Source organism: Scandinavium sp. NPDC088450 (genome assembly GCF_044900545.1).
Taxonomy (GTDB): Bacteria; Pseudomonadota; Gammaproteobacteria; order Enterobacterales; family Enterobacteriaceae; genus Scandinavium.
Genome location: NZ_JBJDNI010000010.1, coordinates 1 through 57,671 on the forward strand (window position 1 = coordinate 1; position 57,671 = coordinate 57,671).

Genomic DNA, 57,671 nt, shown 5'->3' on the forward strand with positions numbered 1-57,671 from the left:
ACTGGCACAAGTGGCGTACGGCGTCCTGAAATCAGGACGCCCGTTCGATGCCACGTTGCACACAGAAAATGCTTGCGTGGCATAACAGTATCTACGCGTTTGTAGACCCGTGCAAGCGAAACGCCGCCGGGCGTTGCATAAAAAAAGGCCCCTGTTAATGGCAGGGGCCTGGTACAAATAAGCATCACATTGGGCGACATGATGCGCGGTAAAAATCGCTAGTGCTTGTAACGGTCAACGATCGCCTTCATCTCCGCTACCGATTCGCCGTTGACGGCGTATCGTGAATATTCATCTGCCGTCGGGTCCGTGGACATCGACAGCCCCGGGTTGCGATAACGCATCACTGACGGAACCCACTGCCCGGCTGAACTGTGCACTTCTTTCACGCCAGCTTCAAGGAACAACGGGATGTTGTTCGCTCGTACGCCAGCACCGGCCATAATAATTGGAGCATCACCCAGGGCAATAAGTTCCCTAATTAATGAAAGTCCTTTCTCCGCCGTCGACTGCTGACCAGAAGTAAGCACTCGTGCCACACCAAGTTCTTTCAGATTTTCAAATGCCTGCACAGGATTGGCACACATATCAAATGCGCGATGGAATGTGACGGCCAGCGGCCCTGCTGCTTCCATCACCTGACGCATACGTGGCATATCCACATTACCGTCAGCATCCAGAATGCCAGTTACCAGCCCAGGGAAACCGAGTTCGCGAATCGTGCGAACGTCTTCCAGCATCGCGGCAAACTCACCGTCGGTGTAACAAAAATCACCACCGCGCGGGCGCACAATCGGGTGCACCGGGATGCTCACCTGCTGACGCGCTGTTCTCAGCACGCCGAGAGATGGCGTTAAGCCCCCTTCCAGCGGAGCAGCACACAATTCAATGCGATCGGCGCCTTTTTCCTGCGCCTCACGCGCACATTCCATGCTGTAACAGCACACTTCCAGCAAAGCCATTACCTTCTCCTGTTCATGCTAATGCATCATCATGACACGTTCTCAAACGGCAGATCTCGCGTAAGCTCACATTGTTGTATCGCCCGCTTCACTCGCCACAATCTCTTCAATCGACCACGGGTGAAATTTAATCGTGACCTTACCATCAGTGACCGCCAGCGTCGGATTGGGCAGCCGTTCATGCTCACCTTTCGGTGAGCTGGTTTTGACGAAAATACCCGGCTGGCTCAGCCCTTCGTCCGACAATAAAGCCAGTGCACGCGCATTCAACGCTTCAGGCGCGCCCGGCAGCACAATTTCGATATGCTCCCAGCCTTCGTGCGGATAGCGTTTCTCGCCAGGCCACGGCAATTCCACCACCGTAAAACGCCAGTGCTCAACGCAGACAGGTTCGTGCAATTTGAATAAGCAGATTGGACGCCCGTTAATGATGTTTTCTGATAACAGCTCACCGCACTGTTCAAAACCCTGACGCCAGCGTTCCGCGGTAGCATTTTGATGACAGCGCAAAGAAATATGGTCTGCCTCCAGCGAGGCAATCTCCAGGCCGAGTCGTTCAGCCAGCGCCGTTAACGCCTGAGTAAACCGAGGCAAATCCGCCTGAATATCCTGTAACGCTTCGATTGTTTGCCAGCCCATTCTTTACCTCAGTTCTTTTTAGCAGGCCGCTAATTTACCTTGTTGAAAGAGCGCATCCAACTGCTGATTAACGCGCCGCTCCAGGGCTGACGGCTTAGTGCAAATGCAGTATACTTCTGCCCTCATTTCTTCAACTGATACGGGTATTTTTCTACCCGCGTCAAAAACGTAAGGTATTCCGGTGAATATTCAGGCTCTTCTCTCAGAAAAAGTCAGTCAGGCCCTGATTGCGGCAGGTGCACCTGCCGATTGCGAACCGCAGGTTCGTCAGTCTGCAAAAGTACAGTTTGGCGACTATCAGGCCAATGGCGTGATGGCAGTTGCGAAAAAACTGGGCATGGCGCCACGACAACTCGCAGAGCAGGTTCTGACTCATCTGGATCTCAACGGGATCGCCAATAAGGTCGAAATCGCGGGTCCAGGCTTCATCAATATCTTCCTCGACCCGGCGTTTCTGGCTCAGGGCGTAAGCGATGCGCTGAAATCCGATCGTCTGGGCGTGGCTCAGCCTGAAGCGCAGACCGTGGTTATCGACTACTCCGCGCCAAACGTGGCAAAAGAGATGCACGTGGGTCACCTGCGTTCCACCATCATCGGTGATGCCGCTGTCCGTACTCTGGAATTCCTCGGCCATAAAGTTATCCGCGCCAACCACGTCGGCGACTGGGGCACTCAATTCGGGATGCTGATTGCTTATCTTGAGAAGCAGCAGCAGGAAAACGCCGGTGAAATGGCGCTGTCTGACCTCGAAGGCTTCTACCGCGAAGCCAAAAAGCACTACGACGAAGACGAAGTCTTTGCCGAGCGCGCACGTAACTACGTGGTGAAGCTGCAAGGCGGCGATGCGTACTTCCTTGAGATGTGGCGCAAGCTGGTCGACATCACCATGACCCAAAACCAGATTACCTACGATCGTCTTAATGTCACTCTGACCCGCGACGACGTGATGGGTGAAAGCCTGTACAACCCAATGTTGCCAGGCATCGTGGCAGACCTGAAAGCCAAAGGTCTGGCAACCGAGAGCGAAGGCGCGACGGTCGTGTTCCTTGATGAGTACAAAAACAAGGAAGGCGAACCGATGGGCGTGATCATCCAGAAAAAGGATGGCGGCTATCTGTACACCACCACCGATATTGCCTGTGCAAAATACCGTTACGAAACGCTGCATGCCGATCGCGTGCTGTACTACATCGACTCCCGTCAGCACCAGCACCTGATGCAAGCGTGGACCATCGTGCGCAAAGCAGGCTACGTGCCAGCGTCCGTACCACTCGAACACCATATGTTCGGCATGATGCTTGGCAAAGATGGCAAGCCGTTTAAAACCCGTGCAGGCGGTACAGTGAAGCTTTCTGATCTGCTGGATGAAGCGCTGGAACGTGCACGTCGTCTGGTGGCAGAGAAGAATCCGGACATGCCTGCTGATGAGCTGGAAAAACTGGCGAACGCAGTCGGTATCGGTGCGGTGAAATACGCGGATCTCTCCAAAAACCGTACCACTGACTACGTGTTTGACTGGGACAACATGCTGGCGTTTGAAGGCAACACTGCGCCATATATGCAGTATGCCTACACCCGCGTACTGTCGGTGTTCCGTAAAGCAGGTCTGGAAGAAGCGGCAATCATCAATGCGCCAGTGGTCATTAATGAAGAACGTGAAGCTCAACTGGCTGCACGTCTGCTGCAGTTTGAAGAAACGCTGAACGTGGTTGCCCGCGAAGGCACGCCACACGTGATGTGTTCTTACCTGTACGATCTGGCGGGACTGTTCTCTGGCTTCTACGAGCACTGCCCAATTCTGAGCGCCGACAACGAAGAAATTCGTAACAGCCGCCTGAAACTGGCACTGCTGACCGCGAAGACCCTGAAACTGGGTCTGGATACGCTGGGTATTGAAACCATCGAACGTATGTAATCCTCGCGTCAACGGAGAAAATGCCTGATGGCGCTACGCTTATCAGGCCTACATCGTCAGCCCATAAAAAAACCGGCAATTATTGCCGGTTTTTTTGTTCTCAGAAATACTTCCGCAAATATTCCGTCAGACAAAGGATCGCCATCGCCTGGCCATAAGGCATTGAGGTCAGCGGGATCTGGCGGTAGAACTCCAGATTGCTACCCATGCCGGTGCCGAAGGAGGTTTGCAGTAACTCTCCTTCTGGTGAAATGTTGGCGATAATTCCACGAATCGCTTTCTCTGCCACTTCTGCATACTCCGCAGAAACATAGCGCTTACGCACAGATTTCAGGATGCCGTAGGCGAAACCTGCTGTAGCAGAAGCTTCGAGATAAGAATGCGGATCGTCGAGCAGCGTGTGCCAAAGACCACTGTCATCCTGACACTTCGCCAATGCGGCAATCTGCGCATTCAGCACCTGAACCAGATAACGACGCACCGCGTTGTTTTCCGGCAGATCAACCAACTCAAGGAAATCCGGGATCACGATGGTCAACCAGCTGTTACCGCGTGCCCAGCGGGCGTTGGCAAAGTTATGGTTGCCTTCGTAACTCCAGCCGTGGAACCACAGCCCGGTCTGCCTGTCCATCAGGTTCTGCACATGCAGCAGGAACTGATACACCGCCTCTTCGACATACTCAGGACGATTGAGCAACTTGCCGATTTTCGCCAGCGGCATGACCGTCATCATCAGCGTGTCATCCCACATCTGCTGGTGATTCTCTTCTGCCAGCGTAATGTGCTGCATGCCGCCGTGTTCGGTGCGGGGCATATCATTCATTGCCCATTCCGCCCAGCTTTCCAGCCACGGCAGATACTGCACATTTTTCGTCTCTTCATAGCGATAGGCCAGCGTCAGGAACGGTGCCATGGTATTGACGTTTTTGGTGGTCGCGCCCTCAGCGAAACGGTCTGTGAACCAACCGTCGATGATGTCTCGCATCTGCTCGTCACCGGTCTGCTGGTAATACTGATGAATACCGTACAGCCCGACGCCGTGGGTCCACTCCCAACCGGCCCATCCCTTGGTGTCAATAACGCGCCCGTCGTCCAACCGCAGTAAAAACTCGCCGCTCTCATCCTTGATGTTGACCAGATTGTGCGTCACTTTCTGGATCAGGGCTTTAAGTTCACTCTGAGCAATAAAGCGCTCAGGCTGACACAGTAATGGGCTATGTTTGACAGGCCAGACTTTCATGTAATTACCCTCTGTTAAATGTCGAATTCAGTGGAGCACCCTGCTTGAGCGATGGCGCTGCAGGTTTATTGCGATTCAGATAACCAATATTGTTGTTCCCCCACAGGGAATCGAACGGCATACCCGCGAGCATTTCGACGGTAGCCTGAGCTTCTGGCGTAACGGCTTCAGGTATCGCACGGCCGGACTGGCGCATTTTGGCGGTTTCGTCGCGCAGAATACTGTGGGTGTGCAGGTTCAGCTTGAAGCGCAGTGAGACCAGGAAGCCGCAAATCAGCACGGCAACAGTCCCCACGCTTAAGATCAACAGAATGGTGTGGCTGACTTCCGCAGGCTGGACTTTCTGCCCGGACACGAAGCCAGAGGCTTGCATGATGATCCCCACCAGCATGATGGCACCCGCCTGAGAGGCTTTGCGGGTTAAGGTCATGATCCCGGCGAAAATCCCTTCACGGCGCTGCCCGGTGATGACTTCATCCACATCAGCAATGTAGGTGTAAGTGTTCCACGGCACGTAGTTGATCCCGCCACGCCCAAGACCCGCAACAGCAGAAAGCAACAGCATCAGCGACGGGATATCGCTCAGCCCGGCATAATAAAGAACGGCGTAGGAAATGGAGCTTAAACCAAACAGCACGACAACCATGCGGTATGACGGTGCTGGCCCAAAGCGAATACACAGCGGCATCATGGCAATCACAGCGATGAACTGGAAAATAGCCATCGTGCCCATCAGGTTGGAAGCAAACGAGGCTTCCTGCATCAACACAAACACCACGTAATAAGTGAACACGGCGTTAAACACGTCTTGTGCAATGTAACCGCCCAGATACATGCCCAGGTGCTGACGGAAAATGCGGATGCGCAGCGTTGAGGTCAGTTCGATAATCAACCGGTTGAGGCTTTGCCCCAGCGTCAGTTGCTTTTTCTCTTCTTCTGCTCTTAGCGCCGCTTCGCTCCAGTCCTCACGTGCACGTTCCCAGGTAAAGAACCAGACGAACGTTAGCATCACGGCACACAGAACCGCGAACACCAGGCTCGCATAGAAGAAGGAAACCGCATTGTCTTTGCCGAAGTGCGTCAGCAGGATGCCCGGCAGGAACGACGCCAGAATGGCAGACATCTGAGCCATCGCAATACGCGCTCCAGAGAACTTAGTCTTCTGTTTGAAGTCGTCGGTCATTTCTGGCACTAACGTTTCATACGGCACCAGAATCATGGTGTAGACGATATCGAAAATCAGATAGGTCAGCAGGTAGTACCAGAATCCCATGTCGCCGACCCACATAAAGGAGTAGCTGAACACGCAAGGGATGCCGAGCATGATGAAAAACTTACGCCGACCAAAGCGTTTGCCAAGCCAGGTCGAACCAAAGTTATCCGTTAAGAAGCCCATCAATGGGCTGACGACGGCATCCAGCACCCTTGCGGTGGCAAAGATAAAGGTTGCCTCAATGGGAGTAAGCCCACAGAAGGTGGTGTAGAAGTATAAAAGCCATGCGGCGGTAAGCGCGGTGGTCCCTGCGCCCAAAAAATCGCCCGAACCGTAGGCAAGGTAATTCGCTATTCCGATTTTACGTGTTTTCATTGCCGTAAATCCCGTGTTTTTATCAGGAGAGCACGCCTCATCCAATGAGGAAGCAGCCCTTACACGGCTACAGTAGAAGTATGTGCTGGGTTAAACCTTTCCATTTTTGCCAGGCCCTTTTCTGAGTTGGCAAAAATACAAAGAGTCGGAGCACACGCGTCACCGATTTATAAAACAACGTTTTGATTCAATCAAAAGAAGGGGTCAATTTTGAGAGCCCACCAACAGAATAGCGCTGGCGGGTCTGAGAAATGGATCAGCGGTAGTTAACAATCACCTGGTTGCTTTGCACCGTGAGCGCCGGGATCAAACGCCCTCCTCCAGGCACTTCCCAAACAAAGCGTAGCGGTTGCGCAGCAGGACTATTTTGTAATCCCCAGGTGGTGCCACTTTGCCCGTCCAGTTCCACGCAGCGTGTTTGTGAACACAGGCGCACTCGCAAACCTGCAGGCGTGGGGCCAATCAGCGTATAACGCCAGGCTATCACCGTGACCAGGCCGCTGGCCGGTTGTGACGACACGAGCGGCGGCGAAGAAGCAGATTCGCCGCGGTGATTTAGCACTACGCCCCTGCCGCTCGCCTGCCAGCTTCCTTCTCCGGCAGCTTGCGCCATCAGCGGTAACATCATTAGCGCCAGGAATAAACGCATCATTTCCCTCCGATGGTCGCCGTCATACGAATCTGACGGTTGTCCGACAGTTCCAGATTTGACAACACCACCAGCTGCGGCAGATTACGGCGCAGGAAGCGGGACAACAGCGGACGAAGCGCATGGTTAACCAGCAGCACTGGCGGTGCGCCGAGCATTTCCTGACGAGACAGCGCTTCCTGAGTTTGTGCCAGCAGGCGGTCAGCCAGACCCGGCTCCAGACCGCCGCCATTTTGCAGGGCTTGCAGCAGTAGGCGCTCCAGCGGGGTATCAAGCCCAATGACCTGCACTTCGCCATTGCCCGGGAACCACTGTTGGGTAATTGCCCGCCCCAAAGCAACACGCACCACGTTGGTCAGTTCATGCGGATCGGTCTGCACAGGCGCATGCTCCGCCAGCGTTTCCAGAATGGTGCGCATATCGCGAATCGGCACTTTCTCATCCAGCAAGTTTTGCAGGACTTTGTGCAGAGTGGTCAGCGTGACCACGCCCGGCACCAGATCTTCGGTCAGCTTCGGCATTTCCTGCGTCACGCGATCCAGCAGTTGCTGCGCTTCCTGACGACCAAACAGCTCGGCCGAGTGAAGGCTGATTAAATGGTTGAGGTGTGTCGCGACGACAGTACTGGCTTCAACCACCGTAAAGCCCTGAATCTGCGCCTGTTCTTTCAGTGCGCTTTCAATCCAGATAGCCGCCAGACCAAACGCCGGATCGACTGTTGGCTCACCAGGCAATGTCCCCGCGGCAGTTCCTGGGTTGATCGCCAGCCAGCGCCCCGGATAAGCGTCACCGCTGCCGATATCCACGCCTTTAAGCAGAATACGATAACGCGCAGGTGGCAAATCCATATTGTCGCGGATGTGCACCACCGGCGGCAGGAAGCCCATCTCCTGAGCGAATTTCTTACGGATAGAACGGATGCGCCCCAGCAGCTCGCCATCCTGTTGTGAATCCACCATCGGGATCAGACGATATCCAACTTCCATCCCGAGCGTATCCTCCAGTTGTACGTCATTCCAGGTGGCTTCGATGGCCTGCGGACTTTCCTGTGGACGTACTGGTGCCGCTTGTGCCGGAGCTTTCTGCTCACGTCCACGCAGCCACCAAGCAAGGCCCAGCAACGCCGCTGTAAACAGCAGGAACACAAAGTTCGGCATCCCCGGCACCATGCCGAGCAAGCCAAGCACTGCGGCACTCAGCATCATCACGCGTGGGTTGCTGAACAGCTGACCAACCATCTGCTCGCCGACATCCTGATCGGTGGCCACGCGAGTCACGATAACGCCCGCTGCGGTAGAGATAACCAGTGCCGGGATCTGCGCCACCAGACCATCACCGATGGTCAGCAGCGTGTAGCTCTCCGCCGCGTGGCCTAAATCCATACCGTGCTGCAGAACCCCAACCAGCAAACCGCCGATGACGTTAATCACCATGATCAAAATCCCGGCGACAGCATCCCCGCGAACGAATTTACTCGCACCGTCCATCGAACCGTAGAAATCTGCTTCCTGCGTCACTTCTGCGCGGCGACGTTTGGCATCCTCTTCGCCAATCAGCCCGGCGTTCAGGTCGGCGTCGATCGCCATCTGTTTACCAGGCATCCCATCAAGCACAAAGCGCGCGCCAACTTCGGCGATACGCCCGGCACCCTTGGTGATAACCATAAAGTTGATGATAACGAGGATCACGAACACCACGATGCCGATGGCAAAGTTGCCGCCGACCAGGAAGTGGCCGAAGGCTTCAACAACCTTCCCTGCCGCCGCCGCGCCGGTATGCCCTTCCATCAAAATAATACGGGTGGAGGCCACGTTCAGCGCCAGACGCAACAAGGTGGTGAACAGCAGAATGGTCGGGAAAGCCGCAAATTCGAGCGTGCGCTGAGTGAACATTGCCACCAGCAGCACCATAATCGACAGCGCAATGTTGAAGGTAAACAGCAAATCGAGGACGAAGGCGGGCAGCGGCAGCACCATCATCGACAGGATAAGCAGGATCAGCACCGGCCCGGCAAGCACCTGCCATTGGGTGGATTTAAAGTTGCCGGGCAGACGCAGCATTGCGACCAGATTAGCCATCAGTGTCCTTCTCGTTCAAAAAATCCAGTGCTTCAGGCACCGGTAAATGCTCAGGTTTCTTCGGAGGCGCGCCACCCGCCAGTTTCCAGCGCTTCAACTGCCACACCCAGGCCAGCACTTCTGCCACGGCGGCGTACAGCGTGCCGGGTATTTGCTGGCCGATTTCGGCGTGACGATAAAGCGCACGCGCCAACGGCGGAGCCTGCAGGACGGGGATCTTATATTCTTCACCCAGTTCGCGAATACGCAGCGCGACAAGGCCCGCGCCTTTCGCCACCACTTTTGGCGCGCTCATTTTGTTTTCTTCGTACTGCAATGCCACCGAATAGTGTGTCGGGTTCGTGACGATAACGTCGGCTTTTGGCACGTCGGCCATCATGCGGCGACGGGCTGCAGCACGCTGCATCTGGCGAATACGCCCCTTCACATGCGGGTCGCCTTCGCTCTGTTTAAACTCATCGCGAATGTCCTGGCGGGACATACGCAGCTTCTTGATGTGGCTAAAAATCTGGAAAAACACGTCGAAGCCAACCATCGGCACCACACCAATCGCAACCAGCAACGCGCACAGCCCGACCATGTTCAGCGCATTGCCCATTGCCGTCAGCGGGGATTCACTGATAAGCCGCATCATGTCAGGCCAGTGAAGCCAGACAAACACGCCCGCCACGCAGCCGACCAGCACAGATTTGAGAATGGCTTTCAGCAATTCAGCGGCTGACTGGGCCGAAAACATACGAGCAATGCCCGGCAAGGGATTGAGCTTATCGAACTTAAAGGCCAGCGATTTTGGGCTGAACACCAGGCCACCCAACATCACCGGCCCCAGCAGTGCCATCACCACCACGCCCACAATCAACGGCGTCAGCGCCAGCATGGCCTGTTTAATCAGCAGGATGATTTGCCCAAGGATCAGATTCGGGTCATTGATAATGCTGTGGTCGAAGTGCAGCCCGGAGGAAAGCAGGCTCGCCAGCCTGCGCGCCATCGCCTCGCCGCCAAGCCAGAGCACGCCAACGCCCACCAGCAAAATCAGCAGTGAGGTCAGCTCGCGCGAACGCGGGATCTGCCCTTCTTCACGTGCCTTTTCCAGCCGTTGGGGTGTGGGGGCTTCTGTTTTGTCTTCGTTGTCGCTTTCTTCAGCCACTTCGCATGCTCAAGGACAAGGGTTCCTGAAGCTAATCATGACAGAGACAGGCTACGCCAATGGCTGGAAAAAGGGGTATAAAGGATTGCTTTTAGGGTGTTTCAACTCGAGAAAATGCGCAGGGATTTAACTTAAAGAACCCTTAACGGCCCCCTCTAACGGGATAGCGGCAGCGCGAACAGCCAATCACTGTTTATACGATCGCATAAGTCTGTTTATCGGGATCAAACCTTATCATTCCCTTTCCTGATTATTTCCATAAATGATCAGTTTGATTAATGTTTTAATTATAAAACATAATTCAGTTAAATATTTATTTCTTCCTACCCCCGCCTTTATGTCTAAAAATAGACACTCTCCAATATAATGTTAGCTGAAAATAAAAAAATATAGGTATATACTGCGTTGTCATTATTTTATATGCACAACATTGAGCCTCAAATTACGGATTATTGAACCTTCAAAGGACATTTCGACATGAGTCAGAAAAAGAAGCGTTTTCTCGCATTAGCATTAACACTGTCATCATTTTCAGTATTTGCAGATGGGACCAATGCAGGGACAGTCCATTTCACCGGCGAAATTATTGAGCCAAGCTGTGTCATTGATGGCGATAGCGGTACAGATAATAACGTGCCGCTCGGCACTTACCCGACCACATTATTTGCCAATCCTGGTGATAAATCTACCGCAATGCCTTTTACCATCAGGCTGAAAGACTGTCCGATCCAGACCGATGGGCTGAACCACGTACAGCTTACCTTTGAGGGCGTCACTGAACCTAACAGCAACGCGGAGTTGCTCACGGTTAGCGCTCTCACCACCGCGGGCTCTACCGCCGCAACCAATGTGGGCATCGCCGTCAGTAAAGTTGAAACACCAGGCACCCTTTTAAAACTTGATGGCTCTGAAGACCAGATAGCGATTCCGTTGTCTCGTAATGCCGGCGATGCGATTTTCCAGGATTTTCTCGCGCGCTACCAGGCATTTGCTATTCCGGTGACGGCAGGCCCAGCCGATGCCGATATGACGGTAAATATTCTCTATCGTTAAATTGCCGGTCAGTAAATTTTTAATTCACTTTGTCAAACATAGCCAACCTCCAGTGCTGGCTATGTTTTATTATGACCTTATTTTATGATGAAAATATACGTATCCGGACTGTTATTATTAATACTCTCTGTAGTAACAGCACTATTTACCGTCTCTTATGCAGAAGGGATCCAAATTGGCCGTACGCGGGTTATTTATGACGCCAGTAAGAAAGAGACGGCGCTGCCGTTAATCAATCAGGATAAAGAACTTCCCTGGCTGATTCAGTCCTGGGTCGTTCTTGGCGATGAGAAAACATCTGGTCCGTTTATTATTACGCCACCGCTTTTTCGTCTCGATCCGCAAAAGGAGCAAAGCCTGAGGATCCTCTGGACCGGCACAGGTGCGTCCCCTGACAGAGAGTCATTGTTCTACCTGAACATACGCACTATCCCTGGCAGCGATAAGAGAAACGAGAACCAGAATGTGTTGCGCATCATCTACAAAACACGCCTGAAGCTTTTTTTCCGTCCTAAAGGTTTGCCCGGTACCCCCGAAGAGGCCTGTCAGAATCTTCATTTCATGCGTGTTAACAGCCAGTTGCAGATAACCAATAACAGTGCCTATCACATTGTGTTTGATTCGCTGTATATCGGCAAAGACCAGCTGCATAGCGCTGACATGGCCGCCCCCAAAAGCACCATCACGCTACCGGTCTCCAGCAATAGCCCACTCATCAGTTGGCACTGTCTCACCGATTACGGCAATGCCTCACCCAAATACACCTCGCGAACGGACAAAGGGTAGCGAAAAGCATGGAGACAAGGGTCACAGTTCCACACCGCGGCACATTAAAACACTCATCCTCGCTACTGGCCGGGCTTAGCGGACTGCTGTTGCTGACAGAAAGCGCACTGGCACGAGAGTTTTATTTTTCGCCCGACTCTCTGGAACGGACGAAGGGATCAGAGCAGGTCACTGATTTAACGTTATTTTCAAATCCTGCTGCCCAGTTACCTGGCAATTACCCGACCCAGGTCATCGTCAATCGCCGTAAGGTGCAGGAGCGAACGCTGAGCTACAGCAACGACCGCGAGGGTCGCCTGGTCCCTCACCTCACTCCTGCGATGCTGCGCGAATGGGGAGTGAAAGTGGATGATTTCCCTGCACTCGCCGCACGTCCTGCCGATGAGGCACTGGATAAAAAACTTGGCGACTATATTCCGGCGGCCAGCGCCCTGTTCGATTTCAACCACCAGACCCTACAGGTAAGCATTCCACAAGCCTCTATTGATTCCGTCAGTGCTGGCGCGATTGCCCCCTCACGCTGGGAAACCGGCGTCCCGGTCATGTTTGCTGATTACGCGTTCAGCGCGAGTGAAAATCAGGGAAGCAACAACGGCCAGGATCGTAGCCAGTATCTCAACCTGCGGAGCGGCGCTAACCTTGGCGGCTGGCGGTTGCGTAACTATGGGGTGTGGTCAAAAAACGAGAACAACAGCAGTTGGCAGAATATTGGTAGTTGGGTACAGCACGATCTTCGCTTTCTCAAAGCGCAGTTTGTGGCAGGACAGAGCAACACTCAGGGCGACGTTTTTGACAGCATTCAGTTTAGCGGAGTCAATATTGCCTCTGACGATGAGATGCTGCCAGTCAGTGAGCGCGGGTTTGCGCCCGTTATCCGGGGGACTGCGAACTCGAATGCGGTGGTCACCGTGCGGCAAAATGGGTACGTTATTTATCAGCAAAATCTCTCCCCTGGCCCGTTTGAAATTCATGACCTTTATGCATCCACCAACAGCGGGGATCTGGATGTTAGCGTCAGAGAATCTGATGGCAGCGAACACCACTTTACGCAGGCATTCTCCAGCGTCGCGTTGATGCAAAGGCCTTCGCATTTACGTTTCGAGGCTACCGTAGGTCGCTATCGTGCCGATCAGGGCAGTCAGGACGATGAGCCCGAATTTGTTCAGGGCAGTGCGATTTATGGACTTAACAACCTGCTCACGGTTTACGGGGGCTTCACGGGCTCCGAAAACTACAACGCTTTGGCATCAGGGGTGGGGGTTAGCCTCGGCCAGTTCGGGGCGGTGTCGCTGGATGTCACGGCGGCGCGCGCAACGCTTGAAGACGGTACGTCCAGCAATGGTCAGTCCTGGCGGGTCATGTACTCCTCTGAACTCGCTCTGACACAAACGCACTTCACGCTGGCGAGCTATCGCTATTCAACGCAGGGTTACTACTCCTTTGCCGATGCCAACCACCACTCAACCGGTGAAGACGATGACATCAGCAGAGACCACAAACGCAGCCGGTTACAGTTAAGTATCAACCAGCCTTTTCCCGACGGCAGCCTTTATCTCAATGCTTACCAGCAAAACTACTGGGGAAAGACGCATGTCGAGAGAAATATTTCCGCAGGGCTGGATTACCGCATTCAGGGCATTAACTTCCACCTGGCGTTGACAGAAAGCGACAATGGCAGCGGCGACAATGATCGCGTGATCTCCTTCGGCTTTAGCGTGCCTCTGAGCCGCTGGTTGCCGAACAGTTGGGCGAGCTACAACCTGAGCAACAACAACCAGGGCGCAACCACACAGAACGTCGGCCTGAACGGTATGCTTCTTGAAGATAACAGTCTGAGCTACTCACTCCAGCAAAGCCACAGCAATCAGGATCCTGGCGACAGCAGCAGTGTCTACGCCAACTGGCGCACCCAGTACGCCAGTCTGAATGCAGGCTATGCCGCAGACTCCGCAGGCGAACGACAACTCAGCTACGGAGCCAGCGGTGCCCTGGTGGTTCATCCTCACGGTGTGACGCTATCTCAACCTCTTGGGGATCAGTTCGCCATCATCAATGCCGACGGAGCCTCTGGTATCGCGTTCCAGAATCAACGCGGGATCCGCACCGACTGGTTTGGCAACGCCATTATTCCTTCCCTGAGCGCCTATCAGGAAAACCGTATCGGGATGGATACCACCCAGCTCCCGGACAACGTCGACAGCACAAGTACCGCTATCACAGTTGTGCCTTCGCGCAACGCCGCAGTAGCGGCTCATTTCAGCGCGAAAGTGGGTTACCGGGCGCTGATCGTCCTGTCATTGCCAAACGCCAGCGAAGTGCCTTTCGGCGCCATGGCCAGTTCCGCTGACGGAAAAATCAACGGCATTGTGGCGGAGCGCGGCGTGCTTTATCTCGCTGGGCTGAACGAGGCGATTACGATCTCGGTGAAGTGGGGAAATGGCCCACGTCAACGCTGTACCGCACAAATCCCTGCCGCGGCCGCCGTGGCCGACGACAACATCACGGGGATCAAACATTTAACGGCTCAGTGCCGTCAGGAAGGCTAACTATGGCTCACCTTAATTACGCTGTCTGTTCGGCTACAACGCTACTGTTTCTGTTTTCACCACATGGACAATCAACTGTGCTACGAGGTTGTTTTCCGTCTTCAGGTAACTATGATACACAGTACAGTCAGGCGCTTTCACCAGCCGAGAATGCTAAAGGGAATGTGGTGAATACTGACGCACACCTGGTCGGCAACGGCTCCGCAATTTATGCCCAGTGCAATTGCCCAGGAACCCTATCCGCCACTACACAGATAAAAGGCTACAGTTTCGCCAGCAGCCCACTGCGAGCCGGTTCGACCGAAGGGACGGGTTATCTGACTGAGAAACTGGACATCAACATTGATGCCTATACCGATGCCATTAATTCCCCTGACGGCAGCGGTCTGTACCTGAATTCGGTCAGTACCTATCCGACCCTCACGCCAACCAGCAAAACGGAACCCTTGTCGTCGACGGAAAATCAGCAAACGGTCTGTAACGATGATACACGCCCTGTCGCGGACACTCCCCAGCGGCAGTTTAAATGGAGTGTCATCGCCGCGAGGCTGTACGTTAAATCCCCGATCCTCGGCCAGGAGATTATTCCGTCGACACTCGTGGAACAGACGTCAGCCTGCCTCTATTTTAACGGCGGAGGCTGTACGGTGGGCGATGCCTCCCCAGTCGGCAACGTGTGGTTCTCCGGAGTACTGAGCGCGCCACTGAGCTGTACGATCAATGCTGGAAGCGTTATTGAGGTCGATTTGGGTAGCGTGGCAAGAACTGATTTTATCGCCAGCGCCCAGCCCCCGCAGGGTTACGCGCTGAAAAATGTGGATATTTCTTTTCACTGCGATAACGCCGCGGTCAGCAACGCCGGTAAGATCAAGCTGACGCTTTCTGCCGATCAGGGCTTGGCCGATGCGCCAGGCGGTTATATCGCTCGCATGGCCGGGCGGGATGATATTGGCGTGAGGATGTATGACAATACCAGCGCCAGCGTGCATCTGGACGGCAGCAGTGAATTTCCCATCACCCTGGATGACCAGGGCAATGGGACGATCCGCATGACAGCGGCCCCGGTGGCGACGACGCAGAGCAAACCTGAACCAGGAAAATTTGAAGGTAATGTCACCGTCAATCTGGATATTCGCTAACGCTCATAAAAAATGGCCCATCACGGGCCATAGCAAGTTAAAACCCTAAGCTGTCCAGCAAATCGTCGACCTGGTCCTGGCTCGCGACCACGCCCGCTTTGCTGGTGTCCATTTGCGGGCCATTGAGCAGGCTTTCATTTTCACGTTTCGGCCTTGCGCTTTGGTCCGGCATATTTTCCAGCAGCACCATCAGCAGCTGGCGCTCAATCTCCTGGATAACATCCATCATTCGTTTGATGACCTGCCCGGTCAGATCCTGGAAGTCCTGCGCCATCATGATTTCCAGCAGCTGCGCGTTGGTGAAGCTGGTGTGTTTCGGCACGTCCGCTAAGTAGCTGCGGGTGTCGGTCACCAGTTCGCGGGCATCGGAAAGCTCAATCGGGTTTTCAAACCATTCATCCCAGCGGCCAGACAGCGCTTTGGCATCTTTTTCCATCTGGTTTTGATGCGGCTGCGACAGCTCGACGCAGTTTAGCGCGCGCTCAGCCGCTTGCGCGGTCATCTGCACCACGTAATCAAGACGGTCACGGGCATCCGGAATCGCTTCCGCCGCTTCGGCAATAGCCTGATCGAGGCCGAGCTCACGCAGGCTGTCGCGCAGCATACGGGTCAGGCTGCCGATGCGGGCAATGATATCTGCGGCTGAATGTTCATCAGCAGGTTTCACGGGGGATTGCATCATCGTCTCTCCCTTACATGCCCAGTTTCTCGAAGATTTTGTTCAGCTTCTCTTCGAGAATGGCGGCGGTAAATGGTTTCACGACATAGCCACTGGCTCCGGCTTGCGCGGCGGCGATAATGTTTTCTTTCTTCGCTTCTGCGGTCACCATTAGTACCGGTAACGCGCCCATTGCGCCATCGGCACGAATGGTTTTCAGCAGATCCAGACCGTCCATGTTCGGCATGTTCCAGTCAGAAATCACAAAGCCAAACCCGCCTGCCTGCAATTTATTCAGCGCATCCACGCCATCTTCCGCTTCTTCTACGTTGTTGAATCCCAGCTCTTTTAGCAGGTTACGCACGATGCGACGCATGGTGGAAAAGTCATCCACAACCAGAAACTTAAGCTCTTTATCCGCCATTTCACTACTCCTCTTAAATACGTATTGCCTGTCCGGCACTGATTTTTGCCAGCATCTGCTGACTTACCTGGCTGAGATCGACCACTTCGCTGACGCCACCCATATTGATGGCTTCACGCGGCATGCCGAACACCACACAACTTGCTTCATTCTGGGCAATGGTCCAGGCACCGGCCTGGTGCATTGCCAGCATCCCGGCCGCGCCGTCGTTGCCCATGCCAGTGAGGATCACCCCCACCGCATTTCGCCCCGCATTTTTAGCGACCGAATGAAACAGCACATCCACCGACGGGCGATGGCGATTCACCGGCGGCCCGTCATGAATTTTGATTTGATAGTTAGCCCCGCTTCGCGCCAGCTCCATATGCTTATCACCCGGCGCAATGTACGCATGGCCTGGCAGCACACGTTCGCCGTCCTCGGCCTCTTTCACCGCTATCTGACACAGCTTGTTCAGGCGTTCGGCAAACGAACGTGTAAAACCCGGTGGCATGTGCTGGGTAATCAAAATGGCCGGGCTGGTCAGCGGCAGCGGCTGCAATACGTGGCGAATGGCCTCGGTACCGCCCGTTGACGCGCCAATCACTAACAGTTTTTCCGAGCTGAGCATCGGGCCCGCTTTCAACGCCTTGGGCGCAACCAGCGGCTTGTGCGCACTGACTTGCGCTCTTGCAGCCGCACGCACTTTGTCGGCAATCATTTCGCTGTAGGCCAGCATCCCTTCACGGATGCCAATCTGCGGCTTGGTGACAAAATCCACCGCACCTAATTCCAGCGCCCGGAGCGTCACTTCAGACCCTTTGCCGGTCAGTGAAGACACCATCACCACCGGCATCGGGCGCAGCCGCATCAGCTTTTCCAGAAAATCGAGGCCGTCCATACGCGGCATCTCAACGTCCAGCGTCAGCACGTCCGGGTTGTACTTTTTAATCAGATCCCGGGCGACCAGCGGATCAGGCGCGGTAGCCACCATTTCCATATCACTGTGGCTGTTGACGATTTCTGTCATGATCTGGCGCATCAACGCCGAATCATCAACAGACAACACCCTGATTTTACTCATGCTTTATCCTTACTCAGCGCGTACACCGTCTGCCCCCGCAGACTGAACTCGCGCACGAGATTGCTGAAGTTCTCTGAGTGCCCGGCAAACAACAATCCGTCAGGCTTAAGCAGGGGAACGAAACGGCGCAGAATGTCCTGCTGGGTCGTTTTGTCGAAATAGATCATCACGTTGCGACAAAAAATCGCATCAAACGGCCCCGGCACGTTGTACTGCCTGTCGAGCAGGTTAACGGGCGCAAAATCCACATAATTCGCCAGTTCCTGCCGCACGCGCACCAGTCCATTATGTGGCCCGGTTCCGCGCATGAAATAGTGCGAAAGCTGCTGCTGCGACAGGGTTTTCAGTTCATCCTGCCGATAGATGCCGCTTTGCGCTTTGTTCAGCACTTCCGTGTCGATATCGCTGGCAAACACCTTCCAGCGCCCCGGCGCGGTGCCTAACGTGTCGGCAAGCGTGATGGCTATCGAATAGGGTTCTTCTCCCGTCGATGCCGCCGCACTCCACACACGGTATTCACCCTGCCGACGGCGGGCATGTTCCGCCAGCGTCGGGAAGTGATGCGCCTCGCGGAAAAACGCCGTCAGGTTAGTGGTCAGCGAGTTAATGAACGCCTGCCACTCGGCGTTATCCTGATTCGCTTCCAGCATCGCCAGATAACGACCAAAATCATCCAGACCGAGCTGGCGCAGACGGCGCACCAATCGGTTGTAAACCATGTCGCGCTTATGATCGGCCAGCACAATCCCTGCGCGCTGGTAGATAAGCTGGCATATCCGACGAAACTGCGCATCGGACAGCGCCAGGCGCTGTGTCATCTGCGTTAATAATGACGATTGCCCAGTGGGCAGCGTTGCAGTCATAGCGCCTTCTTACGTCAATCAGGAAACCACGGCTACCGCCACCGGCGGCACCCCTTCTTGCTTCGGTACTCTTTTCTCTTCCAGCGCAAACTGCGCCACCAGCGTGGTCAGGTTATCGGCCTGCCCTGCCAGTTGTTCTGTGGCCGCCGCCGCTTCTTCCACCAGCGAGGCGTTCTGTTGCGTGACCTGGTCCATCTGGCTGACCGCCAGCGCGACCTGTTCGATACCGCGACGCTGTTCGTCTGACGCCGAGGCAATTTCACCCATGATGTCGTTAACCTGCGAAACGGAGCGGACGATTTCATTCATGGTTTGCGCGGCGGTATCCACCAGCGCCGACCCTTCCTGTACGCGGGAAACGGACTCTTCAATCAGGCCTTTGATCTCTTTCGCCGCCTGAGCGCTTCGGCTGGCGAGGTTACGCACTTCACCCGCCACCACCGCAAAACCACGCCCCTGCTCACCGGCACGTGCGGCTTCCACCGCGGCATTCAGCGCCAGAATGTTGGTCTGGAACGCAATGCCGTCGATAACGCTAATGATGTCGCCGATTTTCTGTGAACTGGTGGCGATGTCGTGCATGGTGTCGGCGACGTGCGAAGCCTGCTGCCCGCCCCGCTTAGCGGTTTCCGCCGCGCTGCTGGCAAGCCCGGAAGCCTGACGCGCGTTATCGGCGTTCTGCCCAACGGTGGCGGTCAGTTGCTCCATGCTTGCTGCCGTTTCCGCCAGCGAAGCCGCCTGCTGTTCGGTGCGCGAAGAGAGATCGTTATTCCCCGCCGCAATTTCAGAGATACCGGTATGCATGGCGTAGCTGCCCTGACGTACCTGAGTCACCGTGTCGCGCAGTGCGCTTTGCATGTTCTTCAGCCCGGCGAAAATGGCCGAAATTTCGTTGCGCCCAAACACCGATATCGGACGAGCGAGATTGCCTTTCGCAATGCTTTCGAAATGGCTGCTGATGATGCCCAGCGGCTGGACAATCATCCGGCGAGCCCACAGCAGCGAGCCACCGACCAGCACTACCGCCAGAACCACCATCACAATAAAAATGGCTGCCGAACGGTGATAGTTGCTGTCGCCCGCCTCGCGTGCTGATTCAAGATGCGTGCCGATATACTGGATCCAACTGCGCCAACTGCCGTCAAAATTGTCCTGTGCCTGCTGGACAGGCGCGGTCATAAAGTCAGAAAGCTGATTACTTTCAAGCCAGGTCATCTGGTGTTCCAGCGCCCCGTGCCAATCGGCATAGCGTTTCTGTGTTTGCTCTTTCAGTGCCTGCGCGGTGCTGTCCGCCACCGGGAAGGCGACAAACTCGGCGAACTCTTTGTCCGCCTGTTTCAGGCTTTGGTGCGCCGTGGTTAACAGCGCTTTGATCTCTTCCGGCGGATAGCTCAGCGCCGTCAGCGTCCCGGCTTTATTCAGTGAACTGCTGGCTTGCAGCAACACCACGCGAGCGTCGCCCAGGCTGTTCAGCAGCAGATTTCCTTGCTCTACCTGACCCAGAGTTTGCTGTCCATCGCGAAAGGCCATAAAGGACAAACCGTTACTGCCAATTTGTAACAGGCCACACACCACCAGAATCAGACATAAGGTGGTCGAGATACGAATACGATTGAACATCACCACTCCCGTCATGCGACAACATGCCGCGTAAAGTTAAAAGGTTTCCCAGTTATCATCAGTACCGACAGCGGCAGCACGCGGACGCAACGGCGCGGCGCTGGCTTCGTGAACGCTGGTTTTTTTAGGCACAACAGAGTTGTTTACGGTCGCGATACGGAACGTCGAGACGGCACGGGTCAGGCTGCTGGATTGTTCTTCCAGTGCCGCGGCAGCGGCGGCAGACTGCTGCACCAAAGCGGCGTTTTGCTGGGTAACGCGATCCATTTCGGACACAGCCAGCGCAACCTGATCGATACCGCGACTTTGCTCATCAGAAGCGGAAGAAATCTCTCCCATGATGTCGGTCACGCGGGTCACTGCGTTGACGATATCGCTCATGGTTTCGCCTGCGCTTTCCACCAGCACCGAGCCGGTGTCGACTTTCGCCACCGAGTCTTCAATCAGGCCTTTGATCTCTTTCGCGGCCTGTGCGCTGCGGCTGGCGAGATTACGCACTTCCCCGGCGACCACCGCAAAACCACGGCCTTGTTCCCCGGCACGAGCAGCTTCGACTGCCGCGTTCAGCGCCAGAATATTGGTCTGGAAGGCGATGCCGTCGATAACGCCGGTGATATCAGAAATCTTCTGCGAACTGGCGGCGATGTCGTGCATGGTTTTCACCACGCCGTCTACCACTTTGCCACCACGCTGTGCGGTTTCTGAAGCGCTTAGCGCCAACTGCGAAGCCTGACGAGCGTTTTCGGCGTTCTGTTTCACCGTGGCAGTCAGTTCTTCCATGCTGGCGGCGGTTTGCTCCAGCGCAGAAGCCTGCTCCTCAGTGCGGGAAGAGAGATCGTTATTCCCAATGGCGATTTCACTGGTGCCGGAGTAAATAGCATCCGAGCCAAGACGGACACGCGTCACAGTGTCGATCAGCGACTGTTGCATGTGGCCTACGGTGCCAGCCAGTTCCGCAATTTCGTTGCGCCCGGAGACGTTCATCGTCTGGGTCAAATCCCCGTCGGCAATTTGACGCAGGTGCGCCATCACTTTAGCCAAAGGATTAAGCAGGATTTGGCGAATGCCGTACCACGCAGCGGCGAGGATCAGCACCAGCACCACGGCAATCACCCCAAGCTGCCACTGCGCAAAACGATAATCGTGAGTACTGGTCACGAAGGCGTGCTGATAGAGCTTCTCGCTCTCTTCTGCATAGCGGGTCAACGCCTCGCCGAGCCCGTTTTGCATGCCCTGTGTCGCCTGGGCGAAATAAGCGTCCATGTTGCCGCTTTGCAGGAAGCCAATCAGCTCCGTTAACCCGGCGAAGTATTTCTGGTAACTGGCATCAACGCTCTCGCTCACCGCGCTTAACTCCGGTGGCGTTTGCATTTGAGAAAACGCGGCGTAGTGCTTCGCGGCTTCTGCCAGAGAGAGTTTGGCATTGTTTAGCAGATCCGCTTTGGCGCTGCTTTGTTGGTTGCTGGCATCCATCATCATGCGGGCAGATGAACGGCTGAGGTTGATGCGCGTTTGCAGCATCAGCTCCCAGGTTTTGCTCAGCTCGGTCTGCTGGGTGCGCAGCTCATTGGAGAGGGCGAAACTTTGCTGGTTTTGTTTTAACGACGAGAAAAGAAAGCCACCGGACAGCAGCTGAAGCAGTGCGAAAACGACCAGCACTAACATCAACAGGGTGACAACGCGCAGACGGTTCAACATACAACACCTTTTCATTAACGTGATAGCGGTGTTATCGGCACGTTGGCGGGGAACTTTACGTTAAGTCACCTTCTCATCAGAAAGCGATATCGACAATCAGCGTATCGGTGTAGCTCCCTGCGGGCGGGGTGTTCTGCCCTGTCAGCACTTTGGCTGTGTAGTTGTAAGTATTGACCGTGCCGTCGGCACTGACTGAACTGGCAGCACTGCTGGCCCAGCGGTCGGTGCCGGTTGGCCCCCAACGTGCGGACGTGCTGCCTTTATAGATGTCATAGCTCATCACATTACTGCCGCTGACCATATTGCGTACCGAGCCGCTGCCCGCATTCACCCCATTATTAATGCCAACGGTATACACGCTGCCTTTGGTGCAGGTAATGGCGACGGACTGCGAAACGGTGGGGAAATTGCTGACCAGCGGTGCGCTGCCGAAATTGACGTCCGGCGCGCTGATAGTGATGCAGTCATTGGTCACCGTCATGGTTAATACGGTGGTGACGGCCGTCGTACCTGTTTGTGGGGTGCCCAAACAAATCCCAACCAGACCGGTGGGACAAACGCTGTAGCTCACATTCACGGTGACCGACACCTGATACGACCCGGCGCTAACGCTCTGCCCGGCCACCGTACGGAAATAGACCGGCAGGGTATAACTCTTGGAACCTAACAAACTCAGCAACGTACTTCCGCTCCAGGTATAGGTTTGGCTGATAGGGGTTTCGGTGCTGTTCGAACAGGATGACGTGCCACACACACGAACAGGAATGGCATCCGTTACCGTTAAGTTGTCCGTGCGTTTCATCGCCGGACGCGTGCCGACGGTCGCACTGGCACTTTGCACATTCATTGAGACTGTGTCATTGGTCAGCAGATTCAAAATGGCGTCGCAGGTGACCACCAGATTCACGGAGGTCTGTTGCTCGGTGCTATTAACGGTAAAGGAGGAGAGCGAGCCAAACCCGCCGTTAGCAATCGTCACGTTACATACCGCCTGTAACGGCAAACTGACAAGCCACAACGCCAGCAACAACCCTAAACGGCGGATCATTATTTCACCTCCCGACACAGCAACGGCCCATAAGTCTGCAACTTATGATCTGGATTGGCGCGGATCGTAAGCGTGGTGCGGCACCGTTTTCCATCCGGGGTAATAACCGTCAGCGGGTTCACACTGGAGAGATTTTCAAGCCACGCAATACCGTCGTAACCCACAGGTGAATCGGGCAGCCCTTGACGAGACACCACGCTTGCCACTGGCAACGGTTTGTCTTGTTCATCATGCAGGACTACGCTGGCAACGCGCTCCTGTTCCATCGGAAATTCAATCAGATAGCCGCTGTTACGCCGTAACGCCACCCGCTGTTCGGTCTGTTTAAGCTGAGTATCGGCAGGCAAATCCAGCGCATTGATACTGTAATTGGCCGGATACCAGGCCGATACCCCGCTTATCAGCAAATAGCCTTTGTCATTGGTGCTGCCAATAGGCTGGTGTTCATAGCTGACCGGCACTTCAGGCTGCCCGTCGGTGCTGACCACCACAAAAGCATCGTTGATTTTGTTGGCCGCAAAAAGTTGCCCGTCCATTAACACCAGCGAGCCCATCGCTTCTCCCCACCAGGTCATCGCATCCTGTTCGCCATAGCCACCGCCCTGCAATTCGATATTGTTATTACGCCAGCCGAGCGTGGCCTGCTGGTAGTTGCTGCTCTGCGACTGACGTGCCCACGCCATATTCCAGCTGAAACCGCCGTCGGACGGCATGGTGTGGTTGTAGTTAATACGCTGAGTGCTGCCCAGATCCGGCGTATTTTCGGTGGTGACCGCCACGCTGTCGCGATCGCCAATCGGGATTTGCAGCGACAGCGCCACCGTCCAGTCACCGCGTTGCTGATCGCGGCTGGCGGCAAGATAAATACTGCTGGCACCCCATAAGCTGCGGCTCCACGACAGGTTCAGCAACTCGGTTTTCTGGCTGTCGAAACTCTTAACCCCAATCCACGCCGCCCCGAGGTTGCCGTAATCACCCATGTTCAGCGACAGCGAATACTGGTCGCTGCTCTGGCTCAGGCTGGCTATGGGGTTATTTTGGTCATCGTACAGACGTGGCTGGTCGTACAGCGCCAGGTTGCCGAAGGTTTTGTCACGATGAGTATGCTGGGTCACAAAGCTGAAAATGCCGGTGCTGTATTGATAGCCCCAGTTGATCTGCTGCCCGCCCTCGCCGTCCATCTGGCTGTGGGTGTAACTGCCGTTGACGATACCGAATTGCCCGAGCTTCACCAGCGCCCCCGCACCGCCAAGCGCCAGCGACTCAGCGCCTTCCGCATGTCCTTCCAGCGTCAAATAGTCATTGACGCCGTAGCGGTAAGTGCCGCTGCCCACCGCCGGGCCATAGTCAAAATTCTCGATGCCGTAATTACGACGAAGTGCGCCAAACGTTGCTGCACCGTCACTGAGCCCCGGTTTCAGCATTTCACTGGCGACATAAAAGGGCAGCGTGGTACTGACCTGCCGCCCGAGCGCATCGGTGGTCACCAGCACCGCGTTTCCGGCACCGTTGATGTACGGCAAGTTGGTCAGCGTGAACGGGCCGGGTTGCAGCTGCGTGGACCCCGCGCGATAGCCATCAATAAACAAATCTACCGATGTGGGCACTGCCGCATCGCCGGAAAAGGTCGGCAGCGGCCAGGTCACTAAGTCCGGCCTCACCGAAAAATCACGCCCGAATCGCACCCCGCCGACGCGAACGCTGTTGCTCCAGCTCAGCGCATCACTGATGGTGTCGCCGACATTCCATTCTGTCGCCGAGTCGTCATCGGTGTAGCTCAGCGTGGTGTCATAGCGAATGTAGCCGTCATCTAACTGCTCGCCTCCGCTCAGGCTTTGGCGCACATAGCCTGTGGAAGAGAGTGAATTTTTGCCACTAAAAAAGCGAAGCTCATGCCAGAGCGCCACCTGCCCTGCACCGTGCTCCGTCTGGCTGGTGTAGAAATCATAGTTGAACAACGCGCCGCTGCCTGCCTGCGGAACGGCACGTTTGGTGCCATCCTGAAACATGGCTTCTTTGGAGGCAAACCAGTCCGACGGCACCGTCAGCAACAAGCGCTGCCCGTTGCCGTCATACTCGGTTTTCATCGCCTCAATCGAGGAAAGATCCACTTCCCCGACAGGCAATTTTGCCGCAGGCAGCCCTGCACTTTGCAAATCTGCACTGGCGATATACCAGCGGCCGTCGCGCTGAGTCACGGGCACCACCTTCTGCGTATCGTAGTGGTTGATAACCAACCCAAGCTGATACACCGACTGTTTCTGAATCGCGTTTGCATCCGGTGGCGGCGGCAGAAGATCGTCCCCTGGCTCTGCATGACAAAGCCCTGAAGTGGAAAGCAGCAGGCACATGGCAATGTTCGTTAGTTGCCCGCGGCGGACTGCCATTTCGCGTCCTGTGCATTGACGGTGGCGCTAAGCTCAGTGGGGTGCGTCACGCCCGCCGGGAGCGCCCAGATTCGGGTTTGCCCTGGCAGCACATAGCCGAGTAACCCCGGCGCAACTTCCCGCTCGCTGCTGCCTTGTCGAACCGAGACGTTACTCAGGCGGACATGGACAAGATCGCGATTACGCACTTCAATTGCGGGTTTTCCGTCGAGAGCAGTGACACGCCAGCTAAGATTGTTCGGGCTCACCAGCACATGGTTTTCGCCTTCCGTCACCACCGGCATGCCCTGCCCGTAAACGAACAGAGGGATGGAGTAGCGCATCTGTAGTTTCAGTCCGATTTGTGGCTTGCTGGTGTCGGTCGGCTGGGGAATTTCATCAACAATAATGCGGTAGGCCTGCTCTTTGCCCTGTGGCACAGCCGCCTGCTTGATCAAGCGGATAAGCTGTTTCCCACCTTTATCAATCCTCAGGATCGGCGGGCTGGCGACCACGTCCTGCTGTTGCTGATAGCGCTCAAAGCCGCTTTCCTGCTGCCAGCGCACGATGCGAACCTGCATGGTGGTGGCGGTGGTTCCCTGATTTTCAATCCACAGTTCGGTGGCGTTTTTGTCGGCTGTCAGAATGGGATCGATAGGCCAGATAAGCACCGTTGCGGCGCTGTGAGCCTGCGGGGCAAAACAGATTGCGCAGAAAAAAGTCTGAGGCAGCCACCGTACATTCATGCTGTTTCTCCCTGTCTTACCATGACAACGTCACAGTGAGTTGATCGCTATAGGTTCCCGCCGGGCTGAACCCGGTCAGTTGCGCTGCGCCAAAAATCGTCAGCGCGATATTGTTACTGTTGCTGTAAGCCACGGAGACGCTCTGGTTGACGCCTATTTCACTGTTCGCCGCCAGCGAACTGCTGCTGTACAGGCGATACGGCACTCTTTCCGTGCCACCTGAACGCTGCATATTGCGAACCGTGGTGTAATTCTGCCCGCCGTTGATGCTCATGCTCAGCGCCACGCCGGGCGTACAAGCCAACAAGAGCGACGCATTCGGCACAAACTGGGTGCTCACCTGCCCCGTTTTTACCCCGCTGTAGCTACCAAAATTCAGCGAACCCATCGCCCCACCGCTGCCGGTGGCCACCGAACAGCCGGGCGTAATGGTGGCATTCACCTTGAATGACTGGGTGGTGACCGTCAGCGCCTGCACCGTTGGGCTGAACAGCAACGCAACGGGGAGCAAAAGGCGTAGCCAGCCCCGGGCTTCCCGCAGGAAGCCTGATGCACCCGAAGTCATAAGGGGTGTTAGTACGTGACGCTGACGTTAATTGTGTCGGTATACGTGCCCGGCACCACGGTTACGCTGTTGCCGCCGCCCTGAATTCGGCCATAAAGCGTGTAGTTATCTACGCCCCCGGTGGTCGAGGCAATCGGCAGTGGCGCACCGTTGGCCACCACATTGCTGTAGCCGCTGTCGCTGTAAAGGCTGTACGCCACCCCTTGCGCTGCGTTAGTGGTGTTGATCAGATAGCGAGCAGGCGTGCCCGGCGTGCCTATCACCGTGCCGGGCGCGGTGCTGTTGGCGTTACCGGTTATCTGTACCGTGTAACTGCTGGTTGTACATTGCACACTAAAACTGTTGCCGCCGCTGGCACCGGTGAGCTGGGTGGTCAACTGTGAGAAGGTCGCGGGATGAGTACCAAAATCCAGAGTACCGAAGTTGATCCCACTTTGGGTCGGCTGACCGTTAATCAGACACCCGTTAGTGAGCGTGAGGGTCGCAGCAATCGTCCCGCTGCTGGTCACCGCCTGCGCGCCTGATGACACCAGGGCCAGCAAACTTCCTGTCGCGATAAGAAGACGTAGTCTGTTCATCGGTCGTCTCCAGAGTCAGATGTCCTGGCGCTTTATTGTTTTGCGTCAGAAGGTTATCAGGCCCCGAAACGGGTGCCTTATCTGAAATCTAGTTCAGGAGATTTCATTCAACCAACTCAGGACGATAAATTAAGCCTTTTTCGCTATTTACATAAAAGTGATTATTTATCAGCAAATTGAAAGCAAAGCGGCAGGATAAAATGACACACTGCAAAGAATATATTGCTCTCGTTGTGATATTCATCACATAACGACAGAGGTGAGATATTAGCGGGGCTAATCAGCAATTAAGGAAGGGTAAATATGAGGGTAAATTCCCCCTGCACTCACAGGGGGAAATCAGTTACGCCGCGCTTACAGCCGCGCTGTCGAGCAGCGACATTTCTTCGCTGTTGAGCAGTTTTTCGATGTTCACCAGAATCAGCATCCGTTCACCGAGCGCGCCCAGGCCGGTCAGGTATTCGGTGGACAGCGTGACCGCAAATTCAGGTGCCGGGCGAATCTGTTCGGCGGCCAGTGAAAGCACATCAGAAACACCGTCGACCACAATGCCCACTACGCGCTGGCTGAGGTTCAGCACGATAACCACGGTGTTGTCGTTATATTCGACATCTTCCTGGCTGAACTTCACGCGCAGGTCGACAATCGGCACGATCACGCCGCGCAGGTTGGTCACACCTTTAATGAATGACGGTGTGTTGGCGATGCGAGTCACCTGGTCATAACCACGGATTTCCTGCACTTTCAGGATATCAATGCCGTACTCTTCATTCCCCAACGTGAAGACCAGAAACTCCTGGCCCGAGGGTTCGCCCGCCAGTTTTGCTACATTCGTCATACCGGTCATTTTTTTCCCTTCTTCTTGCAATCAGGCGGCGGTGTGCGCCACACGTTGTTCACGATTCAAACCCTGCAACGCCTGGACATCGACAATCAGCGCGACGCTGCCATCCCCGAGGATGGTCGCGGCAGAGATGCCCGGCACTTTGCGGTAGTTGCTTTCCAGATTTTTGACGACGACCTGATGCTGACCAATCAGTTGATCCACCAGCAGCGCGTAACGTCGACCTGCGCTTTGCAGGATAACCACGATGCCCTGAGTGGCTTCCGTTTTCGCCCCCTGAACATCAAACACTTTCCACAGCTCCACCAGCGGCAGGTATTCGCCACGCACTTCCAGCACGCGCTCGCCCCCCGCCAGAGGATGCAAATCTTCTTCGCGCGGTTGCAGCGATTCCATCACCGCATTCAGCGGCAGAATGAACACTTCACCGCTTACCTTGACGGACATACCATCCAGGATCGCCAGCGTCAGCGGCAGCAGAATACGAATGGTGGTGCCTGCGCCCTGCTTCGATTTGATTTCGACGTGGCCGCCCATCTCCTGGATATTCCGTTTCACCACGTCCATGCCGACACCGCGCCCGGAAACGTCGGTCACTTGTTCCGCTGTAGAGAAGCCAGGCGCGAAAATCAGCATCCCGACTTCTTCATCGGTCATATTTTCGTTGACCGCCATGCCCTGCGAAATCGCCTTCGCGAGAATGCGATCGCGATTGAGGCCAGCGCCATCGTCGGTGACTTCAATACAGATATTGCCGCCCTGATGCTCAGCGGAGAGGATCAGGTTGCCGACCGCAGATTTTCCGGCGGCGAGGCGGTTTTCTGGCGACTCAATACCGTGGTCGAGACTGTTACGCACCAGGTGCGTTAACGGGTCAATGATGCGTTCAATCAGGCTCTTATCGAGCTCAGTGGAGCTGCCCATCAGCGTCAGTTCCACCTGTTTGTTGAGCTTGCCCGCAAGGTCGCGCACCAGACGCGGGAAACGGCTGAACACGTATTCCATCGGCATCATACGAATCGACATCACCGATTCCTGCAAATCGCGGGCATTACGCTCCAGCTGGCCCATGCTGGTGATCAGGTCACCGTGCTCAACCGGATCCAGTTCGTTTGAACGCTGCGCCAGCATTGACTGAGTGATCACCAGTTCGCCGACCAGGTTGATCAGCTGATCGACCTTCTCAACGGCGACACGAATACTGGTGGATTCGCTCACCTTCGCCGGCTTTTCACGTTCGACGCGTGGCGAAGCAACGGTTTCTTTTGGCACGGCTTGGAGCACAGGTGCTGCTGGTGTTTCTACCACCGCAGGCGCGGCAGCTGTTTCGGCTACGGCCGTTGACGCGGTTTCAAATGCGATTTGATCGGCTTCGATGACAAAGCACAGCACCGCCACGATATCGTCCTGCGAGACGGCACCGTCAAGGTTGGCACTCAGCGAATCGGCGGTTTTCACCACCTGGCTGATTTGCGCCAGGTTGCTCAATTCTTCCTGCAGCATGTCCGGCTCACCGGCTTTCAGCCTTGAGAGCACGATGCGCAGTTGCCCTTCTGCGGCGACAGCTGCAACGGCGTTATCTTCCGCTTCGTCGCTTTCGACCACCGTCAGTTTTGCCCCAGCCGCAGCGGGCGTCAGGGCTTCGCCTTTCGCTTCCAGCGCCAGCTGGCGCAGGGCGTTACAGATGTATTCAAAGCTGGCAGCATCCGGCTCCTGCGAGCTTTTATAAGCATCGAGCTGTTCCTGCATAATGTCTTTCGTTTCCAAAAACAGGTTAATAATGTCGGTATTGAGCTGCATCTCACCGCGCCGTGCTTCGTCCAGCAGGTTTTCCATCAGGTGCGTGGTTTCCTGCAAAACGCTGAAGCCAAAGGTGCCTGCGCCGCCTTTTATCGAGTGTGCGGCACGAAAGATGGCGTTCAGTTGCTCTGAGTCAGGGGCTTCCGGTACCAGATCCAGCAGGTGCTGCTCCATATCCGCCAACAATTCGTCGGCTTCATCAAAAAACGTCTGATAAAAATCGCTGATATCCATACTCACGCTATCACCTCTGATCGGATTGTGGCGATCCAGTACTGACCGGGTTCGGCAGTGCGCCCGGCTGCTGTAATACGCTTAAAGGTTCGTTCTGACTTTCGGCGTTCTCGTTGAGGATCGCCGCTTCGGACTGGTGATTGAGCACCAGCAAACTAATCCGGCGGTTGATGGCATCATCGCCGCCGTGCGCCTGGAGTTTCATGGTGTTTGCCATGCCCACCACGCGGATCACTTTCCCGTCATCGAGCCCACCGGCAACCAGTTCCCGGCGCGAGGCGTTGGCGCGATCGGCGGAAAGCTCCCAGTTGCTGTACCCTTTGTCGCCGTTGGCGTACGGGTAATCGTCGGTATGCCCGGACAGGCTAATTTTGTTCGGGACTTCGTTCAGAATCGGGGCAATGGCGCGCAGGATATCGCGCATGTACGACTCCACTTCCGCGCTGCCGGTTTTGAACATCGGCCGGTTCTGACTATCGATAATCTGAATACGCAGCCCTTCCTGCACCAGATCGATTTTCAGGTACTGACGCAGAGCTTTTAATTTCGGGTCGGATTCAATCAGCTGATCCAGGTCACCGCGCACTTTCTTCAGGCGGTTCTGGTCCATGCGTTTTTTCAGCTCATCGATGTTCGGTTCTTTTTTCACTTCCCCCTGGCGCTGGGTGTAGTCATCGCCTCCACCAGGAATGGGGCTTTCGCTTTCTGAGATACGCGAGCCCCCCGTAACGGCTGTCGCCAGCGGCGTGCGGAAGTACTCGGCTATCTGGATAAGTTCTTTCGGGCTGGAGATAGAAATCAGCCACATCACCAGAAAGAAGGCCATCATCGCGGTCATAAAATCGGCGTAAGCAATTTTCCACGAGCCGTGAGCGCCCCCGCCATGGCTTTTATGCTTGCGCCGTCTGACGACGACGATTGGATGAGACTGATTTTTCATGCGTCCTCAGTCGTCGTCTGCTGCGCGGTTGGGTTACGGACGGCACGAACGTGCTCTTCCAGTTCGATGAACGAGGGGCGCTCGCTGGAGTAAAGCGTTTTACGGCCAAATTCCACCGCGATCGGCGGCGCGTAACCGTTCAGATTCGACAACAGCGTGATTTTGACGCACTGCATCATCTTGGTGGTTTCCGCACTTTTTTGACGCAGCACGGTTGCCAGCGGGGAAATAAACCCATAAGCCAGCAGAATACCGAGGAACGTACCCACCATCGCGTGGGCAATCATCGCACCCAGTTCTGCTGCAGGACGATCCGCAGAACCTAATGCGTGAACAACACCCATAACAGCCGCAACGATCCCGAAGGCTGGCAGTGAATCGCCCACTATCGCCAGGCTGTTGGCAGGCACTTCGCATTCGCTTTCGTGGGTTTCAATCTCTTCGTCCATCAGCGCTTCGATTTCGAAGGTATTCATGTTGCCGCTGATGATGAGACGCAGATAATCGACGATAAATTCCAGCATCACTTTGTCCGCCAGAATGCGCGGGTAGCTGGCAAAGATTTCGCTTTCGGTCGGGTTTTCGATGTCACGTTCCAGCGAGAACATACCTTGCTGACGTGACTTGGCCATCAGGCGATACAGCAGCGCCAGCAGGTCCATGTACATCGATTTGGTGTATTTTGAACGGCGAAACAGTAACGGCAGCGCTTTCAACGTGCTCTTGATGGCCTTCCCGTTGTTACCAACGATAAACGCCCCTATCCCCGCGCCGCCAATGATAATCAGTTCAGCAGGCTGATAGAGTGCCCCAAGGTGTCCGCCGGTGATTGCATAACCGCCGAAAACTGTACCAAGAACAACCAGGTAACCTAATAAGATAAGCACGACATCATCCTTCCGCTATTGATAAGCCCGGGACGAACGTCAGAACATTTCACCGAAGCGGCGGCAAAAAAAAAGCAGCGGACCTGCGTCCGCTGCTGGAGTGTTTTGCCACACCTGAATCTCGGTTAAACAGCTTGTTCTATCTGTTCATCCAGCAGTTGTGGTGTTATATCGGCACCTTCGCCGGAAAGTTTACGTCTTTTTACGGCTCGTGATGGCGGCTGGCAAAGACTGCACACAAAGCTCCCCACGGGTTGGTGAGCATGGGTAATGAAATTGCCGCCACAGCTGTTGCAACCGCTGAGTTCAAGCATGCCGCTCTCGACAAAGCGCACCAGCGTCCACGCACGGGTCAGCGCCAGAATCGGCCCATCTTCCTGCTGCGGACACTGCTCGAGATACAGACGATAGGCTTTAATCACCGCATCAACGCCAGTACACAGACCCGTTTTCAGCAGATACTGCCAGGCATTACAGAACATGGAGGAGTGAATGTTCTGTTCCCAGGTCATAAACCAGTCGGTGGAGAACGGCAGCATGCCTTTCGGCGGAGGACTGCCGCGAAGCTCTTTGTACAACTTGATGAGGCGGCCGCGACTGAGTTGCGTTTCGCTTTCGAGCATCTGCAGACGCGCGCCCAGCGTTATCAATTCCATTGCCAGTTGTATGTCGCGGGCTTCCTGAACAATGCTTTTTTCGCTCATGATCAGGCCCTTTTCTTCCGTGCAGAACCGTCTGCGAGGCTGGCTTCCTTCAGTAAGCGGGTCGAGAGCAGAATACCGGTGTGAATTTGCTGCAGATCGTCCACTCGCGACTCCTGCGTGAGTCGGGTGATCGTCTGGTGGCTGTCGAAGCGGAACTGACAGACCAACTGGTTGGTCTCCGCTAATTTAACCATTTGAGGCAGTGTCAGTTCGCCAAGCGTGGTGGCCATCTCTTCGTTGATGCCGAGACGGAACATAGCAGAGGCTTTGTCCTGACTAATCAAACGCTGTGCAAGTAATAAATAGGACAAATTAATGTCATAGATATGCTTTAGCAACTCGGATGTATGCATTTTTCCCATCCCGAATAACCAACCATTATTTTATGCGGTAACACCCGCACCCCGTGATGTCGCCGGGAAAAAACCCGGTAAAAAAAAAGAAACGGCCAAATGCATAGTTGACTTAGGTAGAGCTTCCCTGCGCACTGCAAGGTCATCTGCACGTGTGTGAAGATAACCCTGCAATTTTAAACAATTCTTACAATTGACTAAGATTTTTCCTAATTCGACGCAACTCTACTCGCCAGTTCTGACACATACAACGTGGCTTTAGCGTAAATTTGAAAATTATGTGATAGATGTCACATAATTTAGGTGAATGATAACACTAAATCCATCAGTTACAATTGTGAGTTGTTGTTTTTTTATTCAATCGCACCGCTTTTCTATTCCTGGTTTTTGAATAAACACCCTGAACACATTTTGTTGCTTCTTTTTTAAACAGGAAAAACAACTTGCCCGTGCGCGATATAAAAACGTTCAGAACACCTGAAGAGTAATAAAAAGTAAGCCTTGTAAAACAGACAGTTATCCATTCAGTTTTTCATGATGATTACGCAGAGTAATAATTTCAATTTTGTTAGTTTTAATGTGAAATAGGTTGCAAAATTATTATTTAATTTTTCAATTTAAGATAAGTGCGTAAAAATTCAGTAAAACGGGCTGTCAAGGGATATTCTTCACATAAGAATAATTAATGAATATTCGAAGCAACTCACATTTCCTGCTGATGGCCCCTCTTGCAGCCGATGCAGAAACGGAGTAATACCAGGTCATGGGCGTTTTTTCGTCGAACAGGAAGGAGGCAGGATGACCTACTCACATTTGCTGGTTGCTGTTGCACCGACACCGGAAAGTCGAAAGCTCGTCAGTAAGGCCGTGTCGATTGCGCGCCCTATCAATGCGCGCATCAGCCTCATCACCTCTGCCGCTGACCCGGAAATGTACAATCAGTTTGCTGCGCCGATGCTCGAAAACCTGCGCGAAGTGATGCAGGAAGAAACCCGTCAGTTCCTCAATGACTTAATCGCGCACGCCGATTACCCCGTCACCCACACACGCATCGCCTGTGGCGAATTAAGCGAGCACATCAAAGAGTTCTGCCAGAAGCAGCAGGTCGACCTGGTTATCTGCGGGAATCACAATCAAAGCTTTTTTTCACGCGCAACCTGTGCGGCGAAAAATGTGGTGGGTAACAGCGGAGTGGATGTTCTGCTGGTTACACTCGAAAACGAGTGACCGACTGAAAAAGTGCCCGGCATCCCTCACCGGGCGCACTTCTTGTTTATCACGCCAGTTTTGGAAAAGCCGCGACTTTATTCTGCATTCGACTCTCCTCACTGCGCGGCGTTATCTGCTTTAGATCGTCAATAAACCGCGCCTGCCAGTGATAGATATCATTCTGTTTAATCACCTCCAGCATCTCCGCATGGCGCGATATCCGCTCGGTCAGAGGCATGGTTAGCGCCCTGTCCAGCGCGGCGGCGACTTCATCGCGGTCATACGGATTAACTATCAATGCTGACGTGAGTTCATTAGCTGCGCCGGCAAATTGCGACAACACCAGCACGCCAGGATTTGCCGGATCTTGTGCAGCGACATATTCTTTCGCCACCAGATTCATCCCGTCTCGCAACGGTGTCACCAGACCCACATCAGAGTAACGGAACACTTTCATCAGCAGCTTTCGGTCAAAGTGCTGATTGAGGTAATACAGCGGTGTCCAGCCAAGCTGGCCATATTGGCCGTTAATCCTGCCTGCGGCGTTTTCCAGCTGATGACGGATGTCCTGATAGGCCTGCACATCCCCGCGCGAGGTCGGCGCAATCTGGGTATAGCGAATTTTGCCGTGGTGCTGTGGGTACTTCTCCAGCAGCGCCTCATAAGCCTGGAAGCGCTCCGGCAGCCCTTTCGAGTAGTCCAGACGTTCCACGGAGAAGATGTTCTGCACGCTTTTCAGCTCGGCTTTCAACTGCGCCAATTTTGGCGGCAGCGGCCCTTCAGCCTGACGGGCGATTTCGTCCGGATCGATGCCAATAGGATAAACGGCTGTGCGGAACGTTCTTCCCCACGCATTATGCGTTTTGCTGCCACGGCTGGTCAGGCGCGTCTGGCTGGACACGCAATCAAGAAAAGCCAGCCTGTCGTTCTCGGTCTGGAAGCCCAGCAGGTCGTAATCGCAAAGCTGTTCCAGCAGTTCAGCATGCGTCGGCAATGCGTTAAACACTTCCGGCGTTGGAAAAGGAATATGTAAAAAGAAGCCGATGCGGTTATTGACGTCGCGTTTGCGCAGTTCACTGGCGAACGGCAGCAAATGGTAGTCATGCACCCAAAGCGTGTCGTCGGGTTTCACAAGTGGAAGCAGTTTTTCTGCAAGGGTTGCGTTGACGCGCAAATACCCTTCCCACGCTTCACGCTGGAAGTTCACCAGATCCAGACGATAGTGAAACGCAGGCCACAATACGGCATTGGAGAACTGGTTGTAGTAGAGATCGTGATCTTTCTCTTCCAGGTTAAACGAAGCCCAGGTGATGTTGCCTTTCGTCACCTTCTTTAACGGCTTGTCTTGATCGCCAATCTCACCGCTCCAGCCAAACCACAGTCCACCTGCGGCTTTAAGCGCTCCCAGTACACCGACCGCCAGCCCACCTGCGCTGGTTTTTTTATCATCCGGCGGTGCAATACGATTAGATACTACGACTAAGCGACTCATAGCCATCTCTCCTGTCTGTTAGCGCGGGTCTCTCTTGTTGTACGAGTTGTTGCAGCCACGCGTGGGTGTCCGCCACGCGAGCTAATCGCCAGTGGGCGAGCGTTTCCCCTGGCCCGACTTTAACTGAAACGCCGCCAGCCTGATTCACTACCTCAAAACCGGCTTCGTCCGTCAGATCATCGCCGACAAATACAGGGGTTCGCCCACGGAAAGGCTCTTCTTGCAGAAAAGCGGCGATGGCTGCACCTTTATGAATTCCGGCCGGTTTTATCTCTACCACACATTTACCCGGCTGCACGGCTAACCCGTCGAAACGAGCAACAGCCTGTTCGGCCAGCTGTTCGATAGCCTGCTGATGCTGAGGAGCCTGGCGATAATGCAGCGCAAAGGCCATGCCCTTGTTCTCCAGCTCGCAGCCCGGCATGGCTGACATCGAATCAACCAGCCATTGATGAAGCGTCCCGGCGAGCGTTTCAGGCAAGGTGACAATATGATCCTGACCCTTGATATCACGGCGTTCAGCTCCGTGGACTCCCGCTAGCGGGAAACGGTACGGAGCGGCGAGCGCGTCAAGCTCAGCCATTGAGCGCCCTGAGATCAAGGCCAGCGCCCCACTCTGCTGCTGCGCTAACTGGTGTAGCGCCGTTCGAGTAGGTTCGGGGATGGATACCTGATCGGGATGCGGTTTCAGCTCGGCAAGCGTGCCATCCAAATCAAAGAAAAAAGCGTAATTTCCGCACAAAACCGGCGGAGCGGTTAACGGGTCTGTCACCCTGTCTACCTCCTGACATTGACTCAATTTCGGCTAATGTTAATCAAACGTTAGCAGTGTAAGTATAGACAGTGTGACCGGGCTCGCCATTTTAAACGGAAAACGCCAGCGGAATTCGGCGCTGGCGTTGGGTTAGGATTACACTTAAAAGTTGGGGATAAATCAGGCCACGCGCTTCGCTTTTTGTTTGTAACGGTCGAAGATAACCGCTGCGAGTAATATCAAACCACGCACCACATATTGCGAGAACGGCGAGATGTTCAGCAGGTTCATGGCATTTTCCACTGTGCCGAGGATCAGGATGCCCGCCACCACGTAGGAAATCTTGCCGATGCCGCCCTTGAGCGACACACCGCCCAACACACAAGCCGAAATCACAATCAGCTCATAGCCAATCGAGGTCATCGGCTGGCCACTGGTCATACGCGAAGCCAGAATTATCCCTGCCGCCGCCGACACCAGCCCTGACAGCACGAAGATAATGATTTTGGTCCGCACCACCGGCACCCCCGCAAGTCTTGCCGCTTCTTCGTTGCCACCAATTGCCAGCGTATTACGCCCAAAAGTGGTTTTGTTGAGCAACAGGCCGAAGAGGATTAAACAGCCAACTGTCAGCCAGATAGGCGCTGGCAAACCCAGCCAGTTGGCGTAGCCCAGGGTGAAGAAACGCTCGTCTTCAATCCCGACCGCTTTACCGTCAGAAATGATATACGCCAGCCCACGCACAATTTGCATCGTCGCAAGCGTAGTAATGAGCGCGTTAATTTTCAAACGGGCGATGACGAATCCGTTGATTAACCCGCTTACCGCGCCAAGCAGCAGCCCGGCAAAAACGCCTAACCACAGGCTTTCGGAGACGTTAATCACCACCGCCGTGGTCACGCCAGCACAGGCAATCACCGAGGCAACGGACAAGTCAAAATCGCCAGAAGCGAGACAAAATAGCATGCCGCACGCCACCATCCCGGACATTGAAATGGCGAGGCCAAGCCCCTTCATATTGATAAAGCTGGCAAAGTTAGGCACGAAGATGGCGCAGACGATAAACAACACGGCAAACACCACCAACATGCCGTACTGATCCCAGATGCGTCCCAGACTGAACGAATTCCGGCGTACGCCGGGCGTTGTGACAGATGACATGGTTCTCTCCTTCTCAGGCAATCAGGCGACGGCCTGGGTTGTTTTCGGCATCGCCAGGCTTAACGCCTGTTGTTCATTTGCGGTCTGGTGCATCAGTTCCCCGGCGATTTCGCCTTCACGCATCACCAGGATGCGGTCAGCCACACCGAGCACTTCGGGTAAATCGCTGGAGGCAAACAACACCGCCACACCGGACGCGGCGAGCGCATAAATGACGTTATAGATTTCGTGCTTAGCGCCGACATCAATGCCGCGCGTCGGTTCGTCCAGCAAAATGACTTTCATCTCCTCAGACAACCAGCGCCCGAGGATCGCTTTTTGCTGATTGCCGCCGGACAGATTCATGATCAGCTGTTCCGCGCCAGGCGTTTTGATATTCAGCGACTGAATGTGGTGCTCCGCATTACGGGCTTCCCACTCTTTATTGATAAGCCACCCGGCATGAATGTGTTTGCGACGAGCGCTGATGTTGATGTTGTCTCGCACCGAGTGAACCGGAATGATGCCGTCGGCTTTGCGGTCTTCCGGGCAGAGCATCATGCCTGCGCGAATGGCGTGTGCGGGTTTCTGAATGTTCACCTGCTGTCCGTCGATAAACACTTCACCCTCGGTAATCCTTGTGCCGCCGAACAAACCTTTCATCAATTCACTGCGCCCTGCACCCACCAGACCGAACAGGCCGACGATTTCACCGCTCCTGACGCTAAGGCTGACAGGCTGGCGAACGCCCGGCGCTTTGACGTTATTCAGGCGTAACCTTTCGGCCCCGTATTCACGAGGCTGCCAGCCGTAAATATCGCCAATCTCACGCCCCACCATCGCCTGCACCAGTTGGTCGTGATTGACCTGCTGCATGTCGTCGAACGTGCAAACGTAGCGACCATCTTTGAACACAGTGATCGCATCGCTAAGCGCAAAAATTTCCTCCATGCGGTGCGAGACATAAATGATGACGCGCCCTTCTTTACGCAGTTCACGGATGACACGGAACAGATTTTCTATTTCACGCGCCGACAACGAACTGGTCGGTTCGTCAAACGCAATCACTTTGGCGTTACGGGCCAGCGCTTTGGCGATTTCCACCATCTGCCATTGCCCAATGGAGAGATACTTCAACGGCGTTTGCGGATCGATATCCAGCCCAAGGTGCTGAAGCTGTAGCCCGGCTTCATAGTTGAGCAGCGAGCGATTGACGATCCCCCCTTTATGCGGCAACTGGCCGAGATAGATGTTTTCCGCCACCGTCATTTCCGGCACCAGATGCAGTTCCTGATAAATGATGGCAACCCCAGCGTCAAGTGCGGCCGTTGTATCAGGAAAACTCACGTCTTCGCCGCGCAATGCCAGCGTGCCGCCGGTTGGGGCGTAATTGCCGCTGAGGATTTTCAGCAGTGTGGATTTCCCGGCACCGTTTTCCCCCATCAGCGCATGCACTTGCCCGGCATAACAGTCGAAGCTGATGTCGGTCAGGGCTTTCACGCCGGGGAAGGTTTTGCTGATGCCGCGAAATGAGAGATAAGGCTGTGACTGTTGCATAGGCACTCCAGAAAACGCGAATTCACTTCTGTACGTCTTTTTTTGTCGGGTGGCGCTTCGCTTACCCGACCGACTAAGTCAAAAGATGGCGCCGGTCCGTAGGCCCGGTAAGCGTCAGCGCCACCGGGCAATTCAAATCACAGACCTTTCTTCGCCAGCTCGGCTTTGAAGTTATCGCGGGTAATCAGAACCACATCGGTGACCGCGGTGAACTTCGGTGGCTCAGCGTCTTTCTGTACCCAGTTGTAGAGCATTTCACTGGTTTTATAACCGTGAACGTCCGGGCTCGGCAGCAGTGAGCCGTAGAAACCGGTCGCCTGGGCTTTAGAAAGCTCATTCACCGCATCCACGCCGTTGATACCAATACCGATAACATCAGCCGCTTTGAAGCCCTGCCCTTCGGTGGCACGGACTCCACCGAGCACGGTGTTGTCATTCATGCCCAGCACCAGCCAGTGTTTCACACCCGGATGCTGCACCAGCAGGGAGTTACCGGCATCAAACGCGCCCGGAATATCGTTGGATTTGGTCGGTACTTTGTAGATTTGTGCTTCAGGGAAGCCTGCTTTTTTCAGCGCGTCCATGGAGCCGGTGGTGCGGCGGCGCGCGGTATCAAGCTCATCCGCAGTGATCGCCATAACGCCAGTGTCTTTCACATCCCAGCCGCGTTTTTGCATTTCTTTGTAGAGCTCATCACCCTGACGCGCACCGATTTCGCTGGCCGCCATCATCACCAACGGCACCGTGTCCATTGGCTTGCCTTTGGCGTTGACGAACTGATCGTCCACGGTGATGACTTTCATGTCATAGCTGCGGGCTTTGGCCATGATGGCAGGCCCGAGTTTCGGATCTGGCGTGCAGATAACGAAACCTTTGGCCCCGTTTGCCGCCAGGCTGTCGATGGCATTCAGGGTTTTCTCACCATCCGGCACGGCGATTTTAATGACGTCAAACCCGAGATCTTTGCCTGCTTTATCAGCGAAACGCCATTCCGTCTGGAACCACGGTTCTTCTGGCTGCTTGACCAGAAAACCCAGTTTCATCGTTTCAGCGATAGCCGATTGTGACATAACCGCGGCCAGGCCGATGGCCGCCAGCGCTTTAGTGAATTTGTGCATGGTTAACTCCAGCTTTAATGTTCTTTTTCGTAGGGGAAATTCAAACTCATTCTATTTATCAGCAGTAAAACAATGCATTAGCGGTTTCGCTTTGGAGAGCAGTTACGCTGAGACATTAATAGCGGGAAATTAATTATCCATAGGAGAGCGCCATCACACCGCAGAATTACAGTGATCGCGTGCATATATTTAGCGGGAAATGACATAAAGAAAGGGCGAATTGTCAGACAATTCGCCCAGGGGTTAGCAGAATACTCTATATCAACAGTCAGTGAATCCTTATCTCACCAGCGATAATAAATATGATCGGCATGATCACGAACCGCAGCTTCATCCCCCAGTAATCTGGCGGCGACGGTAAAGGCAAAATCAAACACGTGACCAAACCCTTTGCCGCTGATCAAATTGCCGTCTTCCACCACGGGTGCATCCACATACTCGCCATCGCGAACGTCCTGCCAGAGATCGCCTGAGCACACATAACGGCGTCCTTTCAGCAAATCATTACCGCCCAATACGCGTGCAGCAGCAGAACAGATAGGGCAAATCAATTTTCCCGCCGCATCGTGGGTAGCCACAAAATCGATAACCGCGGGATCAGCAGCCAGATTCACACTGCCTTGCGGCCCGCCGGGCAGGACGACTGCGTCATACAGTGCGCCGCTGCGTTCCGCGAGGGTGCAATCCGCTACCATGGGAATATTGTGATAGCTGGTGACACCGCGCGAATCCGCGCAGGAGAGCGTCTCCACTTCCAGATTCAGGCGGCGCAGAATGTCGATAGTGACAATGGCTTCCCCTTCTTCAAATCCAGGTGCCAACAGCACCGCGACCTTTTTCATTTACTTCTCCTTAAAATCAATTTTTTTGAGCTTCTGTTTTTTAAGCATTTCGTAAAAAGATGATCTACTGCAATTTAAGCCCGGATTAACATTACAGGTACTAGTATTAATAACATCAGCAAATCCCCCTTTCGCAGCATTAATATTATTGAATGCTAGCGGGATCGCAGTTTTTCAACAAAAAGAGTAATGCAATTCACTTAAACATCATACTGTTGAAACGGTTTTTCCTGGTGAAACCTTCCCTAAATTCGAGTTAATTCAGCTTTCATGTAACGAACCGTAAATAATAACAGCCAGGAGTTTTCTTATAGAAAATCCAGGCGTATTCTTGAAACGGTCAGGACAGTGAATATCGTAGTGACCATCCATAAATGTGAATGCTGAATAGCGCAAGCTTCTGTCGTCGTGTGAACGGCTGTTCTGCGGTAATCAGCAGAGTTCGTTTCTTCAGGATATAAGGATATGACTATGGCTGTTCCAGGAATGGTTCAAAAGCTCAACACCCAGATGAACCTTGAATTCTGTGCTTCTAATTTGTACCTGCGTCTGAGCGAATGGTGCTCCGAACATAAACTGACAGGGACCGCCACGTTTCTGCGCTCCCAGGCTCAGGCTAACGTCACCCAAATGATGCGCGTGTTTGATTTCATGAAAAAAGCAGGCGCTTATCCGGTGGTAAAAGCCACGCAGCCCAGTGATGAACAGTGCGCTACCCTTGAAGATCTGTTTCTGCAAACGCTGGAAGAACATCACCAGCGCAGCCGTACCCTTTCGGCATTAACCCTCGAAGCGAAAGCGATGCAGGACGACACGACCCTGCATTTTTTAAACGCCCTGGAAAAAGAGCAACTGCAGGATGGCATTCTGCTGCAAACCATCCTTGATGAAGTCCGCAGCGCCCATAAAGCAGGGCTCTGTATGCATCAGACCGATCAGCATCTGCTCAACGTCGTGAACCAGCAGCAGCACTGACCTCCTCAGGGCGGCGAGCGTCGCCCGCATCATCTTCCAGTTGTTAACGAAATGTACACAACAGGTTGTTTTTACAGCTTTTTGTAAATCCGATCTGCCTCTCAGTGAATATCATCACTAAATGTAATGATTTACCTTTCTTTATGGATGAGACAGGTGAGTCATGATTACGCTTGAGTTTGTTGTCATTATTTTGTGCCTGCTGGCAGGAACCCGGTTCGGCGGGATGGGCCTTGGGCTTATCAGCGGTATCGGTTTATTTATCCTCTGTTTTGTTTTCGGGCTGGAGCCAGGAAAGCCGCCAGTGGATGTCATGTTGACCATTCTGGCGGTGATCGGCTGTGCGGCCACGCTGCAAACGGCCGGAGGCCTGAACGTGATGATGCAGTGCGCGGAAAAACTGCTGCGCAAACATCCTCAGCACATCACGCTGCTCGCCCCTTTCACCACCTGGACGCTGACGTTTTTGTGCGGCACCGGGCATGTGGTGTACACCATGTTTCCGATCATCGCTGATATCGCGCTGAAAAAAGGCATTCGCCCGGAACGCCCGATGGCCGTGGCTTCCATTGCCTCTCAAATGGCGATTACCGCTTCGCCTGTTTCTGTTGCTGTGGTGTCGCTGGTGTCGATTTTGGGCGCTCAGCATGGCATCGGGCACGCATGGAGCATTCTGGAGATCCTCGCCATTTCCGTGCCCGCTTCGCTGTTTGGGGTTGCCATTGCTGCGCTGTGGAGTTTACGTCGTGGTAAGGATCTGGCGGATGACCCGGAGTTTCAGGCAAAAATCAGTGACCCGAAGCAAAAAGAATTTATCTACGGCAGCAGTGAAACCCTGCTCGACCAGCGTTTCAATAAAGAAGCGTATTGGTCGACCTGGATTTTCTTCGCCGGGATCTTATTCGTGGTGCTGCTGGGTGCCTTCCCGGGGTTACGCCCTGCCTTTGAGGTGAAAGGTAAACTGGCACCGCTGTCGATGAACCTGGTGATTCAGATGATGATGCTGATTGCCGGGGCAGTGATGCTGGTCGCCTGTAAGGTCAACGCCGCCAGCATTTCCAGTGGTGCGGTGTTTAAAGCCGGGATGGTGGCTATCTTCTCCGTTTTCGGCGTGGCGTGGATGAGTGATACCTTTTTCCAGTCGCACTTGCCCGAGCTCAAAATGGCGCTGGAAGGTGTGGTGAAAAGCCATCCGTGGACGTATGCGATTGTGCTGTTTTTGGTTTCAAAGCTGGTGAACAGCCAGGCCGCTGCACTCACTGCCGTTGCGCCGATGGGCCTGATGCTGGGCGTAGAGCCGAAGATGCTGATAGCCTTCTTCCCTGCGGCTTATGGCTATTTTGTGTTGCCAACTTATCCCAGCGATTTGGCGTGCATTGGCTTTGATCGCTCCGGCACCACGCGCATCGGTAAATTCATCATCAACCACAGCTTTATTATTCCAGGATTGATTGGCGTGAGCTGCGCCTGCGTCGCCAGCTATCTGCTGGTTGAAACGTTCTTCTGACCCCCCACAATGCAAAACGGCGCAGAGTGCGCCGTTTTTATTAGTGCGTACCGCCTTCCTGCGGAGTGAACTTCAGTTCAATCAGCGCAATGGCTTTTTGTACTGCACGCATGGTCACCGGATCGGCACCCGCGGCGCTGAAATCGATAGCACGCAGTTGATTCGCCATTTTTTCACGGACTTCAACCGGGGCGATAACATCAATAACATCAAGAATTTGCTTAATAACGAGCTGGCAAGCGACAACGTCGGAGACCAGCTCATCGTTTTCAGTCAGATTTTGGGACATGATTTACTCCTGTTTTCCAGGCCGCAATAGTACCTGATTTAGGGCCATAAACAGAAAACAATCCCGCGCTTTTCCCGTTATTATCAGGCGATGTGCGTTCTGTGAACGAATTGGGAAATGGCAGCCTTATCATGAGTGAAAACATCTCCGCAAAGGAGAGCCGTGGTCTTTCGCCCGCCGCGTTATTGGTGGCAGGTGCGTTTTTTATGGAGTTTCTGGACGGCACCGTCATTGCGACTGCATTGCCGGACATGGCAAAGAGCTTTGGTGTCGAAGCCGTCGCGCTCAACATTGGCATCAGCGCTTATCTCATCACCTTGGCGGTGCTTATCCCGGCCAGCGGCTGGATTGCCGATCGCTTTGGTGCGCGTAAAGTCTTCGCGCTGGCGTTAGCCATTTTTACGTTGGCTTCCGTTTTTTGCGGCTTAGCCACCAGCGTTAACAGCTTTGTCGCGATGCGTATTTTGCAAGGCGTTGGCGGCGCGTTGATGGTGCCGGTTGGGCGGCTAGCGGTACTGAGAACAACGCCTAAACATCAGCTGATTACCGCCATTGCGACGCTGACATGGCCCGCACTTGTCGCGCCGATTATCGGCCCGCCGTTGGGCGGATTCATTACCAGCTTTGCCAGTTGGCGCTGGATTTTCTTTATCAATCTGCCGCTGGGCATCCTGGCGATTGTTCTCGCGTTGCGCATTATTCCGGATATCCGTGATGACGAGCGTCGCCCCTTCGATATGCCCGGATTTATCGCCACCGCCGTCGCCATGGTCAGCCTGGTTTATGCCATGGAAGCCTTCGGCGCAGAACACGGTCGCGGTTGGTTGCCTTTCGCTTTACTTGCCGCGGGTGCCGCTACGTTTATCTTCGCCCTGCGTCATTTTAAACGTGTCGAGTGGCCGATGATCCGCCTGGATGCCCTTCAGGTGCCAACATTCCGGGTGACAATGTACGGTGGCTCGCTGTTCCGCGCCTCGATAAGTGCAGTGCCGTTCCTGCTGCCGCTGCTGTTTCAGGTCGGTTTCGGGATGGACCCGTTCCATGCCGGCTTACTGGTTTTGGCGGTCTTTGTCGGTAACCTGACCATCAAACCCGCCACCACTCCGCTGATTCGTCATTTCGGTTTTCGTAATTTACTGCTGATCAACGGCGCGTTAAACGTGCTGGCGCTGCTGGCCTGCGCTTTTCTCACACCGCAGACGCCACTGTGGGTCACGCTGTTGATTCTGTATCTTGGCGGCGTGTTCCGCTCGATTCAGTTCACCGGAGTCAGCACGCTGGCCTTTGCCGACGTGCCTTCTGCGCAAATGAGTTACGCCAACACGCTGTTCAGTACCGCCACGCAGTTGGCCGTTGGGCTTGGCATCACGCTTGGCGCTATAGGCATTCGGCTTGGGGAAAAAGTCAGTATCTGGCTCGATATGACGACCCTGCCGGGCGTCAGTTTCCGCTTAGCTTTCGTGTTTATTGCGCTGATTTGCCTGGTCGGGATGGTTGATACGCTACAACTGACACGAGATGCCGGCAGCTCGGTGTCGAAAAAGAAAAGATAGTGTTCCGGCGGCAGAACGCCGCCGGAGACTCGACTGATTACGCAATCAGCTGACGAACAAAAGCTTCAATCTCTTTATCCTGGCAGTTTTCGAAGAAGCACTGCTGGAAACGCTGACCGGAAACGGCTGTTTTGACCAGTTCAGGATCGATCGCACGTAAGGTATCGAGATAGTTCTCTTTCACCACCGCCGCTTTCACCTGATTCAGAATGCCCGCGTTACGCACCTGCGGCTCTTTACGCTCTGGCGGATACCCTTCGCCATTACGCCCGGTGAAGGCTTTCTCAAAGATGAAACGCACATTCAGCTCTGCGCCCCAGCCAAAGCCTTTGGCAAACGGCAGTGAAAGCGCGTTGCCGTTATTGATTTGCGCGAACAGGAAAGCATCCGCCGGATCGATGCAATACCCGCACACCACGCCCGGATGAATGTTCAGTGACATCAGCGCGCCTTGTCCGGTGCCGCAGCCGGTGATCACAAAATCCACCGCTTTGGCATTCAGCAGAATGCTGGCCATGATCCCGAGATGGATATAGGTCAGGTGATGATCTTGCTCATCGCTCATGCCTACGTTGTAAACCGGATACCCTTTCTCATCCGCGACCGCTTTTAGCTCACGATGAATAATGGCGTTTTTCGCCGCCTGGCTGTTTTCCATCATCAGTGCAATTTTCATTCATGCCTCTCCTGAGATCTACGCGGAAAGCTCCGCAGTGAACAGATGTGTGACTGTCACCTTAGCGCTCATTAAACGCATTTTCAAACTTAATGAAATATTGTTTCATTAATCACCGATGAGTTCACAATTTTCACGGTTAACCAGGAAAATGCATGACTATTCACAAAATCAATAAATTACTACCCGCAACTGTCTCGCCTGGTTAGACTGAAAACAAACGATACTATAAAAATCAGGAACCTCCTTGTGCGCTCCTTGCTCCGATTGTCGCTCACGTTGATCTGGATGCTGTGCTCTGTTTACCCTTTGTCTCTACGGGCGGCTACGGCCAATGCCTCTCGTGCTGATCGAGCAGTGCCGGTCTGGCTTTTCGATGCTGACAATTTTGAATTTTGGCGTGACAAGCAAGGTCAGTATCAGGGGTATTACCAGTCCCTTATTCGGGAAATCAATAAACGCTACGGGTACCAGCTTGAACTGCAGCCAATCAATGGCGAGGAGATCGGCAAGCGCTTTAACGCTGATAGTTATGGCCTTTATGCAGGCGTGGTGCGCACGGAAGCACGTTCTCGCACTAAAACTCTTTCGGCACGTTTGTTTGATAACGAAGTGCTTGCCGCAAGCCTCAGCCGGACGGCATCGGTACCCGAAGATCTGAACGATACCCGCGTTATTTTCCGTCGCGACGACGCCACTCACCTTCAGGTTAATCAACGCTATCCCTGGCTCACATTCCGCAAGGTGATTCTGGTCGACAGCAGCACCGAAGCCTTTGCCCTGCTGCGTGAACGCAAAGCCGATTTCTATATTAATGACGATTCTGAAATGGACGACACGCTGCATTACTACACGATGTCGCGCCCTTTCGCCGATTTACGCCTGCCTTGTGTGATGGGTTTCAGCCCTGAACTGCGCTATATGCGCGATAACATCAATCAACTGATTACCGAATGGCAGCAAAATGGCCGACTCAAGGCGCTGGAAAACGAAAGTAAGCGCCATTATCTGGTCAGCAGAATCCAGATAACGCCCGAAGAAGCGGCGTGGATACGCGATAACCGGCTCACCGTCTGGCTGCCAAAGAGCGAAAATTTTGCTCCTTTGCTGTGGCAGGACGCTCAGGGTTATCACGGCAGCGTGCTGGATATGATCAATGACATGCGCGACCTGCTGCATGTCAACATCGATGTGAAATATACCGAGGATTACATCAGCCATTTGCGCCAGGAGAACTGGCCTGTTCGTCTGGTGAATATCGTTGAAAGCCGGGATGAGTCGCAGGATGAAGGGATTATTGGCCCGGCGCTTTCCTGGCATAATGCCTATTACAATCGCAGTGAACAGCCGTTTTTATGGGATGAAGAACAGGTTCGTTATAAGCGCGTGGGCATTATCAAAGGCTCGTTTTCGGCACTCTATCTGCATCAGCGTTTTGGTGATGATGTTTCGATTGTGCCCGCAAGTTCTGTCGAAGCCCTGGTGAGCGCCATCGAGCAGCGCAAAATTGATTTTATCCTCGGTGATTTAAGTTCACTGGAGGGGTCATTACGCGGCAATGATCTGTTCCGTGGGGTGCTAAAAGTCGCCGGGTTGACCCGTTCGGATTACCGTATTGTTTCCTGGGTGGACAACACTCATCCCCTCCATCCCTTGCTGACCCAAATCCACCGCATATCCAGCTTCCGCACGCAGATGGAACGCCAGCCTGAACGCTCGCTGTTGCCGGAATTCAGCAAAAATACCTTTAAAATTATCAGCGTGGTGTTGTTCATCACCGTCCTGTTTAGCCTGTGTCTTCTCTGGCTGATGTGGCGACACATGAAGCAGAGCCAGGCGGTGAACCGCAGCATTGTCGAAGCGATGGAAAAAGTGAACCGCGCCCACGACGATGAAACCGGCAGCCATATTCAGCGAGTGTCGGCTTATTGCGGGTTGCTGGCTCGCGAGATTGGCCTGCCGCGAAAAATGGTGCATGAAATCGAGCGTTTTGCCTCTCTGCATGATGTCGGGAAAATCGCCGTGCCGGAGCGGATTTTGCGCAAACAAGGACCGCTGGATGAGGATGAATTCAACGAAATGAAGCTTCATACCCTGAAAGGCTGGCGCATTATTCAGGGGCTCAGCCTGGGGCCGGTGGCGGAAAACATCATTCATTATCACCATGAGAAGTGGGACGGCAGCGGCTATCCGGAAGGCCTGTGCGGGGCACAAATTCCGATTGAAGCACGCATTCTGGCCCTCGCGGATGTGTACGATGCTTTGCGCCAAAAACGGGTGTATAAGCCCAGCTACACCCACGAGCACGCCTGTTCGCTGATTTTCGCCGGGGCCGGAAAACATTTCGATCCGGAACTGATTCATCGCTTCAGACAACTGCACCCCAAATTCCAGGCCATCTATGACAACCGGGCTGACTAAACGGACGGTGGCGAAAACTAAAGCGGGATCTGTGGGTTATTCAGCGCATTGCTGGTTTGCAGAGCCGATAAGATAACGCGATCGGACATTTACGCAGAGTGAGCTATGAAGAAACTCCTCCCTGTCGCTGCGGCGATAGTGCTTTCCGCCTGTACGGTTCATCGTCAGGCTAACGTCACCGACGTGGACGCCACCAGCGGCATCGTGCGTCTTACCTATGGCCAGGCGATGTTGCAGTCGGCGACCACCGACAACTATGTGGCGAACGGCAACGCGACCAAACAGTGCCAGCAAATGGGCTATGCCACAGCGGTGCCATTTGGCCAACCGGTGACAACCTGTACCGTAACCAGTGGCTCACTCTGCATGAACTCCAGCGTGACGCTGCAATATCAATGCCGCGGTATTGCCGTTTCCCCTACCCCAAACGCAAATTATTGGTAATGCTTTTTATTCCGCCGGAATTATCCGGCGGTAAAAATAATTATTCTCATTCTATTATTTAATAGCCGCAATGCGTGTTATTCCCATTTGCATTTAACAATAAATATTTTTTATTTTACCTTTTGCAAATGGTTTAATTACATCTTAGACTTTCCGCATCCTCACCTGAGCTTAATATCACGGAGCAAACCATGCTGAAAACGGAAATGATCGACAAACTGAATGAGCAAATGAATCTGGAACTGTACTCCTCTCTGCTCTATCAGCAGATGAGCGCCTGGTGCAGTTACCACAGCTTTGAAGGGGCCGCCGCGTTTCTACGTCGCCACGCTCAGGAAGAGATGACTCACATGCAGCGCCTGTTCGATTATCTGACCGATACAGGAAGCCTGCCGCGCATTAATACCATTGAATCACCGTTCGCCGAATATAACTCACTGGATGAACTGTTCCGTTCCACTTACGAACATGAACAGCTGATCACCCAGAAAATAAATGAACTGGCTCACGCAGCCATGACTAATCAGGATTATCCAACCTTTAATTTCCTGCAATGGTATGTGGCTGAACAGCACGAAGAAGAGAAACTGTTTAAATCCGTTATCGATAAACTGTCTCTGGTCGGTAAAAGCGGTGAAGGCCTGTACTTTGTTGATAAAGAACTGGCCACGCTCGACGCACAGAATTAATCCCTCAAATGGCAGCGGCTCTCGCTGCCATTCTCTCCCGCCTTGCAGTCCGTAAACATCACGTTACACCCACTGTAATTCAGATTTGACGAGCTGACGCTTTTCCCCTACCCTGCGCGGCATATTTTGCCGTATGAATCCTGAATAACAGAGGAAAGCGTGAAGAACCGCACCGTAGGGAGTATTTTAATCGTCGCTGGCACCACTATCGGCGCAGGGATGCTGGCGATGCCGCTGGCGTCTGCGGGTGTGGGCTTTGGCATCACACTGGTGTTACTGCTGAGCTTGTGGGCGCTGATGTGCTACACCGCTTTACTGCTGCTGGAAGTGTATCAACACGTCCCTGCCGATACCGGTCTGGGATCATTGGCGCTGCGTTATCTTGGCCGCTACGGCCAATGGGTGACAGGATTTAGCATGCTGTTCTTGATGTATGCCCTGACAGCGGCTTATATCAGTGGCGCGGGAGAACTTCTCGCATCCAGTCTGGGTGACTGGTTTAACCTCGCCCTGCCGCCTTCTGCGGGCACATTGCTGTTTACCCTTGTTGGTGGTGGCGTGATTTGTGTTGGCACCGCGCTGGTCGATCTCTTTAACCGCTTCCTGTTCAGCGCCAAAATCATCTTTTTGGTTATCATGCTGGCGCTGCTGATGCCGCATATTCACCAGATGAACCTGCTGACGCTCCCGCTGCAGCAAGGCCTGGCGCTATCTGCCATCCCGGTTATCTTCACGTCGTTTGGTTTTCATGGCAGTGTGCCGAGCATTGTCAGCTACATGCAGGGTGATGTGCGTAAACTGCGCCGCATCTTCATTATCGGCAGCTTCATTCCGCTGGTAGCCTATATTTTCTGGCAGCTGGCGACGCTTGGCAGCATTGAATCCCCGGTATTTAGCGCGCTGCTGGCTAACCACGCGGGGCTGAACGGATTGCTGCAAGCCATTCGCGAAGTGGTCGCTTCGCCGCATGTAGAGCTGGCTGTACATCTGTTTGCCGACCTGGCGCTGGCGACCTCGTTCCTCGGCGTTGCACTGGGTCTGTTTGACTATCTGGCGGATCTGTTTCAACGCAAAAACACCACCGGCGGACGTCTGCAAACCGGTGTGATCACCTTCGTGCCACCGTTAGCTTTTGCGCTGTTTTATCCAAAAGGCTTTGTCATGGCGCTGGGCTACGCCGGTGTGGCGCTTGCAGTGCTGGCGCTGATCATCCCTTCACTGCTGACAATGAAGAGCCGTCAGCAGCATCCGGATGCGCCATACCGTGTCGCTGGAGGCATGCCCGCTTTGTGGCTGGTATTCGCTTGCGGCATCGCAGTGATTTTGGTTCAGGCTCTGATCGCGATGGGTCTGCTGCCTTCAGTGGGCTAAACCCTATAAGGGTAATCTGGTGTAACTGCACTGGATTACCCTCTAAAAACTAACAAACACATCACAATCAACCATTGATTTAGTGAATGTTTTCAACATACCTAAACGAAACCCGAATCACCCCCTCATTCGCCGCCGCGCATTAAGACTTTTCCTGTACAGCCTATTTTTATCTGACGTAATCTTGCGCTGATTTTTCCACCAGACAAAAAGTTATATATGAAAAAGCTCTCTCTTATTTTAGTAATGATGACGCTCGCCGGTTGCAGCGCGACCAGCGTAAATACCAATGCCAACCATGTTCGTGTGACCAACAATGAACCGGGCAAAGAGTGTAAATTCCTGGGTGATATTACGGGTAGCCAGGGGAATTTCTTCACCGGCGGCTGGACGTCGAACAGCAATCTGGAAACGGGCGCTCGCAATGACCTGAAAAACCAGGCGGCCAATATGGGCGGAAATGTGGTATCCATTATCACTCAGCGCGCGGGGCAAACAGGCAGCGCCTATAATGGTTCCGGCAGCGTTGAGCAGACCAACGTCACGCTCACCGGCAATGTCTATCGTTGCCCGGAATAAGAAAAAAGGCCCGTTAAGGGTAACACCGTTAGTTTAAGACCGAGATATCCGGGGCGACCACCGGGTTTGGCGTCCCTCTGGGAACCAAATCCTGGTGTTTCCCCTAATTCATTGGCTTAAGTGAACGGCGTTACCGTTAAGGGCCTTTTTCACAGGTTATTTCATGCAGCAGTTTTTATATTTTTTGCCGCTACCACATGGGCAAGGATCGTTGCGACCCGTTTTATTTTCATTCTTCACTGGCTGCTTCACGGGCGCTGACTGAGGGTTCTCCAGCCAATAATGGCACAACGCTAAAGCAGCCGGTTTAATGGCATCCACGCTTGCCACATATTCTTCAGCAGAGAGCGTATCGAGACGTTCGAAATTCTCTTCTTTACCGTGCAGCGCGATGGTATCGAAATGCGGCTGTAATTCAGCAGGCAGCGCAGACCAATCGCTTAAACTCACCCCACGCAGATAGCCAAAACACCACTCTTCAACAATGGTGATTTCCTGACCTTCTTCATCACGTGTGCCAAACAGTGGCTCATACTGGTCCGGATAATCGCCTAAACGTTCGGCGACATCATCCATATGCTGCAGAGTCAGATTCACAAATCGATCGCGCTCACGATCGTTAGCCCAGCGCGGCACATAATCCGCCCCGCCCCACACCGCCAGCATCCACTCTGCGGGTTCAATCTCCACAGGAGCAGACAGAATAGCCGTCAGCATGCCGTCGAGCTCAGAGACGTCCATTACCGCATGTTCATTGCCATAACGGGCCAGAACATCGTCCAGCCATTCAAGTTCGCTTTCGTTTAGCGGTCCGGTTTTCATTACTGAGCTCTCACTGGGAAACGTTTAAGAAGGAAGATAAAACATCAGAATCGCAAATACAAAAAAACCACCCGAAGGTGGTTTCACGACACTGCTTATCATTGATTTTATTCTTGTCTTTCCCATGGTAGCCGGAGTGGGACTTGAACCCACACAGCGCGAACGCCGAGGGATTTTAAATCCCTTGTGTCTACCGATTCCACCATCCGGCCTCGGGAAATAAAGTGGAGGCGCGTTCCGGAGTCGAACCGGACTAGACGGATTTGCAATCCGCTACATAACCGCTTTGCTAACGCGCCGATATTGCTAACACCCGCAATTGCCGATGTTTTTAAACTGGAGCGGGAAACGAGACTCGAACTCGCGACCCCGACCTTGGCAAGGTCGTGCTCTACCAACTGAGCTATTCCCGCAGAATCAGATGAAGTTAATCATTTGATTTTGTTACCGTCTGGCAAGCTGTGCTGCCGTTCGATGCGTTGCATTCTACTGACATGACGCAATGAGTCAACGATATTTTTCAACGCACCGGATCGTTTGCTGAAATTTACGTCGAAACGATCACTGATCAAGCAAATCCCCACGCGCGGCATTCAGATACTGGAACATCGACCACAGAGTCAGTACCGCAGCGACCATAAACAGGCCAATCCCCGCCCACTCTACCCACTCGTTCGGACGCCACAACATCCACACTAACGCAGCCATTTGAGCCGTCGTTTTCACTTTGCCAATCCACGATACCGCCACGTTGCTACGCTTACCCAATTCCGCCATCCATTCGCGCAGCGCAGAAATGATGATTTCACGGGCAATCATGGTCGCGGCGGGCAATGTGACCCACCATGCGTGGTAGTGCTCCGCCACCAGCACCATCGCAATGGCGACCATCACCTTGTCCGCCACTGGATCAAGAAACGCGCCAAAACGGGTACTCTGATTCCAGCGACGAGCCAGGTAGCCGTCAAACCAGTCGGTGATAGCGGCAACGAAGAAAATCAGTGCGCACAGGAAAGGAGCCCAGGTGAAAGGCAGATAGAACGCCAACACAAAAAATGGGATCAGCACAACGCGGAACAGGGTGAGCAACGTAGGGATATTAAATTGCATGGCGACGGTAACTATCTGTTGTCAGTAAAATTAGCCCTATGTTGCTACAGAGCCCCTAATGTTTCAACGAGTAGAAGATCTTTTCTGCCAGACCGTGCGAAATGCCCGGTACTTTGGCAATATCTTCGACGCTCGCATTTTGTAAACCTTGCAGCCCGCCCATATATTTCAACAACATCTGGCGGCGCTTCGGCCCCACGCCTTCAATTGTCTCAAGCGAACTGGTGCTTTTCACTTTCGCCCGTTTTTTACGGTGTCCGCTGATAGCATGATCGTGCGACTCATCCCGAATATGCTGGATAACATGCAGCGCCGGGGAGTCCGACGGCAAATTGAAGCCCTCACCTTCCGGTTCGAAAAACAGCGTTTCCAGCCCCGCTTTACGGTCGCTGCCCTTCGCCACGCCTAATAACAGCGGATGATGCTTGTCCCAGGTCACGTCCAGCTCAGCGAAAACCTGCTTCGCCTGCCCCAACTGACCTTTGCCGCCATCAATCAGGATCACGTCGGGAATTTTGCTTTCTTCAATGGCTTTACCATAACGACGACGCAACACCTGATTCATCGCCGCGTAATCATCACCCGGCGTTATCCCGGTGATGTTATAGCGCCGGTATTCCGCCCGCAGCGGGCCATTGCTGTCAAAGACCACGCAGGAGGCGACCGTTTGTTCGCCCATCGTATGGCTGATATCAAAACATTCCATGCGCTTCACTTCAGGCAATTTCAGGGTTGTTGCCAACGCCTGCAAACGTTGCGTGATGGTGGATTGCTGGGCAAGTTTGGTCACCAGCGCCGTAGCGGCATTCGTGCGAGCCAATTTAAGATAACGGGCGCGGTCGCCACGCGGTTTGGTTTGAATATGGATGCGTCTACCAGCAAGTTCCGTCAGGGAGTCCGCCAGCAGCGTTTTATCGCCTAAATTGAAGTCGAGCAGGATCTCACCTGGCAGTGTACGCGCCTGGCTACCCTGTAAATAGAATTGCCCCACGAAAGTTTCCACCACTTCCTCGGGCTCTGTACCGCCCGGGACTTTCGGGAAGTAGCTGCGGCTGCCCAGCACTTTGCCCTGACGGATAAACAGCACGTGGACACAGGCCATTCCGCCATTAAAGGCCACGCCGATGACGTCGAGATCATCACCTTCATTCGAGACGAATTGTTTCTCGGTCACACGACGAACCGCCTGGATCTGGTCACGAATTCGCGCCGCTTCTTCGAACGCTAATGCCTGGCTGGCCTTTTCCATACGGGCCACCAGTTGATTCACCACCTGCTCATCTTTCCCCGCAAGGAATAAACGCACGTAGTCGACCTGCTGCGCATACTCTTCTTCGCTCACCAATCCGGCGACACACGGCCCCAGGCAGCGGCCAATCTGATATTGCAGGCAAGGACGCGAGCGGTTGCGATAGACGCTGTTCTCGCATTGGCGAATGGGGAAGATTTTTTGCAGCAGCGCGAGCGTTTCCCGTACGGCGTAGCCATTCGGGAAGGGACCAAAATATTCGCCTTTGGCGTGTTTGGCACCCCGGTGCATCGCCAGCCGTGGGTGAGTATCGCTGCTCAGGAATATAAACGGATAGGATTTATCGTCACGCAGCAACACGTTATAGCGCGGCTGATACAGTTTGATGTAGTTATGTTCAAGCAGCAGCGCTTCGGTTTCGGTGTGGGTGACGGTGACGTCTATCTGGGCAATCTGCGCCACCAGCGCTTCCGTTTTGCGCGAGGCAAGGTTGCTGCGGAAGTAACTGGACAGGCGTTTTTTCAGATCTTTGGCTTTACCCACATAAATAACCGTGCCGCCGGCATCGTACATACGATAGACGCCAGGCTGACTGGTCACGGTTTTCAGAAAGGCTTTTGAATCAAAAACATCACTCACTGACTTGCTAACGACTCCGCATTGCACAGGCCATGGCGAATTGCCAGGTGCGTCAGTTCAACATCGCCATGAATGTTTAATTTGCTAAACATACGATAGCGATAACTGTTCACCGTTTTCGGACTGAGATTCAGCTGTTCTGAGATCTCATTGACCTTCTGGCCTTTGGTGATCATCAGCATAATCTGCAATTCACGTTCAGACAAACTGGCGAACGGTGATTCTGTTTTTTCAGGCTCAATTTGGCTCAGCGCCATTTGCTGAGCAATGTCAGACGCGATGTAACGCTGACCCGCAAACACAGAACGAATGGCATTCACCATTTCTTGTGGTGCGGCACCTTTGCTCAGATAGCCCGCGGCTCCCGCCTGCATGACTTTCGCCGGGAGCGGGTTCTCCGTATGAATGGTTAGCATGATGACTCGGGTATCGGCCGTGGAGCGTGCGATTTTACGCGTCGCTTCAAGTCCACCGATGCCGGGCATGTTCATATCCATCAACACCACATCAACCGGGTTGCTACGGCACCACTTCACCGCATCTTCACCACAGTTAACTTCACCGACAACTTTAATACCCTTAATATCTTCCAGAATGCGTCGTATCCCTGCGCGCACTAGTTCGTGGTCATCAACAAGAAGGACGTTGATCAAAGGAATAATCTCCAGAATAGGGATAACGCTACTGTTTCTAAATTCGTCACCATATTAACGGGTTTTATCCTACGGGGGAAAGCCTAAAAATGTTCCATTTAAGATTTTACTCGGGTTTCTGGAAATTAGACTGTACAAAAGCTGGAAACAACCACAAAACAGTGAGATACGACAATCGGTTTTTTAAACACTTTTATTCGAAAATTTCCGGATAACGCGACATTTTGCGTAGATGATAAATACGATGGGAAATATGTAACAATAATTAACCAAGAAGGAACCTGATGACTACAAATAAGCCCACTGCCGCTGCGTAAACATCAGAATATTGTGTGTAAGCACCTCCGCCCAGAGAACAAAAATCAAGCACTCCCGCTTTGCGCAAAGCCTGTGGTATACTGCGCGCCCTTTATCGTTACACCCCGCGTAAACGCGTAGAAATCCAACGAGGAAATAGATGAGCACTCCTGATTTTTCCACTGCTGAAAATAATCAACAACTGTCCCAGGAAGTCTCCTGCATGAAAGCGCTGCTGACGCTGATGCTGCAGGCGATGGGCCAGGCTGACGCCGGGCGCGTGATTATTAAGATGGAGAAGCAAATCGCGCAGATGGAAGATGAAGCTCAGGCGGCCGTATTTTCCAGCACCGTTAAGCAGATTAAACAAGCTTACCGTCAGTAAAGGTGCACCGGCTGCTCAGGGCAGCCGGTTTTGCGTCTGGCACGCAGAACGTCAGAGGCAATCAGATGATTCCAATCGCCGCAGCATAACAGGCAATTTGGGTCTTGTTGGGCGCGTTAAATTTCTTCTGCATATTCTTTTGATGAAAGTTCACGGTATTCTCAGAAATCGACAGGATGATTGAGATTTCCGCAGACGTTTTCCCTTCTGCAGTCCACTTCAAAATTTCCAGCTCACGCTTGCTGAACTTCATTTCGGGTGCCATCACCGTCGTATCTTCCTGACGCACCAATGCCCCAAGGCTCATCGCCATTAACGTCTGCAGGCGCAGCTCTGTCTCTGCATCCGAATAGGGATTTTCCTGGTTGCTTTCCCGCGACACCGATAAAAATCCTAACGCGCGATTCGGCAGCATCAGCGACTGAGTAATCCCCTTGCGCAGACCGTGGTCACGAGCGGCATCCCATAAATCCGGCGCATCGCGGAATAAGCGGTCGTTCCAGGGCAAATGCCCATTCAGGTAATTTTCAGCTTTTAATACCGGATCGATAGCGAAATAGTTTTCGGCGTGATAATGCGCCATCCAGTCTTTGGGATAGGTGGTTTGCAGCGAAAGTTTGGGGCGAGTGAAAGGCACAGGATGTCGTACACAAAGCGCGAACCAGTCATATTCCAGCGCGTGTGCCTGCTGCTGCAATATCGTATAGACCTGTTCGTTTGTCGCGGCATTCTGAAATTGCTGCGAGATATCCTTCCGCCACTGGAAA

General features: G+C 53.8%; 52 protein-coding genes and 3 tRNA genes (1 of these 55 running past the window's edge). 15 read left to right on the top strand and 40 right to left on the bottom strand.

Annotation, left to right across the window (positions count from 1 at the left end; all coding sequences use genetic code 11):
- Positions 1-218 precede the first annotated feature (218 nt).
- Positions 219-962, bottom strand: a complete 744-nt coding sequence (gene cutC / locus ACI2I2_RS11005; RefSeq protein ID WP_404657951.1) for a copper homeostasis protein CutC — start codon at positions 960-962, stop codon at positions 219-221.
- A 66-nt stretch (positions 963-1,028) separates the two neighbouring features.
- A complete protein-coding gene (locus tag ACI2I2_RS11010; protein ID WP_404657952.1) occupies positions 1,029-1,601 on the bottom strand; it encodes a VOC family protein in 573 nt (190 codons plus the stop codon).
- A gap of 181 nt (positions 1,602-1,782) precedes the next feature.
- On the opposite strand from ACI2I2_RS11010, the gene argS reads away from it, so the two are divergent.
- On the top strand, positions 1,783-3,516 hold the full coding sequence (argS, locus tag ACI2I2_RS11015; protein ID WP_404657953.1) for an arginine--tRNA ligase: 1,734 nt from the start codon (positions 1,783-1,785) through the stop codon (positions 3,514-3,516).
- A 100-nt stretch (positions 3,517-3,616) separates the two neighbouring features.
- On the opposite strand, the gene ACI2I2_RS11020 is transcribed toward argS, so the two are convergent.
- The 5 genes from ACI2I2_RS11020 to flhB all read right to left on the bottom strand — a co-directional run bounded on the left by ACI2I2_RS11020 (position 3,617) and on the right by flhB (position 10,218).
- The gene (locus tag ACI2I2_RS11020) at positions 3,617-4,756 is read right to left on the bottom strand and encodes a glycoside hydrolase family 105 protein (RefSeq protein ID WP_404657954.1); all 1,140 of its coding nucleotides are present in this window, start codon (positions 4,754-4,756) and stop codon (positions 3,617-3,619) included.
- Positions 4,757-4,760: 4 nt separating this feature from the next.
- Positions 4,761-6,344 carry an MFS transporter gene (locus ACI2I2_RS11025; protein ID WP_404657955.1) on the bottom strand — a complete coding sequence of 528 codons (1,584 nt, stop codon included), beginning with the start codon at positions 6,342-6,344 and terminating at the stop codon, positions 4,761-4,763.
- A 256-nt stretch (positions 6,345-6,600) separates the two neighbouring features.
- Entirely contained in the window at positions 6,601-6,993 is a 393-nt protein-coding gene (locus ACI2I2_RS11030) for a flagellar protein FlhE (protein WP_404658068.1), read from the bottom strand.
- Positions 6,993-9,071, bottom strand: a complete 2,079-nt coding sequence (flhA, locus tag ACI2I2_RS11035) for a flagellar biosynthesis protein FlhA (protein WP_330984364.1) — start codon at positions 9,069-9,071, stop codon at positions 6,993-6,995. The genes ACI2I2_RS11030 and flhA overlap by 1 nt, the downstream gene beginning before the upstream one ends.
- The gene (flhB, locus tag ACI2I2_RS11040) at positions 9,064-10,218 is read right to left on the bottom strand and encodes a flagellar biosynthesis protein FlhB (RefSeq protein WP_404657956.1); all 1,155 of its coding nucleotides are present in this window, start codon (positions 10,216-10,218) and stop codon (positions 9,064-9,066) included. Before flhB ends, flhA begins: the two co-directional genes overlap by 8 nt.
- 477 nt (positions 10,219-10,695) lie before the next feature.
- On the opposite strand from flhB, the gene ACI2I2_RS11045 reads away from it, so the two are divergent.
- The 4 genes from ACI2I2_RS11045 (at position 10,696) to ACI2I2_RS11060 (ending at position 15,742) form a co-directional block, all read left to right on the top strand.
- The gene (locus ACI2I2_RS11045) at positions 10,696-11,271 is read left to right on the top strand and encodes a fimbrial protein (protein WP_404657957.1); all 576 of its coding nucleotides are present in this window, start codon (positions 10,696-10,698) and stop codon (positions 11,269-11,271) included.
- An 84-nt stretch (positions 11,272-11,355) separates the two neighbouring features.
- Positions 11,356-12,057: a molecular chaperone gene (locus ACI2I2_RS11050; protein ID WP_404657958.1), complete on the top strand. Its 702-nt coding sequence runs from the start codon at positions 11,356-11,358 to the stop codon at positions 12,055-12,057.
- Between the two features lie 8 nt (positions 12,058-12,065).
- Positions 12,066-14,603, top strand: a complete 2,538-nt coding sequence (locus ACI2I2_RS11055) for a fimbria/pilus outer membrane usher protein (RefSeq protein WP_404657959.1) — start codon at positions 12,066-12,068, stop codon at positions 14,601-14,603.
- 167 nt (positions 14,604-14,770) lie between these two features.
- Positions 14,771-15,742: a fimbrial protein gene (locus ACI2I2_RS11060; RefSeq protein WP_404657960.1), complete on the top strand. Its 972-nt coding sequence runs from the start codon at positions 14,771-14,773 to the stop codon at positions 15,740-15,742.
- A gap of 37 nt (positions 15,743-15,779) precedes the next feature.
- On the opposite strand, the gene cheZ is transcribed toward ACI2I2_RS11060, so the two are convergent.
- The 17 genes from cheZ to flhD all read right to left on the bottom strand — a co-directional run bounded on the left by cheZ (position 15,780) and on the right by flhD (position 33,133).
- On the bottom strand, positions 15,780-16,424 hold the full coding sequence (gene cheZ / locus ACI2I2_RS11065) for a protein phosphatase CheZ (RefSeq protein WP_404657961.1): 645 nt from the start codon (positions 16,422-16,424) through the stop codon (positions 15,780-15,782).
- Positions 16,425-16,434: 10 nt separating this feature from the next.
- Positions 16,435-16,824 (bottom strand): chemotaxis response regulator CheY, encoded by a 390-nt coding sequence (gene cheY, locus ACI2I2_RS11070; RefSeq protein WP_330984371.1) that lies wholly within the window; start codon positions 16,822-16,824, stop codon positions 16,435-16,437.
- Between the two features lie 13 nt (positions 16,825-16,837).
- A complete protein-coding gene (locus ACI2I2_RS11075; RefSeq protein WP_404657962.1) occupies positions 16,838-17,887 on the bottom strand; it encodes a chemotaxis response regulator protein-glutamate methylesterase in 1,050 nt (349 codons plus the stop codon).
- Positions 17,884-18,750 carry a protein-glutamate O-methyltransferase CheR gene (gene cheR, locus ACI2I2_RS11080; protein ID WP_404657963.1) on the bottom strand — a complete coding sequence of 289 codons (867 nt, stop codon included), beginning with the start codon at positions 18,748-18,750 and terminating at the stop codon, positions 17,884-17,886. The genes ACI2I2_RS11075 and cheR overlap by 4 nt, the downstream gene beginning before the upstream one ends.
- A gap of 18 nt (positions 18,751-18,768) precedes the next feature.
- Positions 18,769-20,370: a methyl-accepting chemotaxis protein gene (locus tag ACI2I2_RS11085; RefSeq protein ID WP_404657964.1), complete on the bottom strand. Its 1,602-nt coding sequence runs from the start codon at positions 20,368-20,370 to the stop codon at positions 18,769-18,771.
- Positions 20,371-20,406: 36 nt separating this feature from the next.
- A complete protein-coding gene (gene tar, locus ACI2I2_RS11090) occupies positions 20,407-22,068 on the bottom strand; it encodes a methyl-accepting chemotaxis protein II (protein ID WP_404657965.1) in 1,662 nt (553 codons plus the stop codon).
- Positions 22,069-22,144: 76 nt separating this feature from the next.
- A complete protein-coding gene (locus tag ACI2I2_RS11095) occupies positions 22,145-23,113 on the bottom strand; it encodes a spore coat protein U domain-containing protein (protein ID WP_404658069.1) in 969 nt (322 codons plus the stop codon).
- A 2-nt stretch (positions 23,114-23,115) separates the two neighbouring features.
- The gene (locus ACI2I2_RS11100) at positions 23,116-25,503 is read right to left on the bottom strand and encodes a fimbria/pilus outer membrane usher protein (RefSeq protein WP_404657966.1); all 2,388 of its coding nucleotides are present in this window, start codon (positions 25,501-25,503) and stop codon (positions 23,116-23,118) included.
- Positions 25,479-26,228: a molecular chaperone gene (locus tag ACI2I2_RS11105; protein WP_404657967.1), complete on the bottom strand. Its 750-nt coding sequence runs from the start codon at positions 26,226-26,228 to the stop codon at positions 25,479-25,481. The genes ACI2I2_RS11100 and ACI2I2_RS11105 overlap by 25 nt, the downstream gene beginning before the upstream one ends.
- 16 nt (positions 26,229-26,244) lie before the next feature.
- On the bottom strand, positions 26,245-26,793 hold the full coding sequence (locus tag ACI2I2_RS11110) for a spore coat U domain-containing protein (RefSeq protein ID WP_404657968.1): 549 nt from the start codon (positions 26,791-26,793) through the stop codon (positions 26,245-26,247).
- A gap of 8 nt (positions 26,794-26,801) precedes the next feature.
- Positions 26,802-27,371 (bottom strand): spore coat U domain-containing protein, encoded by a 570-nt coding sequence (locus ACI2I2_RS11115; protein ID WP_404657969.1) that lies wholly within the window; start codon positions 27,369-27,371, stop codon positions 26,802-26,804.
- 343 nt (positions 27,372-27,714) lie between these two features.
- A complete protein-coding gene (gene cheW, locus ACI2I2_RS11120) occupies positions 27,715-28,218 on the bottom strand; it encodes a chemotaxis protein CheW (RefSeq protein WP_404657970.1) in 504 nt (167 codons plus the stop codon).
- A 21-nt stretch (positions 28,219-28,239) separates the two neighbouring features.
- Positions 28,240-30,255, bottom strand: a complete 2,016-nt coding sequence (gene cheA / locus ACI2I2_RS11125; protein ID WP_404657971.1) for a chemotaxis protein CheA — start codon at positions 30,253-30,255, stop codon at positions 28,240-28,242.
- A 4-nt stretch (positions 30,256-30,259) separates the two neighbouring features.
- Positions 30,260-31,189, bottom strand: a complete 930-nt coding sequence (gene motB / locus ACI2I2_RS11130) for a flagellar motor protein MotB (RefSeq protein WP_404657972.1) — start codon at positions 31,187-31,189, stop codon at positions 30,260-30,262.
- Positions 31,186-32,076 (bottom strand): flagellar motor stator protein MotA, encoded by an 891-nt coding sequence (motA, locus tag ACI2I2_RS11135; RefSeq protein ID WP_404657973.1) that lies wholly within the window; start codon positions 32,074-32,076, stop codon positions 31,186-31,188. Before motA ends, motB begins: the two co-directional genes overlap by 4 nt.
- A 125-nt stretch (positions 32,077-32,201) precedes the next feature.
- Positions 32,202-32,780, bottom strand: a complete 579-nt coding sequence (gene flhC / locus ACI2I2_RS11140; RefSeq protein ID WP_404657974.1) for a flagellar transcriptional regulator FlhC — start codon at positions 32,778-32,780, stop codon at positions 32,202-32,204.
- A 2-nt stretch (positions 32,781-32,782) separates the two neighbouring features.
- The gene (flhD, locus tag ACI2I2_RS11145; protein WP_217992672.1) at positions 32,783-33,133 is read right to left on the bottom strand and encodes a flagellar transcriptional regulator FlhD; all 351 of its coding nucleotides are present in this window, start codon (positions 33,131-33,133) and stop codon (positions 32,783-32,785) included.
- Between the two features lie 798 nt (positions 33,134-33,931).
- Here flhD and uspC point away from each other — a divergent pair.
- Complete coding sequence (uspC, locus tag ACI2I2_RS11150) at positions 33,932-34,360, top strand: universal stress protein UspC (RefSeq protein ID WP_404657975.1); 429 nt, start codon at positions 33,932-33,934, stop codon at positions 34,358-34,360.
- Between the two features lie 49 nt (positions 34,361-34,409).
- On the opposite strand, the gene otsA is transcribed toward uspC, so the two are convergent.
- From otsA to ACI2I2_RS11180, 6 genes are all read right to left on the bottom strand, one after another.
- Positions 34,410-35,834: an alpha,alpha-trehalose-phosphate synthase gene (otsA, locus tag ACI2I2_RS11155; RefSeq protein WP_404657976.1), complete on the bottom strand. Its 1,425-nt coding sequence runs from the start codon at positions 35,832-35,834 to the stop codon at positions 34,410-34,412.
- Entirely contained in the window at positions 35,809-36,606 is a 798-nt protein-coding gene (otsB, locus tag ACI2I2_RS11160; RefSeq protein ID WP_404657977.1) for a trehalose-phosphatase, read from the bottom strand. Before otsB ends, otsA begins: the two co-directional genes overlap by 26 nt.
- A 162-nt stretch (positions 36,607-36,768) precedes the next feature.
- Positions 36,769-37,749, bottom strand: a complete 981-nt coding sequence (gene araH / locus ACI2I2_RS11165; RefSeq protein WP_404657978.1) for an L-arabinose ABC transporter permease AraH — start codon at positions 37,747-37,749, stop codon at positions 36,769-36,771.
- 21 nt (positions 37,750-37,770) lie between these two features.
- Positions 37,771-39,285, bottom strand: coding sequence for an L-arabinose ABC transporter ATP-binding protein AraG (araG, locus tag ACI2I2_RS11170; RefSeq protein WP_404657979.1), 1,515 nt, complete (start codon positions 39,283-39,285; stop codon positions 37,771-37,773).
- A gap of 137 nt (positions 39,286-39,422) precedes the next feature.
- On the bottom strand, positions 39,423-40,403 hold the full coding sequence (locus ACI2I2_RS11175; protein WP_404657980.1) for an arabinose ABC transporter substrate-binding protein: 981 nt from the start codon (positions 40,401-40,403) through the stop codon (positions 39,423-39,425).
- Positions 40,404-40,687: 284 nt separating this feature from the next.
- The gene (locus tag ACI2I2_RS11180) at positions 40,688-41,245 is read right to left on the bottom strand and encodes a DJ-1/PfpI family protein (protein ID WP_404657981.1); all 558 of its coding nucleotides are present in this window, start codon (positions 41,243-41,245) and stop codon (positions 40,688-40,690) included.
- Positions 41,246-41,716: 471 nt separating this feature from the next.
- On the opposite strand from ACI2I2_RS11180, the gene ACI2I2_RS11185 reads away from it, so the two are divergent.
- Both ACI2I2_RS11185 and ACI2I2_RS11190 read left to right on the top strand, forming a co-directional pair.
- Positions 41,717-42,220 carry a non-heme ferritin-like protein gene (locus ACI2I2_RS11185; protein ID WP_404657982.1) on the top strand — a complete coding sequence of 168 codons (504 nt, stop codon included), beginning with the start codon at positions 41,717-41,719 and terminating at the stop codon, positions 42,218-42,220.
- A gap of 163 nt (positions 42,221-42,383) precedes the next feature.
- A complete protein-coding gene (locus tag ACI2I2_RS11190; RefSeq protein ID WP_404657983.1) occupies positions 42,384-43,727 on the top strand; it encodes an anaerobic C4-dicarboxylate transporter in 1,344 nt (447 codons plus the stop codon).
- 40 nt (positions 43,728-43,767) lie between these two features.
- On the opposite strand, the gene ACI2I2_RS11195 is transcribed toward ACI2I2_RS11190, so the two are convergent.
- Positions 43,768-44,016, bottom strand: a complete 249-nt coding sequence (locus ACI2I2_RS11195; protein WP_330984393.1) for a DUF2766 family protein — start codon at positions 44,014-44,016, stop codon at positions 43,768-43,770.
- Positions 44,017-44,147: 131 nt separating this feature from the next.
- Between ACI2I2_RS11195 and ACI2I2_RS11200 the strand changes: the two genes are divergently transcribed.
- The gene (locus ACI2I2_RS11200; protein ID WP_404657984.1) at positions 44,148-45,569 is read left to right on the top strand and encodes an MFS transporter; all 1,422 of its coding nucleotides are present in this window, start codon (positions 44,148-44,150) and stop codon (positions 45,567-45,569) included.
- A gap of 37 nt (positions 45,570-45,606) precedes the next feature.
- Here ACI2I2_RS11200 and ACI2I2_RS11205 read toward each other — a convergent pair whose 3' ends face one another.
- A complete protein-coding gene (locus ACI2I2_RS11205; protein WP_330984395.1) occupies positions 45,607-46,245 on the bottom strand; it encodes an RpiB/LacA/LacB family sugar-phosphate isomerase in 639 nt (212 codons plus the stop codon).
- A gap of 249 nt (positions 46,246-46,494) precedes the next feature.
- On the opposite strand from ACI2I2_RS11205, the gene ACI2I2_RS11210 reads away from it, so the two are divergent.
- The 5 genes from ACI2I2_RS11210 to ACI2I2_RS11230 all read left to right on the top strand — a co-directional run bounded on the left by ACI2I2_RS11210 (position 46,495) and on the right by ACI2I2_RS11230 (position 51,749).
- On the top strand, positions 46,495-48,666 hold the full coding sequence (locus ACI2I2_RS11210) for an HD domain-containing phosphohydrolase (protein ID WP_404657985.1): 2,172 nt from the start codon (positions 46,495-46,497) through the stop codon (positions 48,664-48,666).
- A 105-nt stretch (positions 48,667-48,771) separates the two neighbouring features.
- The gene (gene yecR, locus ACI2I2_RS11215; protein WP_404657986.1) at positions 48,772-49,110 is read left to right on the top strand and encodes a YecR family lipoprotein; all 339 of its coding nucleotides are present in this window, start codon (positions 48,772-48,774) and stop codon (positions 49,108-49,110) included.
- Between the two features lie 191 nt (positions 49,111-49,301).
- A complete protein-coding gene (ftnA, locus tag ACI2I2_RS11220; protein WP_330984398.1) occupies positions 49,302-49,799 on the top strand; it encodes a non-heme ferritin in 498 nt (165 codons plus the stop codon).
- Between the two features lie 159 nt (positions 49,800-49,958).
- A complete protein-coding gene (tyrP, locus tag ACI2I2_RS11225; RefSeq protein ID WP_404657987.1) occupies positions 49,959-51,170 on the top strand; it encodes a tyrosine transporter TyrP in 1,212 nt (403 codons plus the stop codon).
- 219 nt (positions 51,171-51,389) lie between these two features.
- Positions 51,390-51,749, top strand: a complete 360-nt coding sequence (locus tag ACI2I2_RS11230) for a DUF4156 domain-containing protein (protein ID WP_404657988.1) — start codon at positions 51,390-51,392, stop codon at positions 51,747-51,749.
- Between the two features lie 156 nt (positions 51,750-51,905).
- Here ACI2I2_RS11230 and ACI2I2_RS11235 read toward each other — a convergent pair whose 3' ends face one another.
- From ACI2I2_RS11235 to uvrY, 7 genes are all read right to left on the bottom strand, one after another.
- On the bottom strand, positions 51,906-52,571 hold the full coding sequence (locus ACI2I2_RS11235; RefSeq protein WP_404657989.1) for a YecA family protein: 666 nt from the start codon (positions 52,569-52,571) through the stop codon (positions 51,906-51,908).
- 125 nt (positions 52,572-52,696) lie between these two features.
- A tRNA-Leu gene (locus ACI2I2_RS11240) sits at positions 52,697-52,783 on the bottom strand.
- Positions 52,784-52,796: 13 nt separating this feature from the next.
- Positions 52,797-52,870, bottom strand: a tRNA-Cys gene (locus ACI2I2_RS11245).
- Positions 52,871-52,908: 38 nt separating this feature from the next.
- Positions 52,909-52,984 (bottom strand) — tRNA-Gly (locus ACI2I2_RS11250).
- A gap of 148 nt (positions 52,985-53,132) precedes the next feature.
- Positions 53,133-53,681 carry a CDP-diacylglycerol--glycerol-3-phosphate 3-phosphatidyltransferase gene (gene pgsA, locus ACI2I2_RS11255; RefSeq protein ID WP_330984402.1) on the bottom strand — a complete coding sequence of 183 codons (549 nt, stop codon included), beginning with the start codon at positions 53,679-53,681 and terminating at the stop codon, positions 53,133-53,135.
- Between the two features lie 55 nt (positions 53,682-53,736).
- The gene (gene uvrC / locus ACI2I2_RS11260; protein WP_404657990.1) at positions 53,737-55,569 is read right to left on the bottom strand and encodes an excinuclease ABC subunit UvrC; all 1,833 of its coding nucleotides are present in this window, start codon (positions 55,567-55,569) and stop codon (positions 53,737-53,739) included.
- Positions 55,566-56,222 carry a UvrY/SirA/GacA family response regulator transcription factor gene (gene uvrY / locus ACI2I2_RS11265; protein WP_404657991.1) on the bottom strand — a complete coding sequence of 219 codons (657 nt, stop codon included), beginning with the start codon at positions 56,220-56,222 and terminating at the stop codon, positions 55,566-55,568. The genes uvrC and uvrY overlap by 4 nt, the downstream gene beginning before the upstream one ends.
- 457 nt (positions 56,223-56,679) lie before the next feature.
- Here uvrY and ACI2I2_RS11270 point away from each other — a divergent pair, with 457 nt between their 5' ends.
- Positions 56,680-56,904 carry a DUF2594 family protein gene (locus ACI2I2_RS11270; RefSeq protein ID WP_330984405.1) on the top strand — a complete coding sequence of 75 codons (225 nt, stop codon included), beginning with the start codon at positions 56,680-56,682 and terminating at the stop codon, positions 56,902-56,904.
- A gap of 61 nt (positions 56,905-56,965) precedes the next feature.
- On the opposite strand, the gene sdiA is transcribed toward ACI2I2_RS11270, so the two are convergent.
- Positions 56,966-57,671, bottom strand: the 3' portion of a protein-coding gene (gene sdiA, locus ACI2I2_RS11275) for a transcriptional regulator SdiA (protein ID WP_404657992.1). 17 nt of this gene lie beyond the right edge of the window; the window shows 706 of its 723 coding nt (coding positions 18-723); the start codon falls outside the window, past its right edge; it ends in the stop codon at positions 56,966-56,968.

What these genes read in the sequence shown, in the direction of transcription:
- araH (WP_404657978.1), bottom strand. Translation starts at nt 37,749, where the DNA reads ATGTCATCTGTCACAACGCCCGGCGTACGCCGGAATTCGTTCAGTCTG.
- ftnA (WP_330984398.1), top strand. Translation starts at nt 49,302, where the DNA reads ATGCTGAAAACGGAAATGATCGACAAACTGAATGAGCAAATGAATCTG.
- ACI2I2_RS11110 (WP_404657968.1), bottom strand. Translation starts at nt 26,793, where the DNA reads ATGACTTCGGGTGCATCAGGCTTCCTGCGGGAAGCCCGGGGCTGGCTA.
- ACI2I2_RS11055 (WP_404657959.1), top strand. Translation starts at nt 12,066, where the DNA reads ATGGAGACAAGGGTCACAGTTCCACACCGCGGCACATTAAAACACTCA.
- ACI2I2_RS11085 (WP_404657964.1), bottom strand. Translation starts at nt 20,370, where the DNA reads ATGTTCAATCGTATTCGTATCTCGACCACCTTATGTCTGATTCTGGTG.
- flhC (WP_404657974.1), bottom strand. Translation starts at nt 32,780, where the DNA reads ATGAGCGAAAAAAGCATTGTTCAGGAAGCCCGCGACATACAACTGGCA.
- ACI2I2_RS11175 (WP_404657980.1), bottom strand. Translation starts at nt 40,403, where the DNA reads ATGCACAAATTCACTAAAGCGCTGGCGGCCATCGGCCTGGCCGCGGTT.
- flhD (WP_217992672.1), bottom strand. Translation starts at nt 33,133, where the DNA reads ATGCATACATCCGAGTTGCTAAAGCATATCTATGACATTAATTTGTCC.
- pgsA (WP_330984402.1), bottom strand. Translation starts at nt 53,681, where the DNA reads ATGCAATTTAATATCCCTACGTTGCTCACCCTGTTCCGCGTTGTGCTG.
- ACI2I2_RS11010 (WP_404657952.1), bottom strand. Translation starts at nt 1,601, where the DNA reads ATGGGCTGGCAAACAATCGAAGCGTTACAGGATATTCAGGCGGATTTG.
- ACI2I2_RS11205 (WP_330984395.1), bottom strand. Translation starts at nt 46,245, where the DNA reads ATGAAAATTGCACTGATGATGGAAAACAGCCAGGCGGCGAAAAACGCC.
- ACI2I2_RS11050 (WP_404657958.1), top strand. Translation starts at nt 11,356, where the DNA reads ATGATGAAAATATACGTATCCGGACTGTTATTATTAATACTCTCTGTA.
- cheY (WP_330984371.1), bottom strand. Translation starts at nt 16,824, where the DNA reads ATGGCGGATAAAGAGCTTAAGTTTCTGGTTGTGGATGACTTTTCCACC.
- ACI2I2_RS11190 (WP_404657983.1), top strand. Translation starts at nt 42,384, where the DNA reads ATGATTACGCTTGAGTTTGTTGTCATTATTTTGTGCCTGCTGGCAGGA.
- uspC (WP_404657975.1), top strand. Translation starts at nt 33,932, where the DNA reads ATGACCTACTCACATTTGCTGGTTGCTGTTGCACCGACACCGGAAAGT.
- ACI2I2_RS11270 (WP_330984405.1), top strand. Translation starts at nt 56,680, where the DNA reads ATGAGCACTCCTGATTTTTCCACTGCTGAAAATAATCAACAACTGTCC.
- ACI2I2_RS11105 (WP_404657967.1), bottom strand. Translation starts at nt 26,228, where the DNA reads ATGAATGTACGGTGGCTGCCTCAGACTTTTTTCTGCGCAATCTGTTTT.
- ACI2I2_RS11180 (WP_404657981.1), bottom strand. Translation starts at nt 41,245, where the DNA reads ATGAAAAAGGTCGCGGTGCTGTTGGCACCTGGATTTGAAGAAGGGGAA.
- ACI2I2_RS11115 (WP_404657969.1), bottom strand. Translation starts at nt 27,371, where the DNA reads ATGAACAGACTACGTCTTCTTATCGCGACAGGAAGTTTGCTGGCCCTG.
- ACI2I2_RS11030 (WP_404658068.1), bottom strand. Translation starts at nt 6,993, where the DNA reads ATGCGTTTATTCCTGGCGCTAATGATGTTACCGCTGATGGCGCAAGCT.
- ACI2I2_RS11025 (WP_404657955.1), bottom strand. Translation starts at nt 6,344, where the DNA reads ATGAAAACACGTAAAATCGGAATAGCGAATTACCTTGCCTACGGTTCG.
- ACI2I2_RS11020 (WP_404657954.1), bottom strand. Translation starts at nt 4,756, where the DNA reads ATGAAAGTCTGGCCTGTCAAACATAGCCCATTACTGTGTCAGCCTGAG.
- ACI2I2_RS11195 (WP_330984393.1), bottom strand. Translation starts at nt 44,016, where the DNA reads ATGTCCCAAAATCTGACTGAAAACGATGAGCTGGTCTCCGACGTTGTC.
- cheW (WP_404657970.1), bottom strand. Translation starts at nt 28,218, where the DNA reads ATGACCGGTATGACGAATGTAGCAAAACTGGCGGGCGAACCCTCGGGC.
- ACI2I2_RS11100 (WP_404657966.1), bottom strand. Translation starts at nt 25,503, where the DNA reads ATGGCAGTCCGCCGCGGGCAACTAACGAACATTGCCATGTGCCTGCTG.
- ACI2I2_RS11185 (WP_404657982.1), top strand. Translation starts at nt 41,717, where the DNA reads ATGGCTGTTCCAGGAATGGTTCAAAAGCTCAACACCCAGATGAACCTT.
- ACI2I2_RS11075 (WP_404657962.1), bottom strand. Translation starts at nt 17,887, where the DNA reads ATGAGTAAAATCAGGGTGTTGTCTGTTGATGATTCGGCGTTGATGCGC.
- ACI2I2_RS11230 (WP_404657988.1), top strand. Translation starts at nt 51,390, where the DNA reads ATGAAAAAGCTCTCTCTTATTTTAGTAATGATGACGCTCGCCGGTTGC.
- cheZ (WP_404657961.1), bottom strand. Translation starts at nt 16,424, where the DNA reads ATGATGCAATCCCCCGTGAAACCTGCTGATGAACATTCAGCCGCAGAT.
- motB (WP_404657972.1), bottom strand. Translation starts at nt 31,189, where the DNA reads ATGAAAAATCAGTCTCATCCAATCGTCGTCGTCAGACGGCGCAAGCAT.
- cheR (WP_404657963.1), bottom strand. Translation starts at nt 18,750, where the DNA reads ATGACTGCAACGCTGCCCACTGGGCAATCGTCATTATTAACGCAGATG.
- otsA (WP_404657976.1), bottom strand. Translation starts at nt 35,834, where the DNA reads ATGAGTCGCTTAGTCGTAGTATCTAATCGTATTGCACCGCCGGATGAT.
- cutC (WP_404657951.1), bottom strand. Translation starts at nt 962, where the DNA reads ATGGCTTTGCTGGAAGTGTGCTGTTACAGCATGGAATGTGCGCGTGAG.
- araG (WP_404657979.1), bottom strand. Translation starts at nt 39,285, where the DNA reads ATGCAACAGTCACAGCCTTATCTCTCATTTCGCGGCATCAGCAAAACC.
- flhA (WP_330984364.1), bottom strand. Translation starts at nt 9,071, where the DNA reads ATGGCTAATCTGGTCGCAATGCTGCGTCTGCCCGGCAACTTTAAATCC.
- tar (WP_404657965.1), bottom strand. Translation starts at nt 22,068, where the DNA reads ATGTTGAACCGTCTGCGCGTTGTCACCCTGTTGATGTTAGTGCTGGTC.
- ACI2I2_RS11200 (WP_404657984.1), top strand. Translation starts at nt 44,148, where the DNA reads ATGAGTGAAAACATCTCCGCAAAGGAGAGCCGTGGTCTTTCGCCCGCC.
- ACI2I2_RS11235 (WP_404657989.1), bottom strand. Translation starts at nt 52,571, where the DNA reads ATGAAAACCGGACCGCTAAACGAAAGCGAACTTGAATGGCTGGACGAT.
- yecR (WP_404657986.1), top strand. Translation starts at nt 48,772, where the DNA reads ATGAAGAAACTCCTCCCTGTCGCTGCGGCGATAGTGCTTTCCGCCTGT.
- ACI2I2_RS11045 (WP_404657957.1), top strand. Translation starts at nt 10,696, where the DNA reads ATGAGTCAGAAAAAGAAGCGTTTTCTCGCATTAGCATTAACACTGTCA.